At 70.3% G+C, this 56,079-nt stretch carries 51 protein-coding genes and 1 tRNA gene (2 of these 52 only partly in view); 25 read left to right on the forward strand and 27 right to left on the reverse strand.

Annotation, left to right across the window (positions count from 1 at the left end; translation table 11 throughout):
* Positions 1–3,329: the 5' portion of a chromosome segregation protein SMC gene (gene smc, locus ACP15J_RS02740; protein WP_424935579.1), read on the reverse strand. It extends 232 nt beyond the left edge of the window; only the first 3,329 of its 3,561 coding nucleotides appear in the window; the start codon lies at positions 3,327–3,329; its stop codon lies off the left edge, out of view.
* A 480-nt stretch (positions 3,330–3,809) separates the two neighbouring features.
* Between smc and ACP15J_RS02745 the strand changes: the two genes are divergently transcribed.
* From ACP15J_RS02745 to arr, 6 genes are all read left to right on the forward strand, one after another.
* Positions 3,810–4,088, forward strand: a complete 279-nt coding sequence (locus tag ACP15J_RS02745; protein WP_424935578.1) for a hypothetical protein — start codon at positions 3,810–3,812, stop codon at positions 4,086–4,088.
* 10 nt (positions 4,089–4,098) lie between these two features.
* On the forward strand, positions 4,099–5,214 hold the full coding sequence (locus ACP15J_RS02750) for an N-acetyltransferase family protein (RefSeq protein ID WP_424935577.1): 1,116 nt from the start codon (positions 4,099–4,101) through the stop codon (positions 5,212–5,214).
* On the forward strand, positions 5,211–6,320 hold the full coding sequence (locus tag ACP15J_RS02755; RefSeq protein WP_424935576.1) for a GNAT family N-acetyltransferase: 1,110 nt from the start codon (positions 5,211–5,213) through the stop codon (positions 6,318–6,320). Before ACP15J_RS02750 ends, ACP15J_RS02755 begins: the two co-directional genes overlap by 4 nt.
* Before the next feature lie 100 nt (positions 6,321–6,420).
* On the forward strand, positions 6,421–7,122 hold the full coding sequence (locus ACP15J_RS02760) for an ABC transporter ATP-binding protein (protein ID WP_424935575.1): 702 nt from the start codon (positions 6,421–6,423) through the stop codon (positions 7,120–7,122).
* Positions 7,119–8,435, forward strand: a complete 1,317-nt coding sequence (locus tag ACP15J_RS02765; RefSeq protein ID WP_424935574.1) for an FtsX-like permease family protein — start codon at positions 7,119–7,121, stop codon at positions 8,433–8,435. Before ACP15J_RS02760 ends, ACP15J_RS02765 begins: the two co-directional genes overlap by 4 nt.
* Positions 8,436–8,482: 47 nt before the next feature.
* Complete coding sequence (gene arr, locus ACP15J_RS02770; protein WP_424935573.1) at positions 8,483–8,893, forward strand: NAD(+)--rifampin ADP-ribosyltransferase; 411 nt, start codon at positions 8,483–8,485, stop codon at positions 8,891–8,893.
* 19 nt (positions 8,894–8,912) lie between these two features.
* Here arr and mutM read toward each other — a convergent pair whose 3' ends face one another.
* The 6 genes from mutM to ACP15J_RS02800 all read right to left on the reverse strand — a co-directional run bounded on the left by mutM (position 8,913) and on the right by ACP15J_RS02800 (position 14,047).
* Positions 8,913–9,806, reverse strand: coding sequence for a bifunctional DNA-formamidopyrimidine glycosylase/DNA-(apurinic or apyrimidinic site) lyase (mutM, locus tag ACP15J_RS02775; RefSeq protein ID WP_424935572.1), 894 nt, complete (start codon positions 9,804–9,806; stop codon positions 8,913–8,915).
* A 24-nt stretch (positions 9,807–9,830) separates the two neighbouring features.
* The gene (gene rnc, locus ACP15J_RS02780) at positions 9,831–10,523 is read right to left on the reverse strand and encodes a ribonuclease III (RefSeq protein ID WP_424935571.1); all 693 of its coding nucleotides are present in this window, start codon (positions 10,521–10,523) and stop codon (positions 9,831–9,833) included.
* 7 nt (positions 10,524–10,530) lie between these two features.
* Positions 10,531–10,740 carry a 50S ribosomal protein L32 gene (gene rpmF, locus ACP15J_RS02785; protein WP_013586329.1) on the reverse strand — a complete coding sequence of 70 codons (210 nt, stop codon included), beginning with the start codon at positions 10,738–10,740 and terminating at the stop codon, positions 10,531–10,533.
* A 2-nt stretch (positions 10,741–10,742) separates the two neighbouring features.
* Positions 10,743–11,237 carry a DUF177 domain-containing protein gene (locus ACP15J_RS02790; protein ID WP_241753778.1) on the reverse strand — a complete coding sequence of 165 codons (495 nt, stop codon included), beginning with the start codon at positions 11,235–11,237 and terminating at the stop codon, positions 10,743–10,745.
* A gap of 125 nt (positions 11,238–11,362) precedes the next feature.
* Positions 11,363–11,860 carry a pantetheine-phosphate adenylyltransferase gene (coaD, locus tag ACP15J_RS02795; protein WP_197220452.1) on the reverse strand — a complete coding sequence of 166 codons (498 nt, stop codon included), beginning with the start codon at positions 11,858–11,860 and terminating at the stop codon, positions 11,363–11,365.
* A 9-nt stretch (positions 11,861–11,869) separates the two neighbouring features.
* Complete coding sequence (locus ACP15J_RS02800; protein WP_424935569.1) at positions 11,870–14,047, reverse strand: ATP-dependent DNA helicase RecG; 2,178 nt, start codon at positions 14,045–14,047, stop codon at positions 11,870–11,872.
* 84 nt (positions 14,048–14,131) lie between these two features.
* Here ACP15J_RS02800 and rsmD point away from each other — a divergent pair, with 84 nt between their 5' ends.
* Complete coding sequence (gene rsmD, locus ACP15J_RS02805) at positions 14,132–14,740, forward strand: 16S rRNA (guanine(966)-N(2))-methyltransferase RsmD (RefSeq protein WP_424935568.1); 609 nt, start codon at positions 14,132–14,134, stop codon at positions 14,738–14,740.
* On the opposite strand, the gene thiL is transcribed toward rsmD, so the two are convergent.
* Positions 14,710–15,708: a thiamine-phosphate kinase gene (gene thiL / locus ACP15J_RS02810; protein ID WP_424935567.1), complete on the reverse strand. Its 999-nt coding sequence runs from the start codon at positions 15,706–15,708 to the stop codon at positions 14,710–14,712. The two genes, rsmD and thiL, sit on opposite strands and share 31 nt — an antisense overlap.
* A gap of 23 nt (positions 15,709–15,731) precedes the next feature.
* Between thiL and ACP15J_RS02815 the strand changes: the two genes are divergently transcribed.
* Complete coding sequence (locus ACP15J_RS02815; RefSeq protein ID WP_424935566.1) at positions 15,732–16,238, forward strand: DUF3515 family protein; 507 nt, start codon at positions 15,732–15,734, stop codon at positions 16,236–16,238.
* Positions 16,239–16,272: 34 nt separating this feature from the next.
* On the opposite strand, the gene ACP15J_RS02820 is transcribed toward ACP15J_RS02815, so the two are convergent.
* From ACP15J_RS02820 to ACP15J_RS02850, 7 genes are all read right to left on the reverse strand, one after another.
* On the reverse strand, positions 16,273–17,352 hold the full coding sequence (locus ACP15J_RS02820) for a D-alanine--D-alanine ligase family protein (RefSeq protein WP_424935565.1): 1,080 nt from the start codon (positions 17,350–17,352) through the stop codon (positions 16,273–16,275).
* Positions 17,258–18,403: an NAD(P)H-dependent glycerol-3-phosphate dehydrogenase gene (locus ACP15J_RS02825; RefSeq protein ID WP_424935564.1), complete on the reverse strand. Its 1,146-nt coding sequence runs from the start codon at positions 18,401–18,403 to the stop codon at positions 17,258–17,260. The genes ACP15J_RS02820 and ACP15J_RS02825 overlap by 95 nt, the downstream gene beginning before the upstream one ends.
* The gene (locus ACP15J_RS02830) at positions 18,393–19,148 is read right to left on the reverse strand and encodes a lysophospholipid acyltransferase family protein (protein ID WP_424935563.1); all 756 of its coding nucleotides are present in this window, start codon (positions 19,146–19,148) and stop codon (positions 18,393–18,395) included. The genes ACP15J_RS02825 and ACP15J_RS02830 overlap by 11 nt, the downstream gene beginning before the upstream one ends.
* Before the next feature lie 3 nt (positions 19,149–19,151).
* On the reverse strand, positions 19,152–20,519 hold the full coding sequence (gene murA / locus ACP15J_RS02835; protein ID WP_424935562.1) for a UDP-N-acetylglucosamine 1-carboxyvinyltransferase: 1,368 nt from the start codon (positions 20,517–20,519) through the stop codon (positions 19,152–19,154).
* Between the two features lie 76 nt (positions 20,520–20,595).
* The gene (gene leuD, locus ACP15J_RS02840) at positions 20,596–21,192 is read right to left on the reverse strand and encodes a 3-isopropylmalate dehydratase small subunit (RefSeq protein WP_424935561.1); all 597 of its coding nucleotides are present in this window, start codon (positions 21,190–21,192) and stop codon (positions 20,596–20,598) included.
* A 2-nt stretch (positions 21,193–21,194) separates the two neighbouring features.
* Positions 21,195–22,643, reverse strand: a complete 1,449-nt coding sequence (leuC, locus tag ACP15J_RS02845; RefSeq protein ID WP_424935560.1) for a 3-isopropylmalate dehydratase large subunit — start codon at positions 22,641–22,643, stop codon at positions 21,195–21,197.
* Positions 22,644–22,794: 151 nt separating this feature from the next.
* The gene (locus ACP15J_RS02850; RefSeq protein WP_197220576.1) at positions 22,795–23,793 is read right to left on the reverse strand and encodes a TerC/Alx family metal homeostasis membrane protein; all 999 of its coding nucleotides are present in this window, start codon (positions 23,791–23,793) and stop codon (positions 22,795–22,797) included.
* A 194-nt stretch (positions 23,794–23,987) separates the two neighbouring features.
* Here ACP15J_RS02850 and ACP15J_RS02855 point away from each other — a divergent pair, with 194 nt between their 5' ends.
* The 3 genes from ACP15J_RS02855 (at position 23,988) to ACP15J_RS02865 (ending at position 26,485) form a co-directional block, all read left to right on the forward strand.
* On the forward strand, positions 23,988–24,629 hold the full coding sequence (locus ACP15J_RS02855; RefSeq protein ID WP_424980833.1) for a TIGR00645 family protein: 642 nt from the start codon (positions 23,988–23,990) through the stop codon (positions 24,627–24,629).
* 108 nt (positions 24,630–24,737) lie between these two features.
* The gene (locus tag ACP15J_RS02860) at positions 24,738–25,295 is read left to right on the forward strand and encodes an RNA polymerase sigma factor (protein ID WP_424935558.1); all 558 of its coding nucleotides are present in this window, start codon (positions 24,738–24,740) and stop codon (positions 25,293–25,295) included.
* Positions 25,292–26,485 (forward strand): DUF4349 domain-containing protein, encoded by a 1,194-nt coding sequence (locus tag ACP15J_RS02865; RefSeq protein WP_424935557.1) that lies wholly within the window; start codon positions 25,292–25,294, stop codon positions 26,483–26,485. The genes ACP15J_RS02860 and ACP15J_RS02865 overlap by 4 nt, the downstream gene beginning before the upstream one ends.
* A gap of 31 nt (positions 26,486–26,516) precedes the next feature.
* Here ACP15J_RS02865 and ACP15J_RS02870 read toward each other — a convergent pair whose 3' ends face one another.
* A complete protein-coding gene (locus ACP15J_RS02870; protein ID WP_424935556.1) occupies positions 26,517–27,179 on the reverse strand; it encodes a response regulator transcription factor in 663 nt (220 codons plus the stop codon).
* On the reverse strand, positions 27,160–28,443 hold the full coding sequence (locus ACP15J_RS02875) for a histidine kinase (RefSeq protein ID WP_424935555.1): 1,284 nt from the start codon (positions 28,441–28,443) through the stop codon (positions 27,160–27,162). Before ACP15J_RS02875 ends, ACP15J_RS02870 begins: the two co-directional genes overlap by 20 nt.
* A gap of 126 nt (positions 28,444–28,569) precedes the next feature.
* Here ACP15J_RS02875 and ACP15J_RS02880 point away from each other — a divergent pair, with 126 nt between their 5' ends.
* A complete protein-coding gene (locus ACP15J_RS02880) occupies positions 28,570–29,310 on the forward strand; it encodes an ABC transporter ATP-binding protein (protein ID WP_424935554.1) in 741 nt (246 codons plus the stop codon).
* Positions 29,307–30,653 (forward strand): FtsX-like permease family protein, encoded by a 1,347-nt coding sequence (locus tag ACP15J_RS02885; protein WP_424935553.1) that lies wholly within the window; start codon positions 29,307–29,309, stop codon positions 30,651–30,653. Before ACP15J_RS02880 ends, ACP15J_RS02885 begins: the two co-directional genes overlap by 4 nt.
* Positions 30,654–30,701: 48 nt before the next feature.
* On the opposite strand, the gene ACP15J_RS02890 is transcribed toward ACP15J_RS02885, so the two are convergent.
* Positions 30,702–30,774: transfer RNA gene (locus ACP15J_RS02890), tRNA-Glu, on the reverse strand.
* Positions 30,775–30,916: 142 nt separating this feature from the next.
* On the opposite strand from ACP15J_RS02890, the gene ACP15J_RS02895 reads away from it, so the two are divergent.
* A complete protein-coding gene (locus ACP15J_RS02895) occupies positions 30,917–31,555 on the forward strand; it encodes an MBL fold metallo-hydrolase (RefSeq protein WP_424935552.1) in 639 nt (212 codons plus the stop codon).
* A gap of 23 nt (positions 31,556–31,578) precedes the next feature.
* On the opposite strand, the gene pepN is transcribed toward ACP15J_RS02895, so the two are convergent.
* On the reverse strand, positions 31,579–34,077 hold the full coding sequence (gene pepN, locus ACP15J_RS02900; RefSeq protein ID WP_424935551.1) for an aminopeptidase N: 2,499 nt from the start codon (positions 34,075–34,077) through the stop codon (positions 31,579–31,581).
* Positions 34,078–34,154: 77 nt separating this feature from the next.
* Between pepN and ACP15J_RS02905 the strand changes: the two genes are divergently transcribed.
* The 5 genes from ACP15J_RS02905 (at position 34,155) to ACP15J_RS02925 (ending at position 39,106) form a co-directional block, all read left to right on the forward strand.
* The gene (locus ACP15J_RS02905) at positions 34,155–34,673 is read left to right on the forward strand and encodes a YbaK/EbsC family protein (RefSeq protein WP_424935550.1); all 519 of its coding nucleotides are present in this window, start codon (positions 34,155–34,157) and stop codon (positions 34,671–34,673) included.
* Between the two features lie 70 nt (positions 34,674–34,743).
* Positions 34,744–36,102, forward strand: coding sequence for a sensor domain-containing protein (locus ACP15J_RS02910; RefSeq protein ID WP_424935549.1), 1,359 nt, complete (start codon positions 34,744–34,746; stop codon positions 36,100–36,102).
* 81 nt (positions 36,103–36,183) lie between these two features.
* On the forward strand, positions 36,184–36,846 hold the full coding sequence (locus ACP15J_RS02915; protein WP_424935548.1) for a LuxR C-terminal-related transcriptional regulator: 663 nt from the start codon (positions 36,184–36,186) through the stop codon (positions 36,844–36,846).
* 107 nt (positions 36,847–36,953) lie between these two features.
* Positions 36,954–37,742: an ABC transporter ATP-binding protein gene (locus tag ACP15J_RS02920; RefSeq protein ID WP_424935547.1), complete on the forward strand. Its 789-nt coding sequence runs from the start codon at positions 36,954–36,956 to the stop codon at positions 37,740–37,742.
* Entirely contained in the window at positions 37,739–39,106 is a 1,368-nt protein-coding gene (locus ACP15J_RS02925; protein WP_424935546.1) for an FtsX-like permease family protein, read from the forward strand. The genes ACP15J_RS02920 and ACP15J_RS02925 overlap by 4 nt, the downstream gene beginning before the upstream one ends.
* Before the next feature lie 52 nt (positions 39,107–39,158).
* On the opposite strand, the gene ACP15J_RS02930 is transcribed toward ACP15J_RS02925, so the two are convergent.
* The 3 genes from ACP15J_RS02930 to ACP15J_RS02940 form a co-directional block, all read right to left on the reverse strand.
* Positions 39,159–40,646 (reverse strand): glycosyltransferase, encoded by a 1,488-nt coding sequence (locus ACP15J_RS02930; RefSeq protein ID WP_424935545.1) that lies wholly within the window; start codon positions 40,644–40,646, stop codon positions 39,159–39,161.
* A 159-nt stretch (positions 40,647–40,805) separates the two neighbouring features.
* On the reverse strand, positions 40,806–42,137 hold the full coding sequence (locus ACP15J_RS02935; protein WP_424935544.1) for an MFS transporter: 1,332 nt from the start codon (positions 42,135–42,137) through the stop codon (positions 40,806–40,808).
* A gap of 67 nt (positions 42,138–42,204) precedes the next feature.
* Positions 42,205–43,986, reverse strand: coding sequence for a glycoside hydrolase family 3 protein (locus ACP15J_RS02940; RefSeq protein ID WP_424935543.1), 1,782 nt, complete (start codon positions 43,984–43,986; stop codon positions 42,205–42,207).
* Between the two features lie 102 nt (positions 43,987–44,088).
* Between ACP15J_RS02940 and ACP15J_RS02945 the strand changes: the two genes are divergently transcribed.
* The 5 genes from ACP15J_RS02945 to ACP15J_RS02965 all read left to right on the forward strand — a co-directional run bounded on the left by ACP15J_RS02945 (position 44,089) and on the right by ACP15J_RS02965 (position 50,417).
* Positions 44,089–44,772 (forward strand): TetR family transcriptional regulator, encoded by a 684-nt coding sequence (locus ACP15J_RS02945; protein ID WP_424935542.1) that lies wholly within the window; start codon positions 44,089–44,091, stop codon positions 44,770–44,772.
* 52 nt (positions 44,773–44,824) lie between these two features.
* On the forward strand, positions 44,825–45,616 hold the full coding sequence (locus ACP15J_RS02950) for an aspartate dehydrogenase domain-containing protein (protein WP_424935541.1): 792 nt from the start codon (positions 44,825–44,827) through the stop codon (positions 45,614–45,616).
* Between the two features lie 121 nt (positions 45,617–45,737).
* The gene (rhaI, locus tag ACP15J_RS02955; RefSeq protein WP_424935540.1) at positions 45,738–46,904 is read left to right on the forward strand and encodes an L-rhamnose isomerase; all 1,167 of its coding nucleotides are present in this window, start codon (positions 45,738–45,740) and stop codon (positions 46,902–46,904) included.
* A 52-nt stretch (positions 46,905–46,956) separates the two neighbouring features.
* On the forward strand, positions 46,957–48,993 hold the full coding sequence (locus tag ACP15J_RS02960) for a bifunctional aldolase/short-chain dehydrogenase (protein WP_424935539.1): 2,037 nt from the start codon (positions 46,957–46,959) through the stop codon (positions 48,991–48,993).
* Positions 48,990–50,417 (forward strand): rhamnulokinase, encoded by a 1,428-nt coding sequence (locus ACP15J_RS02965; protein WP_424935538.1) that lies wholly within the window; start codon positions 48,990–48,992, stop codon positions 50,415–50,417. The genes ACP15J_RS02960 and ACP15J_RS02965 overlap by 4 nt, the downstream gene beginning before the upstream one ends.
* Positions 50,418–50,467: 50 nt before the next feature.
* On the opposite strand, the gene ACP15J_RS02970 is transcribed toward ACP15J_RS02965, so the two are convergent.
* Positions 50,468–51,040 carry a TetR/AcrR family transcriptional regulator gene (locus ACP15J_RS02970; protein WP_424935537.1) on the reverse strand — a complete coding sequence of 191 codons (573 nt, stop codon included), beginning with the start codon at positions 51,038–51,040 and terminating at the stop codon, positions 50,468–50,470.
* Positions 51,041–51,131: 91 nt separating this feature from the next.
* Between ACP15J_RS02970 and ACP15J_RS02975 the strand changes: the two genes are divergently transcribed.
* Positions 51,132–52,133 carry an SDR family NAD(P)-dependent oxidoreductase gene (locus ACP15J_RS02975; RefSeq protein WP_424935536.1) on the forward strand — a complete coding sequence of 334 codons (1,002 nt, stop codon included), beginning with the start codon at positions 51,132–51,134 and terminating at the stop codon, positions 52,131–52,133.
* Between the two features lie 17 nt (positions 52,134–52,150).
* Here ACP15J_RS02975 and ACP15J_RS02980 read toward each other — a convergent pair whose 3' ends face one another.
* The 4 genes in view from ACP15J_RS02980 to ACP15J_RS02995 are tightly spaced (at most 34 nt apart) and all read right to left on the reverse strand, a layout consistent with a single transcriptional unit that may run on beyond the window.
* Positions 52,151–53,218, reverse strand: a complete 1,068-nt coding sequence (locus tag ACP15J_RS02980) for an ADP-ribosylglycohydrolase family protein (RefSeq protein WP_424935535.1) — start codon at positions 53,216–53,218, stop codon at positions 52,151–52,153.
* Between the two features lie 34 nt (positions 53,219–53,252).
* Entirely contained in the window at positions 53,253–54,059 is an 807-nt protein-coding gene (locus ACP15J_RS02985) for an energy-coupling factor transporter transmembrane component T family protein (protein ID WP_424935534.1), read from the reverse strand.
* Positions 54,049–55,767, reverse strand: coding sequence for an ABC transporter ATP-binding protein (locus ACP15J_RS02990; protein WP_424935533.1), 1,719 nt, complete (start codon positions 55,765–55,767; stop codon positions 54,049–54,051). The genes ACP15J_RS02985 and ACP15J_RS02990 overlap by 11 nt, the downstream gene beginning before the upstream one ends.
* Positions 55,764–56,079, reverse strand: the final stretch of a protein-coding gene (locus tag ACP15J_RS02995) for a hypothetical protein (protein WP_424935532.1). It continues 446 nt past the right edge of the window; the window shows 316 of its 762 coding nt (coding positions 447–762); its start codon lies off the right edge, out of view; it ends in the stop codon at positions 55,764–55,766. The genes ACP15J_RS02990 and ACP15J_RS02995 overlap by 4 nt, the downstream gene beginning before the upstream one ends.

Consider the following 56,079-nt stretch of genomic DNA (forward strand, 5'->3'; position numbering starts at 1 on the left):
GGGCTGGGACGTGCTTTGAAGATCGCCACGAGGAGCGCGACGGCCGCCAGCGAGCGCTCCCCGCCGGAGAGGAGGGAGAGGCGTTCGATCTTCTTCCCGACGGGACGGACGGCGACCTCGATCCCGGTGTTCAGCAGGTCATCGGGCGCGGTGAGCGAGATGCTGCCCGCACCACCGGGGAAGAGCAGAGGGAAGACCTCACCGAAGGCCTGTCGGGTGTCCTCGAACGCGTCGGCGAAGATCGTCTGCATCCGCTCGTCCAGGTCCGCGATGATCGTGAGCAGGTCCTGCCGCGTCTTGGTGAGGTCGGCGAGCTGTTCGGTGAGGAAGGCATGCCGCTGTTCCAGCGCGGCGAACTCCTCGAGCGCCAGCGGGTTGACGCGGCCGAGCTGGGCGAGCTTGCGCTCGGCCTCCTGTAGGCGACGCTGCTGGACCCGACGGTCGAAGGGCACTCCGGCCGTCTCCTCCTCCGCATCATCGCCGTCCTCCCCAGGAGCGGACTCGCCCGGGTCGCGAGGGACGAGCTGCTCCGGGCCGTACTCCGAAACGAGGACGTCCTCGTCGAGGGCGAGCTCGGATGTCACCCGCTCGAGCAGGCTGGAGAGGTGGAGCTTCTTCTCGTGGATCTGCAGCTCGAGGCCGTGCACGCTCTCCGTGAGTCCCGCGAGACGTTCCCGGATGGCGCTCTCCTGCGCGCGCAGAGCGGCGAGCTCCTCGTTCTGCGCCGAGCGTGCGGCCTCCGCCGCCCCTAGCGCGACCCTGGCCTCGGCGACCGAACGGTCCACGGAGCCGAGAACGCGCGGGAACTCGCCCGCGACGCCCGCCGCGGCCTCGCGCTGTGCGCGGCGGACGACGGCGCGCCGCGCGGCCTCCGCGGCTGCGTCGCGCTCGCGCTCGCGCTGATGCTCCAGCGAGGCGACACGTGTCTGCGCGGCGCGCACCCGCTCCCGCAGCGTCTCGATGCCGAGCCGGGCTTCCATCTCGCTCTCCCGTGCGGCTTCAAGGGCCTCAAGGAGACCGTCGCGCGCCGAGGCGTCCAGGATCGGGCGCGGGGCGGCGCTCGCGCGATCGAGCTCCGCCTTCGCCGCCTCGGCCTTCGCCTCGGCGTCGGCGACAGAGGACTGCGCCTGGGCGAGGCCGGCCTCCAGGCGCTCGCACTCCGCGACCGCGGACTCGTGCTGCACCGTCACCCGGTTGAGCTGCTCGGCATGAGCGGCCAGCGCCGCGTCGTGCTCCCGCAGCGTCCGCAGGGACTCCTTCGCCGCCCGTCGCGCCCTCTCGAGAGCCTCCGTCGCGTCCTCGCGGGCACTGCGCAAGGTGTCGACGACCACCCGCACCTCGTCAAGGCGCTCGACGGCCGCATCGCGCTCCGCAGCAAGCTCGAGCCGCGAGCTCTCGCCGGAGCCCATGTGCAGGGTCTGTGCGGTGACGACCTCACCCTCCCGCGTCACGACGGTGACCGGCGGACCATCCTCCCGAGACACAGCCGTATGCGCCTCGCGCGCAGCCTCGAGGTCGCGGACGATCAGCACGTGCGCCAAGACGCCCAGCACTCCGTCCGGCCCGGTCACGACCTCGGGCGCGGTCACCGCTCCCGGGATGCCGGAGGCGGACGGCCGCGGCGTCCCCGCCGTCGCCGCAGCGATCACGATGTCGACGGCTCCCGCCCCGGCGCTGTCCCCCGCGAGGGAGAACGCCGAATCGGCGTCGGCGACGAGCACGCCCTCGGCGAGCGAACCGAGCACAGCGGCGATGGCGGCCTCATACCCGGGCTCTACCTGCACGGCGTCCCCGACCAGGCCGAGAACGCCCTCGTGCCCGCCCGCGACGAGTTCCGCCGCTCCCCCGGAGACGGCGATGGCGCTCCCCAGCGCCGACGCCTTCGCCGTCAGCGCGTCGGCCTCGCGTTCCGCCTCATGCAGGCGCTCGCGGATCCCCTCGAGCTCCGCCTCGGCCGCGCTCACCGCAGCCTGGGCGCTCTCATAGGCGGCTGCGTGCTCGGCGGCGGTCCCCTCAGGCACCTCGCTTTCCTCGACCTGCTCACGGGCCCCGGCCGCCTCGCGACGCCGGATATGAGCCGCTTCGAGCGCGTTCTCCTGCCGAAGCACCGCCCCGCGGACCGCGGCGAGCGCGGACGCCGCGGCTTCCGCCTGACCACGGAGGGTCGTCAGCCGCATGTCGTGCTCGGAGACCAGCGCGCTCTGCTCGGCGATGTCGACGTCCAGGGCGTCCAGCTCAGCCCGGGCGCGGACGACCTCGCGGGCGGCGTCCTCGGCGGCGTCCTGTGCCTGACCGAGGCCCGAGGAGATCTCTCCGATCTCGTCCTTGGCCTCGTCGATCGTCGCCTGGGTGACCGTGACGGCGGTGACCGCCGCATCGTCCTCCTCGGTGCCGAGCAGCGCGAGGCGCTGGTTGGCGAGCGTGAAAAGGCCGCGCATGCGCTCCTGGACCTGTTCCAGCCCGAACGCGACGCGCCGTGCCTCATCGACGGCGGCGGAGTTCTGCGCGGCCTCGAGTCGGGCGATCTCGCTCCGGATCCGATCGGCCTGCTCGCTGAGCACGACGCGCTCGGCATGTCGCTCGTGCTCGTTGCGGGTGTGATCCGCCAGCGCGGTACGCAGCGCCACCACGTCGTCGGCGAAGATCCGCGCCTTCGCATCCCGCACGACGGCCGCGATGCCCTGCGCCTCGCGGGCGATCTCGGCCTGCCGGCCCAACGGCTTGAGCTGCCGCCGGATCTCGCCGGCCAGGTCGCTCAGACGGGTGAGGTTGGTCTCCATCGCGTCGAGCTTGCGGAGCGTCTTCTCCTTGCGTCGACGGTGCTTGAGGATCCCCGCCGCCTCCTCGATGAACCCGCGTCGATCCTCCGGTGAGGCCTGGAGCACGGTGTCCAGCCGTCCCTGGCCCACGATCACGTGCATCTCACGGCCGAGCCCGGAGTCACTCAGCAGCTCCTGGACGTCCAGGAGTCGACATCCCTCGCCGTTGATCGCATACTCGCTGGATCCGTTGCGGAAGAGGGTCCGGCTGATCGTCACCTCGGAGTACTCGATCGGCAGGGCGCCATCGCTGTTGTCGATGGTCAGCTGCACCTCCGCGCGGCCGAGCGGGCCACGCGTGGACGTGCCCGCGAAGATCACGTCCTCCATCTTCCCGCCGCGGAGGGTCTTGGCCCCCTGCTCTCCCATGACCCAGGCGAGCGCGTCGACGACGTTGGACTTTCCCGACCCGTTGGGCCCGACGATGCAGGTGACGCCCGGCTCGAAGGCGAAGACAGTCGGCTGCGCGAAGGACTTGAACCCTTTCAGGGTCAGGCTCTTCAGGTGCATGTGCGCGCCTGTGCTCGGGGTCGGGTCACGTCCATACGCTATCCGAATCCTCGCCCCGCGGCTCCGCGGAATCGCCCGGATTCCCGTGATTCCTGAAAGCCGGCTTGACGTGCGACACGAATGTTCGCTAGCGTGACAAGCCGCAAGCCGAGAAAGGAGGTTGCCGACATGATGACCATCACCGCATTCACCCCATTTATCGGGGCAGTTGATGCCTCGGCGACTTCCGTCGGCTTCTCCGGAACCGCGGAAGGATAGCGACGTCCGGGCCTCGTCCCGACCCTCCTTCCCGTCCGGGCCTCGCGACGACCGTCGCCGTCCTGACGACCACGCCTCTTCCCGGTCTTCTGCGCGCCTCCTTCGGAGCCGTGCACGCCGCCCGTGATCCCTCTCGCGGATCCATTCCTCTCGCGTGAGTTTCCGGCTCTCTGCCATACAGCTCCCGCGCGTCCCTTCGCTTTCTCCCAGAAAGAGACGATCGTGAACACCACGCTCAATGCTTCGCACACCTCGAAGCACGCCCCTCCCACGACGGGGCAGCAGAACCACCCCACCGTCGAGTTCCCCGGTGAGGAGGAGCTTCAGCGGCTCTCGCTCGCCGATCGGGTCACGCTGCGCCTGGCACTGCGGGTGCTGCGCCGCGCGCAGTGCGCGGAGCAGTTGGCCGAGCGACACGCCCGCAAGGAGGAGGCGCTGCGTCTGCGCGCCGACTACGAGCGACGTCGCCTGGACAGGGCCTCTCCGATGCAGATCCTGTGAGCCTTCCCTCATGATCACTGTCACGAGCGGAATGGCTCCGCCCCTGCCTCTCCCCGACGGCGTCCGGGTCCGTCCCCTGATCCTTCCGGATCGGGCGGACGGCCCCGGCTCCGCCGACCTCCGCGCGCTCGCCCCCGTCCGCAACGAGGTGTACCGCGCCGTGACCGGGCGCCCCGACGACGATCGCACCCCGGCAGAGCTCCTCGCGCTCCTGCGCTCCACCGCCGACACGGTGCGGCTCACGTGGCTGATCGAGGCGGACGGCGACCTCGTCGGACGCGCAGGACTCGTCCTGCCGCAGGAAGCGGACACGACAACCGCGCGGATGAACCTCGAGCTGCTTCCGGGCGTCTGGGGACGAGGCATCGGCTCGGCGGTCTATCCGCTGATCGAGCAGCAGGCACGAGCCCACGCCCGCTCGACCCTCGAACTGTGGGCGGAGCAGCCGGCCTCCGATGGCCCTCGCCTCACCGCGCCGACCGGCTTCGGCAGCGTTCCGGACGATCGGATCGCCCGCTTCCTGCAACGTCACGGATTCCGCCTGGAGCAGGTCGACCGGGTGAGCACGCTGGAGCTGGACCCTGCCGTGCGCTCGCGTCTCGGCCGCCTGCTGGCGGACGCTCGCGCGCACGCCGCTGAGTACCGGCTGGCACGCTGGGCGTACCCCACACCCCGGGAGTATGTCGACGGCTACGCCTGGGCCAAGTCCCGCATGTCGACCGACGCACCCTCAGGCGGGCTGTCCGCCACCGAGGAGGCGTGGGACGAGACCCGCGTACGCGACTTCGAGGATTTCCGCCTCGCCGGCGACGGACACGCGGTGGTCACCGCCGCCCTGCATATCCCCAGCGGGAGGCTCAGCGCCTACACCGAGCTCTCGATCGGAGCCGACCGCACCGCGAGCACGCACCAAGACGACACCCTTGTCCTCGCCGCCCACCGCGGTCATCGGCTGGGGATGATCGTGAAATGCGCGAGCCTGCTCGGCTGGATGGACGAGGTGCCTTCCAGCCGACACGTCATCACCTACAACGCCGAGGAGAACCGGCCGATGCTCGACATCAACGAGGCCATCGGCTTCGCCCCCGTCTCCTACGAAGGGGCCTGGAGAAAGGACCTGACATGACCACCGCCGACGACACGACGCTCACGATCGCGCCGCTGACGATCCCCGCCTCCCTGGACGCCGCAGACGCCGCAGACTTCCTCTCCTTCGCGGAGCTGAACCGGCGGATCTGCGCGCTCGACGCCGGCCGCCCGGAGATCGCCCCGGATGCGACCGAGATGCTCCCCGCCTGGCACGACCCGACCGACGAGCTGTCGCTCGGCTTCGTCGCCCGACGCGGCGACGAGATCGTCGGCATGGTCGCCGTGTACCTCGCCCAGGAGGAGGACGCGAAGGTCGCCGTGTTCGATCTCCTCGTCCTTCCCGAGAACTGGGGATCCGGTGCGGAGGAGGCACTCCTCGCCCAGGCCGAGGAGGAGGCGAGGAGTCACGGACGCACGAGCCTGCAGACGTGGACCCTGCACCGTGCGGAGGCGATCACCGGGGCCGACCCGACGGAGCGGATGCTGGTCCCGCCGACGGGCTGGGGACGTGTCCCCGTCTCCCCTCTGGCGGGTCTGCTCGAGCGCCACGGCTTCTCCCTCGAACAGGTCGAGCGCAACAGTGAGTTCGACCTGCGCACCGACCCCGCGCCCCTGGAGGCGATGCTCGCCGCCGCCGTCGCACAGGCGGGGCCGGACTACCGTCAGGTCGCCTGGCTGCTGCCCACCCCGCCGGAGCGGCGCGAGCAGTTCGCCGCGATCCTCGCGCGGATGGCCACCGACGTTCCCAGCGGAGCCCTCGAGATCGACGAGGAGGCGTGGGACGCCGCGCGGGTCGAGCGGCGTGAAGCCCAGTTCGCCGAAGCGGGTCAGCTGGTCTCCGTCGCCGCCGTGGTCCACGAGCCCAGCGGAGCCCTCGCCGCGTACAACGAGCTGGTGATCGGAGCCGACCGCGCCGCGACCACCCATCAGTACGGCACGCTCGTGCACGCCGACCATCGTGGGCATCGGCTCGGCACGATCGTCAAGTGCGCGAATCTGCTGCGCTGGCGGGAGCTCGTCCCGGGCTCGGCGGTGGTCTCGACGTTCAACGCCGAGGAGAACCGGCCGATGCTCGACATCAACGAGGCCATCGGCTTCGCGCCGGTCTCCTCCGCGGCCGCGTGGCAGAAGACCCTGGACTGATCCGCCGCGGGGTGGGCCTCATCCCCGCGGATGACGCCCGCCCTCTGATCTCCTTCTCCAGGCCGACGAGCCGGAGGCCCGCGTTCGAGAAGCTGGAGCCATGAACGCTCCTGTCCTCGACGCCCGCTCCCTGACCAAGGCCTTCGGTCCCACGCGTGCCCTCGCCGGGGTCGACCTGACCGTCCTCCCCGGCGAGTCCGTCGCGATCATGGGCGCCTCCGGGTCGGGGAAGACGACGCTGCTGCACGTCCTCGCCGGCATCACCGCCCCCGATTCGGGGCAGGTCCTCTTCACTCCGCCGGGCGGCGGGACGGTCGAGGTCACACGCCTCCGCGAGGCCGCCCGCTCCCGACTCCGCCGAGAGTCCTTCGGCTTCGTCTTCCAGCAGGGACTGCTCATCCCCGAGCTCACAGCGATCGAGAACGTCGCCCTCGCCCTCATGATCAACGGCGTCTCCCGCCGCGAGGCGATCCAGCACGCCGCGGGATGGCTCTCCTCGCTCGGTCTCGGCGGGTTCGAGGATCGACGGATCGGTGAGCTCTCGGGGGGCCAGGCCCAGCGGGTGGCGATCGCCCGTGCTCAGGTGACCGGCGCGCAGGTGGTCTTCGCCGACGAGCCGACCGGCGCCCTCGACTCGCAGACCTCTGCCGAGGTCATGGACGCGCTCCTCTGGTCGACGACGGGGCAGGGCCGCACGCTCGTCGTCGTGACGCACGACGCAGACGTCGCCGCGCGCTGCACGAGGACCGTCGCCGTCCGCGACGGTCGCATCCTCTCCGCCGTCCCCGGAGTCTCGGCATGAACCGTCACGTCCTCGCCGTGCTCCTTCGGCCCGCCCATGGGCAGGCCGGTGTCATCGCCCTGCCGGTCGTCGCCTTCGGCGTCGTCACCGCGCTCGTGCTCACGATCCTCGGCGGCGCGCAGACGTTCTGGACCTGGACCGACGACTTCGCGCCGATGTACTGGATCCTCGTCTCGATCGCCCTCGCCCTCCTGATCGTCCCGCTCCTCGGGCTCGGCGGCGCCGCGGCGCGGCTCTCCGCCCGCCGGCGGGACGAGCGCCTCTCCACACTGCGGCTGCTCGGCGTCACACCGGCCGGGGTGACGATAGCCACGGTCGTCGAATCGGTTCTCGTCGCCGCGATCGGCGCCGCCGCGGGCCTGCTCGTGTCCCTCGCCATCACTCCCCTCGTCGGTCTCGTCCCGTTCCGCGGCCAGGCGCTCGGCGCCGCCGCGATCATCCTCCCCGCCTGGCAGATCCTCGCGGTGGTCGGCGCCGTGCTGCTCCTCGCCGCGCTCAGCGCCGTCATCGGGCTGCGTCGAGTGGTCATCTCGCCGCTGGGCGTGCGCATGCGGGCACAGGCGACACCCGCGCACTGGATCCGCGCGGTGGTCGTCGTCCTCGTCATCGCCGCCGCCTTCGGTGCCGTGAACCTCTTCCCACAGCTCGGCGGCTTGACCGGCCTTCTCCTCCTCGGCGGTGTCTTCGGGGCGGCGCTCGCCGTGCTGAACCTCGTCGGCCCGTGGGCGCTGAAGGTCTCCGCCCGCGTGCAGCTGCGGCGCGCCGAGCGCCCGGAGCGGCTGCTCGCGGCACGGATCGTGCTCGACGCCCCCAAGGCGGCATGGCGTCAGGTGAGCGGGATCGCGATGGCGAGCTTCATGGCGGTCTTCGCCGGCACCGGTGTGACCCTCATGAGCGACCTGGGCGACGCCGGCGGGCCGCCGGAGCAGGCGCAGCTCGTCGCCGACATGCGCACAGGGCTCGTGATCACCCTCGTCGCCTCGTTCCTCATGGTCGCGGCATCCGTCGGCGTCAACCAAGCGGCAGGGATCCTCGATCAGCGCGAGCTGAACCGGAGCCTGCACCACCTCGGCATGCCGCTGGAGACCGTCGACCGCGCGCGACGCAGAGCGATCATGTCGCCGCTGCTCGTCACCGCCCTGGGTTCGGCGATCTGCGCGGGGGTCCTGATCTTCCCCTTGCTGGGCATCGCGATGATCCTCGCTCCGATGTCGCTCGTCACGATCGCCGCCGTGCTCGCCGCCGGCGTCCTGCTCGTCTGGGCGGTCACACGACTCACCCGCCCGCTCCTCGCCCGGGAGTTCGCCAGCTGACTCGCGTCACCCGGGTCGTGGCGTTCGTGAGCCGGTAGCCTGTGCCCATGAGCGCCGAGCAGGAGAAAGGTCCGTTCTTCCATGGCACCAAGGCAGATCTGGAGGTCGGCGACTTCCTCACGGCGGGGTTCCGATCCAACTACCGGCCGGAGATCGTCATGAACCACATCTACTTCACAGCGCTCGAAGACGGCGCCGGTCTCGCCGCAGAGCTCGCCGCCGGAGACGGCGAGCCCCGGGTGTACCTCGTCGCACCGACCGGCGAGTTCGAGGACGACCCGAACGTCACCGACAAGAGATACCCCGGCAACCCCACCCGCTCCTACCGCAGCGCCGAGCCGCTCCGTGTCCTCGGCGAGGTGCACGACTGGACGAGGCAGACACCCGAGGCGCTGCGGACGTGGCGGGAGCGGATCGCGGCGCTCATGGAGGACGAGCGCGGCGAGATCATCAACTGACCGCCCGGCTCCACGGGCCTCACCGCCGCCGCTGACACCGGGGGCAGTAGTGGGATGAGCGGTTCATGAAAGCCTCGCGCCTGATCGGGCCGCCGCACCGAGGGCACGCCTCTCCCCCGCGACCATAGGCGTTGAGCGAGTGCGCAAAGTACCCCGCCTGGCCGTTGACGTTCACATACTGGGCGTCGAAGCTCGTGCCGCCCTCGGCGAGAGCCTTGTGCAGCACCGCACGCACCTCGGCGAGGAGGCGTGCGGTGGAGCGTGCGGAGAGCGCGCTCGCCGAGGTCTCGGGATGGATGCGCGCCGCCCACAGCGACTCGTCGGCATAGATGTTCCCGATCCCGCTGACCAGGCCCTGATCCAGCAGCACGCGCTTGATCCCGCTCCTCCGGCGACGCACGGCCGTGCTCCATGCCTCATCGTCGAAGGCCGGGTCGAGCGGATCTCGTGCGATGTGCGCGACCTGCGCTGGGATGAGCGCATGGTCGCTCCCCCGTCCGGCGGGACGCGCATCGACCGTCGGCACGAGCGCGTCGATCGCGAGCGACCCGAACGTGCGCTGATCGGCGAAGACGACCGCCAGCTCACCGTGCTCGGGGTGCTCGACGAACAGGCGGATCCGTTCATGACGCTCGGGTTCGTCGCCGGGGCGACGCAAGAGCATCTGGCCGCTCATCCCGAGATGTCCGACGACCGCGTGCTCGCCGCTCCCGAGGGGCATCCAGAGGAACTTTCCGCGCCGGACGACACCGTTCACCTCCGCCCCCTCCAGACGCGCGACGAACTCTGCCGTCCCGCCTGAATGGCGAGTCAAGGCTCGCTCGTCGAGCACGCTCACGGCAAGGACACGGGCGCCGCTCAGCGCCGGAGCAAGCCCCGCTCGGACGACCTCGACCTCGGGGAGCTCAGGCATCGCGGGTCCCCCGGACCGGCGAGCTCAATCGCGCCCGCCGAGGACACGCCAGGCTCGCAGCGCGGCGGCCATCTCGGCCGTCTTCTTGCTGCTCCCCTCGCCCGTCGTCGTCACCTCGCCGACGACGACGGTCGCCGTGAAACGACGGTCGTGATCCGGGCCGGTGGACTCGACGGAGTACAGCGGAGGCGTCGCGCCCAGGCGCGCGGCCAGCTCCTGAAGGCTCGTCTTCGGATCCATCGCCGCACCGTAGCGCTCCGGATCGGCGAGGAGCGGTTCAGTGAGGCGAAGGACCATCGCCGTGGCCGCCTCGGCCCCCGCCGAGAGGAACGCCGCGCCGATCACCGCCTCCATCGTGTCGGCGAGGATCGAGTCCTTGTCGCGGCCGCCGGTCTGCTCCTCGCCACGCCCCAGGAGCAGGTGGTCTCCGAGCCCGATGGTGCGCGCCACCTCGGCGAGGGCGACCGTCGACACGACACTGGCCCGCCGCTTCGCGAGCGCTCCCTCATCGAGGTCGGGAAGGGTCGTGAAGAGCATGACCGTGACGGCCTGGCCGAGCACGGAATCTCCGAGGAACTCAAGGCGCTCGTTGTGCGGGACACCGCCGTGCTCATACGCATAGGAGCGGTGCGTCAGCGCCAGCTCCAGCAGCCCCGGGTCGATGTCGACGCCGAGGGTCTCCCCAAGAGGCCTCGTCCCCGTGGGGACCTCTGTCACGATCGCGTCAGACGTCGGCGACCTTGCGGCCCTTGTACTCGAGGAAGAGCTCGGTGCCCTGCGAGTCGGTGACGACCTTCGCCTGGTGCGGGCGGCTGTAGACGACCTTGCCGTTCTCGATGGTCTTGACGAGGGCGGGAGCCTCCGCCTTCCACTGCGCGCGACGCGAGCGGGTGTTCGAACGGGAGACCTTGCGCTTCGGAGGGTTACCGGCCATGGCTATTTACCTTCTGTGTTCTCGGGCCCGCGGTCTGCCGCGTTCCCTTGGTCTGTGATCTGCTGGAGCGCGCTCCACCGAGGATCGATGGGAGCCGTTCTCTCCGTCCCGGTGCTCTCGGTCAGCCGTTCGCCGGTCTCGGGGTCGAGACCAGGGCAATCCGGCTGACACACCGGCTGAAACGGGAGCGACAGTACGATCGCGTCCCTGACCAGAGTTTCAAGATCCACGTGGTCGTCTTGAACCTCGAAGTCGTTCGCTTCTTCACCAGGATAGGCGAAAAGCTCTTGAAACTCGACTTCGACAGGCTCTTCGATCGGATTGAGGCAACGACCGCACTCGCCGCGGTAGGTCGAGTCGACCGTCGCCGAGACGAGAATCCCCTCGTGGACGGACTCGAGCCGCACGTCGGTGACGACCTCGGTGCCCTCCTCGACCGCGACGAGCCCTTCCCCCCACCGCTCGGTCAGGCGGACGACGATCTCGTGCTCGCGCATCTCGCCCGGGCGCCGGACGATGTCGCGGACCGGAAGCACGAAGGGTCCGTTGAATCGAGTCTTCACCACCCCAGTCTACCGACAGCGTCTGAGGGCCGACTGGGCTCGCGCCGGGTTCAGAGGGGTCAGAGTCCGCGAGCGCCCGTGTCCAGGAACCGCGCCACCGGCGGCGGCACGAAGGGCGCCACGTCTCCTCCGAGAGCCGCGACCTGACGGACCAACGAGCTGGAGACCAGAGCGTGTGCAGGGTCTGGCAGCAGGAAGACGGTCTCGATGTCGGCGAGATGCCGGTTGACGATCGCCATCGGCGACTCGTAGGCGACATCGACCTGGGAGCGGATGCCCTTGACGAGCACACCCGCGTTCACGTCGCGCGCGTAGTCGACGAGCAGGCCCATGCTCCAGGAGCCGACGATGACATTGCCCTCCACACCGTCCTCGGCGATGGACTCCTCCAGCAGCGAGAGCCGCTGAGCCACCGGTAGCATCGCCTGCTTGTCCGGGTTGTGCACAACCAGGACGTGCAGCTCGTCGTATAGCCGAGCGGCACGGCGGATCACGTCCAGATGCCCGAGAGTGGGCGGATCGAAGGAACCCGGGACGACGGCGATCCGGCTGCTCATGCGTCCAGCCTAGCTCTTGGCGAGCGCGGCCCTGTCGTCCTCGCTGAGCCGCCGGTCGATCGCCTGGCGGAGTCCGGGATGCGCGACGAGCGCTGGATCCTCGGCGAGGATCCCCTCCGCGATCTCCCGCGCGCGGACGATGAGCTCGGCGTCCTTCACGACGCGCAGGAGCTTGAGCGAGGAGCGGATGCCGGACTGCCGAGCGCCGAGCACATCGCCCTCTCCTCTTAGCTCGAGATCGATCTCGGCAAGCGCGAAGCCGTCCAGAGTCGCAGCGACAGCGTCTACTCGCTCGCGAGCCGGTGTCCCCTGCTCAGCCTCGGTGACCAGCAGGCAGAGTCCCGGCACGCTCCCCCGCCCGACCCGGCCGCGAAGCTGGTGCAGCTGCGAGACGCCGAAGCGATCCGCATCGAGCACGATCATCGTCGAGGCGTTGGGGACGTCGACCCCGACCTCGATCACGGTCGTCGCCACGAGGACGTCGATCTCGCCACGCCCGAAGGCCTGCATGACGGCGTCCTTCTCGTCCGCCGACATGCGCCCGTGCAGCCCCGCGAGACGCAGTGCGCCGATCCGCGGATGCGTGGCGAGCGCCGCGAGCAGCTGCTCGACGCCCCACCGCGGACCCGCCGGCGCTTCGCCCTCGACCTCGGCCGCCTCCTGGTCGGCTTCGGCCTGCCCCTTGTCGGTGTCGATCGCCGCGCACACGGCGAAGACCTGGCGCCCTTGCGCCACCTCCTCCGCCGCCCGTTCCCACACACGTGCGAACCACCCCGGATGATCGGCCAAGGGCGCGACGAACGTCTCGATCCCCGCTCGGCCGGCCGGCATGCTGCGGATCACCGAGGTGTCGAGGTCGCCGAAGACCGTCATGGCGACGGTGCGAGGGATCGGCGTCGCTGTGAGGACCAGCGCGTGTGGACTCGCGCCCTTCGCACGCAACGCCTCGCGCTGTTCGACGCCGAACCGATGCTGCTCGTCCACCACCACGAGCCCGAGGTCGGCGAAGGTCGTCTTCTCGCCCAGCAGCGCATGCGTGCCCACGACGATCAGGGATTGGCCGGAGGCGACCCGCAGAGCGGCGCGGCGGCGCTCTGGCGCGGACATCTGACCGGTGAGCAGCGTCGGCATCACTTCGGGGGCGAGCTTCGGGCCGAGCATTCGGGTGATCGAGCGCAGATGCTGGGCGGCCAGCACCTCGGTCGGCGCGATGAGCGCTGCCTGACCGCCAGACTCCGCGACCTGAAGCATGGCTCGAAGCGCGACGAGGGTCTTGCCGGAGCCCACCTCCCCCTGCACCAGCCGGTTCATGGGCGAGTCCGCGACGAGGTCGGCTGCGATCGTCGCACCGACCTCGACCTGGTCCGCCGTGAGGGGGAACGGGAGGGCAGCGTCGAACCGTTCGAGCAGCCCTCCGGGACGCGCCTCGCGACGAGTCGCGGCGAGAGCGCGTACGGCGAGCCGCTGTTCGAGCAGGGCCGTCTGGAGTGTCAGCGCCTCGTGCATGCGCAGGGTGCGCACCGCCGGCCCGATCTGCTCTTTGCTCTGCGGCCGATGCGCCTGCTCCAGTGCCGTCCGTGCGTCGAGCAGCCGCTCATCGAGCCGCAGGCCGTCGGGGAGCGGCTCGGGGACGTGCTCCAGCGCGTCCAGGGCGATGGCCACGAGCTTCTCGATCTGCCAGGTGGCGACCGCAGAGGTCGCGGGGTAGATCGGGATCGGGCGGGTCACGACCGTGTCGGCCTTGGTCCGCGCTTCGCCCTCGTCGTCGAAGAGCTCGTACTGAGGGTGCGCGAACTGGGTCACGCCCTTGTATCGACCGACCTTGCCGGAGAAGACGCCCCGGCGCCCGAGACGCAGCTCTTTCTCCCGCCATTCGAGCTGACCGCGGTGCTTGCCGAAGAAGGTCAGCGACATGCGCCCCACTCCGTCGCCGATCGTCACCTCCATCATCGCCCCTCGTCTTGCGCGCATGTCGCGGACGGTCACGGACATCACCTCGGCGACGATCGTGACCGTCTCGCCGACCGGCAGATCGAGGATCGGGGTCAGCTCGCCCCTGCTCGCATACCGGCGAGGATAGTGCGAGAGGAGGTCCGCGACGGTCGTCATGCCGAACGCCTTCTCCAACGCCTTCGCGTGGGAGCTGCCGAGCGCGGTCTCCAGACGCGTCTCCAGGGTCACCGACATGCCTCCGAGTCTAGAGTCGCGGGCGGACACGCCTCCTCCGCCGGCGGACGCCAGGACGCGAGGGGGAGCGCATAGGGTGATCGGGTGACGAGAATCATCGCCGGGGTCGGAGGCGGGCTCCGCCTGGAGGTCCCCGGGACGGGCACACGCCCGACCAGCGACCGCGTGCGCGAGTCGTTGTTCGCCGCCCTGGAGGCGGCAGGCGGGATCGACGGCGCCCGCGTGCTGGACCTCTACGCGGGCTCAGGCGCCCTTGGCCTCGAAGCGCTCAGCCGGGGCGCGAAGTCCGCCGATCTCGTCGAGCGGGGACGGGCGGCGGCTGCCGTCGCCCGTCGCAACGCGGCGAAGGTCGACGCAGCGCTCGGCGGAGGTCGACGCGCGTCGGTGCACGAGAGCTCTGTCCGGGCCTTTCTCTCGCGCGCGGCCGGCCCCTACGACCTGGTCTTCAGCGATCCGCCATACGACCTTCCGGACAAGGACCTGACTGCCGACCTCGTCGCTCTGACACCGCTCCTCGCCTCAGAGGCCCTCGTGCTGATCGAGCGTGCGCGCCGCTCCGCACCGCCGGACCTCGCCGCCGCGGGGCTGGAGCCGATCCGCGACCGCGCCTACGGCGACACGGCGCTCTGGTGGGCGACGCCGTCGGCCGGGACGCCGAGCGTTCAGCCGCCGGCCGCGTCCCAATCACGGTAGGGATCCCACCCGAGGGGGCCCACCGCCACACCGTCGACCGTCACCGGGACATCCGGCACCGCCTCGACGGCACGACCGATCTCGCGGAACCCGGAGGGAAGCACGTCGGGCGGGAACGTGGCGAGCAGCGCATGGTCCTCGCCGCCCGCGAGCGCGCGTCCCGGGTCCGGGCCCAGGGCATCGCGCCGGAGCGCCAGAGTGACGTCCGACGCCCGGGCAAGGCGATCCGCGTCGAGAGCGAGGCCGTCCGAGACGTCCATCATCGCCGTCGCGCCGGCGACGGCCGCGAGAGGGCCGAGCCCGATCGGCGGGGCCGGACGCAACTGCGCCGCGACCAGTGCACCTTCACCCTCGGCGAGTGCGGCGACGTCGACGGGCACGGGCTCGCCGTCGCGGCGGAACCTGCCGAACAGCACGGCCAGCCCTGCCCCGGCCGCGCCGAGCTCTCCCGCCACCGCCACGACGTCTCCGGCCCTGGCTCCCGAACGGGTCACCGGATCACGACCCTCCAGATCGCCGAGGGCCGTGACGGCGACCGTGAGCACATCGGAGACCGTCAGATCGCCGCCGACCACCGCGCAGCCGGGCGCGAGGGCGTTGCAGGCGTCGCGCAGCCCGTCCGCCAGCCGCTCCACGAAGGCGACCGGCATGTCACGCGGGATCGCGAGCGCGACCAGGAGGGCGGTCGGGCGCGCCCCCATCGCAGCCACGTCGGCGAGGTTCACCGCGGCGGCCTTCCAGCCCAGGTCGTATCCGCTGGACCAGGCCAGCCGGAAGTCGGGTCCGTGCACGAGCGTGTCGGTCGTCGCGACGACGCTGCCCGACGGAGCAGCGATCACCGCGGCGTCGTCCCCGGGCCCGAGCAGGCTGTGCGACGCCACAGGAGTACGGCGCAGGATGGCACGCAGGAGAGTTCCCTCGGGTACGTCGGCGATACGGGGGTCGACCGGCTCTGCGGGTTCGGACATGAAGTCAACGGTAGCCTGGAGCCATGCCTCGACTTCGCCGCTCCGGGATCGCCTTTGCCGCCCTGGTGGCGGTTCTCGGGGTCTCCGGCTGCTCGACGACCCAGCCGATGGTCGCCGCGCCGGCAGCGAACGACCCGCTCTGCGCCGAGGTGATGGTCCGCCTCCCGGAGGCGCTCGAGAACGCCTCCGGCCCGACTCAGGACCGGGTGTGGACCGACGCGCAGGCCACCGGCGCCTGGGGCACGCCGACGGCGGTGACCCTCCGATGCGGCGTGGAGCCTCCGGGCCCCAGCACGCTGCGGTGCGTGACCTTCCAGAACGTCGACTGGCTCGTCGACCCGCAGGAGGGGACGCGCCTGGTCCGGCTGATCACCTACGGCCGCACGCCCGCGGTCGAGGTGCGCGTCGACAGCAGCAAGATCAGCCCCGACGGTGTCCTCGACGCCCTGGGGCCGAAGCTCACGAAGCTCCCCTCGGCCGCGCGTTGCACCGCCCCCGAGACCAAGCCGTCCACACCGCCACCCCAGTGAACCGGAAGGGCGTCCGCGGCGATCGCGTGAGCCGTCAGCGACGCAGACCGGTCTCGATCAGCTCCGTGATGAGGTTGCGGTAAGATAGACCTGAGGCGATCCAGCACTTCGGGAACATCGAGATCGGCGTGAAGCCGGGCATCGTGTTCAGCTCGTTCACGATCACCTCGCCCTCGACCGTGAGGAACACGTCGACGCGAGCCAGGCCGCGACCCTCGACGGCTTCGAAGGCGCGCGCTCCGGCGTCGCGGACGGCCTCGACCTCGGCCTCGGTGAGGTCGGCGGGGCAGACGACGTCCACACCGTCGCCGCCGAGGTACTTGCCCTCGAAGTCGTAGAAGTCCCGAGTGGTCAGCACGATCTCGCCCGGGACCGAGACCCGAGGCCCGTCCCCGCCTTCGAGCACCGCGACCTCGATCTCGCGTCCCACGACTCCGGCTTCCACGATCGCCTTGTCGTCCTCTGCGAACGCGATGGCCATCGCCGCGTCGAGGTCTGCAGCGTCCGTCACCTTGGACACGCCCACGCTGGACCCGGCGCGTGCCGGCTTGACGAACAGCGGCGCGCCGAGCGCGCGAGCCTCGTTCCGCACACGATCGGCGTCGGCATCCCACTCGCGACGACGCACGGTGATCCACGGCGCCACTGGGATGCCGGCTGCCTGGAGCGCGACCTTCATGAAGTGCTTGTCCATGCACACCGCGGAGTCCAGCACCCCGCCGCCGGCGTATGGCACGCCGATCGTGTCGAAGAAGCCTTGGAGGGTGCCGTCCTCGCCGTGCGGCCCGTGCAGAAGCGGCAGGACGGCGTCGATCGTGCCATACGACTCGACGACATCCCCGCGCGTGACACGCAGCGTCCGATCGCCGCCAGGCTCCGGCCACTGCACACGAGTGCCGTTGTCGACCACCTCTGGCAGATGCCCCGCGTCGAGAGGGAACTTGTCGGGCTCGTCGTCCTCCAGCACGAAGGCGCCCTCGCGGGTGATCCCCACCGGGATCACGTCGTACCGCTCGCGGTCAATCGCGCGCAGCACCCCTCCCGCCGTGGCGGAGCTGATCGAATGCTCGCTGGAGCGCCCGCCGAAGAGCACCACCACTGCCTGCTTGTCCATTCTGGGTCCTCTCCCCCTGGGGGGTGTCGTCGTCGGTGGTCAGATGAGGCGCGATGTCCCGCGGGTCCATGGTGCCGTCCAGCACCATCTTGACCTGCTCGACGATCGGCATCTCCACGCCGGCGGCGCGGGCGAGCTGCAACACGGGCGCGATGGAGGCGAGCCCCTCCGCCGTCTGCTGCATCTGCTTGACCACGTCCTGGTATCCGTATCCCTGGCCGAGCAGACGCCCGGCGGTGTTGTTGCGGCTGAGCGGTGACTGACAGGTGGCGATCAGGTCGCCGAGACCGGCCAGTCCCTGCAGAGTCTCGGGCTGCGCGCCGTTGGCGACCGCGAAGTCGGTCATCTCGACAAGGCCTCGGGTGATGATCGACGCCTTGGTGTTCTCCCCGTAGCCGACGCCGTCGACGATGCCGATCGCGACCGCGATGAGGTTCTTCAGCACTCCGCCGAACTCCGTGCCGACGACGTCCGTGTTCACGAAGCTCCGGAAGTACCGGTTGCGCGCGGCACGCGCCACCGCGTCGGCCGTCTCCTGGCTGTTCGAGGCGATCACCGCCGCCGTCGGCTGCTCACGGGCGATCTCCAGGGCCAGGTTCGGGCCGGAGGCCACGGCGATCCGATCAGGGTCGCAGCGCAGCTCCTGCTCGATCACCTGGCTCATCCGCAGGCCGCTCCGGCGCTCCACCCCCTTCATGAGGCTCACGACAGGCGTCTCCCTGTTCGAGAGCAGCGGGCGCAGCGCCTTGAGGTTCTCGCGCAGAGACTGACTGGGGACGGAGAGGTAGACCTGTTCGGCGCCGTCGAGCGCGCGCGCGAGCTCGTGCGTCGCGGTCATAGCGCGTGGCAGATTGACGCCGGGCAGGTACTGCGAGTTGCGCTTGGCCTGGGCGATCTCGTTCGCGAGCTCCGGCCGGCGCGCCCACATCGTCACCTCCGCGCCGCCGTCGGCGAGGATCTTGCCGAAAGTCGTTCCCCAGCTGCCCGCGCCGATCACCGCGACCCGGAGGCCGGAGCCCTTCTGGCGCGAGGCCGTCGTCCTAGGAGTCAAGGCGTCCCGTCTCCTTCTGCCCGTGATCGGAGGGGTTCCACCTGGTCGCCGGGGCCTTCTCTCCGCGAGCCTCTTCCAGCAGGGCGGTGATCGCGGCCATGAGCCGGTCCGTGGCCTCCTTGAGCGCGGTCGCCTCGTTCGCACGCCCACGCAGATCCGACAGGTCGACCGGCTCGCCGATCAGCACCTGCACGCGCTTGCGGGGCGGCCACAGGCTCAGCCCCTTGGCGTAGCGACCCATGATGTTCTGCGTGCCCCACTGGGCCATCGGGATGAGCGGGATGTCGCCCGCGAGCGCGAGCCGCACCGCGCCGGACTTGCCGCGCATCGGCCAGAGGTCGGGGTCGCGGGTCAGCGTCCCCTCGGGGTAGACGATGACCCCGCGTGCGTGTGCGACGAGCGCGGCGGACTGGGCGAGCGTCTGCTTCGCTGCCGCGGCCGACGAGCTCCGCGCGACCGGGATCATGCCCGTGCGACGCAGCGCCCAGCCGACCACGGGAATCCGGAACAGGCTCTCCTTCGCCATGAACCGAGGCGCCCGGCCGAGCCGCCAGACCGCGACGGCCACCACGAGCGGGTCGAGCTCGGAATAGTGGTTGGGCGCCAGCACGAACGCGCCGTCCCGGGGCAGACGCTCCCTCCCCCGGAACTCCAGCTTCGCCGCGAACGAGACGAAGGGCACGACGAAGACAGCGAGCAGCCAGAAGAGGCTGGGCCGCGTCTTCTCCTTCGAAGCTCTGCCCATCGATCAGCCGATGACGTCGTAGTCCGCGCCGAGAGCGTCCAGCTTCAGCAGGAACTTCTCGTAGCCGCGGCTGAGGATGTCCACGCCGGACACTTTGGACTCGCCCGTCGCGGTCAGCGCGGCGATCACGTGGCTGTACCCGCCGCGAAGGTCGGGGACGACGATGTCGGCACCGTGCAGCGGCGTGGGCCCGGTGATCACGGCGGCCTGCTCCAGGTCGCGGCGTGGGACACGGCGCGGACCGTCCTGCAGGCCGTGCGGATGCACGACGATGTCGGCGCCCATCTTCACGAGCGCGCCCGTGAAGCCCATCCGGTTCTCGTACACGGTCTCGTGCACGATCGAGCGTCCGTTCGCCTGGGTGAGGGCGACCACGAGCGGCTGCTGCCAGTCGGTCATGAAGCCGGGATGCACATCGGTCTCGACCACGACGGGCTTCAGCTCGCCGCCACGACGGAAGAGGATCCCGTCCTCCTGGATGTCGAACCAGCCGCCGGCCTTGCGGAACACGTTCAGGAACGTCAGCATCTCCTGCTGCTTGGCGCCGCCGACGAAGATCTCACCATCGGTCGCGAGCGCCGCGCTCGCCCAGGACGCCGCCTCGTTACGGTCGAAGATGGACCGGTGGTCGTAGCCCCGCAGGGTCTGCACGCCCTCGATGAGGATCACGCGGTTGGGCTCGTAGGAGATGATCGCGCCCATCTTCTGGAGCACCGCGATGAGGTCCATGATCTCGGGCTCGATCGCGGCGTTGCGCAGCTCGGTCGTCCCCTGTGCGCGCACCGCGCTGAGGAGCACCTGCTCGGTCGCGCCGACGCTCGGATAGGGCAGGTGGATGTTCGCCCCGCGGAGACCGTTCGGGGCGGAGAGACGGATGCCGCTCGGCAGCTTCTCGACGATGGCGCCGAACTTGCGGAGTGCGTCGAGGTGGAAGTCGATCGGCCGGTCCCCGATGCGGCATCCGCCGAGGTCGGGGATGAAGGCCTGACCGAGACGGTGCAGAAGCGGTCCGCAGAAGAGGATCGGGATCCGGGAGGCACCCGCGTGGGCATCGATCTCCTCGAAGTGCGCCGACTCGACGTCGCTCGGGTCGAAGACGAGCGAGCCGGGCTCGTCGCCCTCGGTGACCCGCACGCCGTGCACCTCGAGCAGCGAGCGCACGACCGCCGCGTCGCTGATCGCCGGGACATCGCGCAGCACGCTCGTGGTCTCGCCGAGAAGAGAGGCGACCATCGCCTTGGTGGCCAGGTTCTTCGCGCCCTTCACATCGACGCGCCCGCGCAGCGGCCGCCCTCCCCTGATCGCAAGGACGTCGCCTGTGAGCGGCATGCCTCCGTCGGCGGGGATGGTGTCGTGCAGCGGTGTCGTCATTCGCAGAGCCTCTTCTTCTCACACGGACCGCGGCCGGAGCCGCCGGGCGGATGCCCCCGGCCCACGCTCCCCCCGCTCAGCGAACGGGGAGCGTACGTGGCCGCCACGACTCGCGGCGGGCCTCGAACTGCGCGATCTTGTCTTCGTTGCGCAGGGTGAGCCCGATGTCATCGAGCCCCTCGAGGAGCCGCCATCTAGTGTAATCGTCGATCCCGATGGGGGTCCGGAAGTCGCCGATCGCGGCGGTGCGCGCCTCGAGGTCGACCGTGATCTCTCGCCCCGGCTCCTCGTCGATCAGCGCCCAGATGCGCTCGATGTCCGCCTCCTCCACCGTGGCCGCGAGCAGACCCTGCTTGCCGGAGTTGCCACGGAAGATGTCGGCGAAGCGCGGGCTCAGCACCACGCGGAAGCCGTAGTCGCGCAGCGCCCAGACCGCGTGCTCGCGGCTCGATCCGGTGCCGAAGTCCGGCCCCGCGACCAGCACCGAGGCCTTGCGGAAGGGCTCCTGGTTGAGCACGAAGCCGGGGTCCTGGCGCCAGGCGTGGAAGAGCGCGTCATCGAACCCCGTCTTGGTGACGCGCTTGAGGAACACGGCGGGGATGATCTGATCGGTGTCGACGTTGGAGCGCTTCAGCGGGGCGGCGACGCCGGTGTGGGTGGTGAACTTCTCCATGGTCAGACCTCCTGCTCGACGCCGGCCAGATCGCTCGGGCTGGAGAGCGTGCCGCGGACGGCCGTCGCCGCGGCGACGAGCGGTGAGACCAGATGCGTCCGCCCGCCCTTGCCCTGCCTCCCCTCGAAGTTGCGGTTGGAGGTCGAGGCGCAGCGCTCCCCCGGCGCGAGCTGGTCGGGGTTCATGCCCAGGCACATCGAGCACCCGGCGAACCGCCACTCGGCGCCGAAGTCGGTGAACACCTTGTCCAGCCCCTCCGCCTCGGCCTCGAGCCGGACGCGCGCCGACCCGGGGACGACCATGACGCGCACGCCCTCGGCCTTCTTCTTGCCTTTCACGACCGACGCGAACGCGCGGAGGTCCTCGATCCGGCTGTTGGTGCAGGACCCCATGAAGACCGCGTCGACCTTGACCTCTTTGAGAGGAGTGCCGGGGACGAGATCCATGTACTCCAGCGCCCGCTCGGCGGCGGCGCGTTCGTTCGGATCCGCGATCGCGGCGGGGTCGGGGACCTCCGCGGAGAGAGAGCTCCCCTGCCCCGGGTTGGTGCCCCAGGTGACGAACGGCTCCAGGGCGTCCGCGTCGATGACGACCTCGGCGTCGAAGACGGCGCCTTCGTCGGTCGGGAGTGTTTTCCAGTAGGCGACCGCGTCCTCCCAGTCCTGGCCCTGCGGCGCGTGTGGCCGGCCTCTCAGGTAGGCGAAGGTGGTCTCGTCCGGCGCCACCATGCCCGCGCGGGCACCGGCCTCGATCGACATGTTGCAGATCGTCATACGCCCCTCCATCGAGAGGGACCGGATGGCGCTGCCGCGGTATTCGAGCACATAGCCCTGCCCGCCGCCGGTGCCGATCTTCGCGATCACCGCGAGGATGATGTCCTTCGCGGTGACACCGGGACGGAGCGTGCCCTCGACGGTGATCGCCATGGTCTTGAAGGGCTTCAGCGGCAGGGTCTGCGTGGCCATCACGTGTTCGACCTCGCTCGTTCCGATGCCGAAGGCCATCGCGCCGAACGCGCCGTGCGTGGAGGTGTGCGAGTCCCCGCAGACGACGGTGATACCCGGCATCGTCAGGCCCAGCTGCGGCCCCACGACGTGCACGATGCCCTGCTCGGCGTCACCGAGGGAGTGCAGGCGCACCCCGTACTCCGCGGCGTTGCGACGCAGCGTCTCGATCTGCGTGCGGCTGGTGAGATCCGCGATCGGCTTGTCGATGTCGAGCGTAGGGGTGTTGTGGTCTTCGGTCGCGATCGTCAGGTCCAGGCGGCGCAAGGGCCGCCCCTCGGCCCGCAGCCCGTCGAACGCCTGCGGACTCGTCACCTCGTGCAGGAGGTGGAGGTCGATGTAGATGAGATCGGGCTCGCCGTTCTCTCCTTTGACGACGAGGTGGTCGTCCCAGACCTTCTCGGCGAGCGTACGAGGACGTGACGGACCAGTCGCTTCTGTGGGCATGTCGCATTTCTCCTGGGTTCGGCGTACGGCCAAAGCGAGACTCCGCGACGAGGAAGGCCTAGCTGAACGAGGTCTCGTCGCGGCTGCTAAGGAGAAGCACCACCGCCTGCATGCCGGTCAGTTTACACGGCGCGCAGGCGGCAGGTTCCCCTCACTCTGCGGCTATGGGCTGCTTCCGCTTCTTCTCCCGCGACGAGGCGACGAGGCTCGCGACCGTCGCGACCGCCATCGAGGCGAAGATGACGCCGAGCGACACCCAGTTGTTGATGTCGGGGGCCCACTCGATGGGCTTGCCGCCGTTGATGAACGGCAGCTCGTTCTCGTGCATCGCGTGCAGGATGAGCTTGATCCCGATGAAGCCGAGGATGAAGGCCACGCCGTAGTGGAGGTAGCGCAGCTTCTCCAGCAGGTCGCCGAGGAGGAAGTAGAGCTGACGCAGACCCATCAGCGCGAAGAGGTTCGCGGTGAACACGATGAACGGATTCTGCGTGACGCCATAGATCGCGGGGATCGAGTCGACGGCGAACATGAGGTCGGTGACGCCGATCGAGACGAACACGATGAGCATCGGTGTCCAGATCTTCTTCCCGTCCACCACAGTACGCAGTTTCGCTCCGTCGTACTCATCGCTGATGTCGATGCCGCGACGGAGCATCCGGATGATGAAGTTCTCTGTCTGCGCGTCGTCGTCGTTCTTCTCGGGCATCGCCTGTCGGATCGCCGTGAAGATGAGGAACGCGCCGAACACGTAGAAGATCGGGCTCAGGGTCTCTACCGCGGCTCCGACGACGAGGATGAAGACGGCTCGCAGCACGAGCGCGATGATGATCCCGACCATCAGCACCTCCTGCTGATAGCGCCTCGGGACCGAGAACTGCGCCATGATCAGCACGAAGACGAAGAGGTTGTCGATCGAGAGGCTGTACTCCATCGCCCATCCGGTGACGAAGTCGACCGCGTCCTTCGTGTCGCCGAGCAGGAACAGGAGTCCCGCGAAGACGAGCGCGAGCGTCACGTAGAAGGCCACCCACAGCGACGACTCCCTGGTGGAGGGGATGTGCGGGCGCTTCAGGATCAGGAGCAGGTCGGCGAGCAGGATGAGCGTGAGCACCACCAGCGAGGTGATCTCGAACCAGACAGGGATTTCCACGGGCGCCAGGGGCCTTTCGAAAGGGTCGGACAGGACCGAAAGTCTCTCCCCCGCGACGGACGCGGCGCGCGGCCGGGAGCCTCGATGATGCTCCGTGATGACGAACGCGCGATGACGGGATACTCCCTTTCGCCCTGACAGCATAGCCGAGTCGGAGGAGGCCGCTTACCGCAGCCATAGCTGTTCGTGGTGAAATGGCCGTTGTGAATCAGACCACGGACGTCCCGACGCCTCTGGAGACCCCCGCACGCAACCCCTGGGCGAAGGGGATATCCTCCCTCATCTTCGTCAGCCGCTGGCTGCAGGCCCCGCTCTACGTCGGTCTGATCGTCGCGCAGCTCATCTACGTCTGGGTGTTCATGGTGGAGCTGTGGCACCTGATCGAGAAGGTCTTCTCCGGCCATGGGCTGAACGAGTCGCAGGTGATGCTCGCGGTCCTCGGCCTCATCGACGTCGTCATGATCGCGAACCTGCTGATCATGGTGATCATCGGCGGCTATGAGACCTTCGTGTCGCGGATCAATGTCGACGGCCACCCCGATCAGCCGGAGTGGCTTTCACACGTCAACGCCAACGTGCTCAAGGTCAAGCTCGCGATGGCGATCATCGGCATCTCCTCGATCCACCTCCTGAAGACGTTCATCGAGGTCGGTGCGATGAGCCCCGTCTCTGGCACGAGCAGCGGTCCCGAGAAGTACACGTCGATCGGCGTGTTCTGGCAGGTCACGATCCATGTCGTCTTCATCATCTCCGCACTCGCGCTCGCCTGGATCGACAAGATGTCACAGGGGACGAGGCACGTGCCGGCGCCCCAGAGCGGGCCGAACGCGCACTGACCGCCTCGACCGCCCGCGCACCGTCGCTCCTGGCCGCGTGCGCGGGAATCTGAGACGATTCCCGCGCACGCGACACTTACCCGGTGAGAGACATCGAACGGAGCGAGGATGGCGCAGGAGCAGGACGACGCGACACTGGTCGCACGGGCCGCGGGCGGCAGCGAGCATGCCTTCCGCGCCCTCTACCGCGCCTACGCGCGCCCGGTCTACTGGATCGCGCACGGCATCCTCGGCCACACCGGCGATGCGGAGGATGTGACCCAGGAGACCTTCGTCACGGCGTGGCGGAAGCTCCCGGCCCTGCGTCTGGCCGGGGACTCGCTGCTGCCATGGCTCGCGACGATCTGCCGGTTCCAGGCGGCCAACCGGCTGCGGCTCCGGCGGCGCGACCGCGCCCACACCGCCGAGCCCGTCGACGACGCGCTTCCGGCGAGCGTCGACGTCGAGGAGCAGGTGATCAGCGCCGAGCTCGCTGCCCGCATCATGCGGGAGCTGTCGGAGATGAGCATCCTCGACCGAGAGATCTTCCGCCTCTGCGCCGCCGAGGGATACGCCTATGATGCGGCGGCCGAGGAGCTCGGCGTCACCCACGGTGTCGTCCGCAACCGTCTCTCCCGCGTGCGCACCCGCCTGCGCGGCGCTGCGACCGAAACGGAGCCCGCATGAACCCCCAGAACGCCGACCTTCCCCCGACAGCCGCCGCCTCCTCGCCTCCCGAGGTCCCGGCGGGGGCGCGCTCCGAGCCTGCCGGTCTTCCCGACCTGACCGACGAGGCCGTCGACCGTATGGAGGACGCCGTCTTCGCGCGCATCGCGGACGAGCGCGCCACCAGGCGCGCGACGGCCACGGACCGCTCGCGCACCCGCCGCCGGCGCTGGCTCACGGCCGGCGGCGTCGCCGCGGCTTTCGCAGCGGGGGTCCTGATCACCCCGCCGATCCTCGGGAGCGTCGCCGGGGTCTCGTCCAGCGCATCCCCCGAGATCCTGCCGGGATGGGCCGTCGCCCCGTCATCGGGCGGATCCGCCCCGAACGACGCGGCGCCGATGCCAGGAGCGCCGGCGCAGGGGCTGGAGAGCGCCAAGAGCGGATCCGCCGGCTCGGCGTCGGCCGACTCCTCGGCGCCGCGAGAGATCGTCCAGACCGGGTCGGCGACGATCCGCGTGGACGACGTCCGCGCGGCCGCCGACGCGCTCATCACACTGGCCGAGAAGCACGGCGGTCGTGTGGAGAGCATGACCATCGGCGCGACGGCGCCGGGACAGGACCCCGCTGCCGTCCCCGGAGAGGACGATGACCGCGGCTGGCTCAGTCTTCGTGTCCCGGCGAGCGACCTACAGGCGGTGATGGTCGCCCTCGGCGAACACGGAAGGGTCGAGGCGACCTCGCTCGGAGAGAGCGACGTGACCGAGGCGGCGGTGGACCTCCGCGCCCGGATCGACTCCGCTGCCGCGTCCGTGCAACGGCTGACGGAGCTGATGGCGAAGGCGGGGTCGGTGTCCGAGCTGCTCGAGGCGGAGGTGGCGCTGACCGACCGGCAGGCCCAGCTCGAGTCCGCCCGGCAGCAGCTGAAGGACCTCGAATCCCAGGTGACGATGTCCTCGCTCCAGATCTCGCTCACGCGAACGACGGCGCCGGCCGCCGACCCGGCAGGCTTCGGCGACGGGCTGGCCGCGGGATGGGCGGGTCTCATCGCCTCGGTCAACGCGCTCGTGATCGCTTCGGGCTTCCTTCTCCCCTGGCTCGGCGTGGCCGTCGTGATCGCGCTTCTGCTCTGGGGCGTCGTGCGTCTGATCCACCATCGCCGTCGGGGCCGACGGACCCCGACGGAGGAACCGGAAGCGCCAGAGGGCCGCTGACGCCGGACGACCAGGACCATGCTCTGCCGGACTACGACCGGACGGTGTGGAGATAGGTCAGGACGGCTCTGACCCGGCGGTTGTCCTCGACGGGGCTGAGGCCGAGCTTGGTGAAGATGTTGCCGATGTGCTTGCTGACCGCGGCGTCGGTGAGGGTGAGCGCGTCGGCGATGCCGGCGTTCGAGTGACCGTCCGCCATGAGCGCGAGCACCTCGCGCTCTCTCGCCGTGAGGCTGTCGAGCGGCCCCGGTCGAGAGGCGCTGAGGAGGTGCTGCACGACGTCCGGGTCGATGACCGTGCCTCCGGACGCGACCGCTTCGAGAGACGCGGCGAAGTCCCGGACACGATTGACACGGTCCTTGAGCAGATAGCCGATACCGCCGTGCGGAAGGGTGAGCAGCTCGCGGGCGTAGGTGTCTGCGATGTACTGCGAGAGCACCATGACCGGCTGGGTCGGATGTGCCGCTCTGATGTCCAGGGCGGCGCGGAGCCCGTCATCGCTGTTGCTCGGCGGCATCCGGACGTCTGTGAGGACGAGATCGGGAGGGTCGCCGACCTCGCCGAGCCGCTCGTAGGCCGCGAGCAGCTCGGCGGCGGTCCGCGCGCTCTCGACGATGACGTGGCCGAGCCGTTCCAGCAGAGCCGTCAACGCCTCGCGAAGCAGCGCGGAGTCCTCAGCGAGCAGTAGGCGCATCGTGCCCGGTCCTCTCCCTGAGCACCGGCAGAGCCATATGCAGCGTCGTTGGTCCCCCCGCGGGGCTGACGAGGGTGAACTGTCCGCCCAGAGTCTCAGCCCGCTCGCGCAGCCCCCGCAGTCCTGTCCCTCCGCTCTCGTCCGCGCCGCCGTGCCCGTCGTCGGCGACGATCACCGCGAGTGCGCCGCCCTCGAGCACGGCACGAACGATCAGCCGCGTCGCGGCGGTGTGCTTGGCGGCGTTGCTGATCGCCTCGGTCACGAGGTAGTAGGCGGCGGTCTCCACCGGCGCCGGCAGCCGGCCGAAATCGCCCACGTCGAGGCTGAGCGGGATCGGCGTCCGGTCGGCCAGCTCGTCCAGCGCGGCACGGAGCCCGTGATCGGTGAGGACGACGGGGTGGATTCCGCGGACGGTGTCGCGCAACGTCGCCATCGCGTGCTCGGCCTGTCCCTGCGCGACGTCCAGCGCGTCGCGGGCCAGGGCCGTGTCCGCGCCCTGGACGGCGAGGTCGTCGAGCTCGAGGCTGACCATGCCGAGCCGGGCGGCCAGGGTGACGAGCTCTTGCTGCACGCCGTCGTGCAGATCGCGTTCGATGCGCCGCCGCTCCGCCTCGAACGCCGCGACCAGCGCGGCCCGCGACCGAGTGAGCCGTTCCACGTTGCGGGCGAGCTCGACCTGCCGGGGACCGCACAGCATCCGCAGCAAAGACGCCTGTCCGGCGGCGAGCACGGCGTTGACATACACGAACAGCCACACCGCGAGCAGCGCGATCGGGATCACGGGCCACCAGTTGTCCGGCCCGACGAGGATCCACACATCGCCGAAGAGGTTGATTCGTGTACGGCCTCGACCCCCCGAGACGCCGACGAACACGAGCACGACCAGGCAGAGGCCCTGGACGAACAGGACCGCGAGCGCGACCCATCCGAGCAGGAGGTCCAGGAGGAGAGCCGCTGTCTCACGCCACGTCGCCCCTTCGTTGACGCGGACCGCCAGCCAGATGTGCCGCTGCTCCCGAGTCAGAGGCACGTGTCCCGAGCCCTGGCGGGGAAAGCCGAGTAAGCGCGTGCGGCGGCGTTCGAGCGCTCCGATCACGATCCCCCACAGCGGCAGGAGCAGCAGTGTGACGATCATGACCGGCAGCATCACAACACCGATCACGGCGCTCGCCAGCAGATAGAGGAGCGTGCGCCAAGGCCATCCCCCGAACAGGAACCGCCACGGCGGTCGCATCAGCGCGTGCCAGACGGTCGTCGGTCTCATGCGTCCCACCCTACGGAACAGGGGTCGTTCCAGCTTCCCTGCCACCGCGGGAGTAGAGCCAGCCCTACCTCGTCCTTCGACCCCGCTCCCTCGCACCGGCCTCGGCCATCACGTCGAATGGACGACGTGACCGAAGCACTCATCCATGTCGAGAACCTGCAGAAGACCTTCCCCTCAGCCACGCGGAGGGAACCCCGAGTGCCGGTGCTGCGCGGTATCACCTTCACCGTCCAGCCCGGCGAGATGGTGAGCATCGTCGGCCCCTCCGGCTCCGGCAAGTCCACGCTCCTCTCCTGTCTTTCCGGCCTCGAGCGCTACGACTCCGGCATCGTCCGCCTCGCCGGGAAGGAGCTCGGAGCGCTCAATCACGCGTCCCTCGCGGCCGTGCGTCGTAAGCACATCGGCTTCATCTTCCAGTCCTACAACCTCGTCCCTTCCCTCACCGCCCGAGAGAACATCGCCCTTCCCGCCCGCCTCGCCCGCCGTCGGACGGACCGCGCCGACATCGACCGCGCGCTGCGCGATGTGGGGCTGGCCGACCGAGGCGGCCATCGTCCCGGACAGCTCTCGGGAGGTCAGCAGCAGCGCGTCGCCGTCGCACGCGTTCTCGTCATGCGCCCTGACATCGTTTTCGCCGACGAGCCCACCGGATCGCTCGACACGGCCACGGGGGCAGACGTGCTCCGGCTCTTGCGCGCGGCTGCCGGAGGCGACCGCGCCGTCATCATGGTCACCCACGACATCGAGGCCGCCGCCCTTGCCGACCGGGTGCTCGTCCTTCGGGACGGCGTCATCCATACCGAACTGCGTCATCCGGCTCCGGAGCAGATCCTCGAGGCGATCGCGAACGCAAGGGCAGCCGCATGATGCGCCTCGCCGTCGCCGATCTGACCGCACACGCGCGGGTCTGGCTCGGCATCCTCGCCGTTGCGGTCGCCGCCGGCTTCGTGGGAGCTATCGCCGCCGGGCTCCTCGAGACGGGGATCGCCCACGGCGGACGCGTGCAGGAAGGGCTGTCCAGCACCAGCGCCGCCGTCATCATGTTCTCCGCCGTCACCGTGGTGATCGTGCTCAGCGCCACGGCGAACCTGACCGTCTCACTGCAACGACGCGGGTACGCCCTCTGGCAGCTGGTCGGTGTCCGCCCCGTCCTCGTCACCGTCGTCGTCCTCACCCAGCTCAGCATCGTCGGCGCTCTCGGCGCGCTGGTCGGCTGTGGAATCGCCATGCCGGTCTTCCCACCGCTCTTCGGCTGGGTGTTCCGCGAGTGGCCGGATCTGCGGGGCGTCAGCCTGCACCTCGGAGTTCTCAGCGTTCTCGTCGTGGGAGCGGCGATCACCCTGATGATGCTCCTCGGCGGGCTCCGTGGTGCGCGCCGCGCCGGTCGCACGCCCCCGATCATGGCGCTGCGCGATCCGGAACCGCCGAGGGTCCGGATGAGCTGGCTCCGTCTCGTGTTCGCCGCCCTCCTCCTCGGTGGCGCCGCGACACTGGCGGCGAACCTCGACGGCCGGGCGGCGACGCTCTCCGCCTTCGCAGGCCAGGCGATCCTGCTCACGCCTCTCCTCGCGGCCGCTCTCGCCGCGGCCGGGCCGCTGGTGTTCCCGCTCGTGCTCCGTGCATGGACGTCGTTGCTTCCGGCCAGCGTGTCCGCTTCGTGGTTCCTCGCGCGCCACTCCGCCCGTCACCGGCTCAGTCAGTCGACCGCCACGATCAGCCCGCTCATGATCGCCATCGCGCTGTCCGGCGGCCTCTACACGATGGCCGCGACCCTCGACGCCGCTCTCGTCGAGCGTAACGGAGACACGACGAGCTCCGGTCTCGCGCCCGAGGGCGTCGTGCTCCTGCTCGGTGGGCCGCTCCTGCTCTCGGCCGTGGCCGCGGCCGCGACCGTGTTCATGTCCGGCCACGCTCGCGAACGAGAGATCGCTCTCGTCCAGGCCTCCGGCTCGACACACGGCCTGATCGTCCTCGCCGCGATCTGGGAAGCCGTGATCTACGCCGTCACCGCGATGATCCTGGGAGCCGCGGCCACGATCGGCGGTGGACTGATCATCGCCGGCGCGCTCGCTCTTCCCTTGCCGATCGTGTCGTTCGACACCCTCGGCGTCGTCATGGGCGGAGGGCTCCTGCTCATCCTCATCGCGACGGTGGCACCGACCACGTCCGCGCTCCGTCACGAAGTGGCCCGGAGCCTCTCCGCCGAATGAGACCGGGGACCAAGAAGGCCCTCGGGATGAGCCGAGGGCCTTCTACGGTGACCCCAGCGGGATTCGAACCCGCGTTACCGCCGTGAGAGGGCGGCGTACTAGGCCGCTATACGATGGGGCCGTTTCAGGAGCTGTTTCCGGCTCCCGACAACCGTTCAAGTATGACATGGCCCTGCGTGCCCGCCAAATCGACGCCACCCCTCAGAGCTCCCCGGGTGTGTCGGAGAGTTGCCGTCGGGCCGACAGCGGAGTTGACTCGAACCATGCGCGTCACGAAGCACGAACACGCCACTCTCCGGCTGGACGACCACCGCCAGACGCTCCTGCTGGACCCGGGGTCGTTCACCCGTCCGCTCGAGGATCTGGACGATCTCGTCGGAGTCGTCGTCACCCATCTGCATCCCGACCATTGGACGCCCGAGCACCTCGCCCGCATCCTCCGGGCCGCTCCCGGCACGCCGGTCTTCGGCCCCGCCGGCGTCGCCCAGGCGGCCGAGGAATACGACGTCACCATCGTGGCCCCCGGGGACACGATCTCGGTCGGTGACTTCACGCTTCGGTTCTTCGGCGGCGCCCACGCGGTGATCCATTCCTCCATCCCCGTGGTCGACAACGTCGGCGTCCTCGTCGACGAGGAGCTGTACTATCCGGGCGACTCCTTCGCGGTGCCAGAAGGCGTGAAGGTAGGCACACTCGCCGCGCCGCTGGGCGGACCATGGCTCCGGATCGGCGACGCGATGGACTTCGTCCTGGCCGTCCGTCCCCGTCGCGCCTTCGGCACGCACGACATGACCCTCTCGACGATCGGGAAGAGCATGCACCGAGACCGGCTGCGCTGGGCGACCGCGCAAGGCGAGGGAGATTTCCTCGCCCTCGACCCCGGCGACGTGCTGGAGATCTGAGACGGCTCGGCGAGCCGGCCGCGTCACGCCCGGGGTTGGGCCGCCCGCACCCGCAGCTCCCGGCGCAGATGATCCTGCTGCTCGATCACGAGCCGTCGCAGCGACGCCGGCGCGTCCTCGTTCGCGGCGAGCCATGCATCGACCGCGTCTGGGGCTTCCGCCACGGGGAAGAGGCCGAGCACCAGCCGTCGGGCGATCTCGATGCTCCGTCCCGCCCAGGCGTCGCGGATCCGGGCGAAGTACTCCACGTCGTGCGCGACCGTGAGGTCGCGCCGTGCACCCGCACGGAATCCGCGGATCGTCGCATCCAGATGATCGTTGCTGAGCGACCCGTCGTTCCACGCGGTCTCCCATGCAGCGTCGCGCACCGCAGCGAGCGGACGGGACGCCGCCGCCTCGATCGCCGCCGTGCGCCCGCTGGCCGTGCGGTCACGCACGTGCTCCTCCTCGATCTCGGCGAGGCCCGCGTGTCCTGTCGCGACAAGGGCCGTCAGCAGCGCCCACCGCAGGTCGGGATCAAGTGGCAGGCCCTCCGGCGCCTTCCCGTCGAGCAACGCACGGACGTCCGGCGCGCGGACGTCATCGACCGCCGCCGCGCTCGCGAGGGCGCGGGCCCAGGCCAGCTGTGAGTCACTTCCAGGCTGGGCGGCGCCGAACGCCTTCCAGACGGTCTCGATCCAGGCACGGCGTTCCACGGCGCGATCCGCGACCACGACGAAACGCTCGATCGCGAACGCGGCGTTCAGAAGCACCCCGCCGAGCAGAGCGCTGTCAGACTCGGCCGGCGCGTGTGCACGGACGATGCGGAGATAACGCGCGGCGGGCAGCTCTCCGTCCCGCGTCGCGTTCCACAGCGAGGACCAGACGAGCGCCCGCGAGAGGGGGTCGGCGAGCGCGGAGAGAGATCGCTCCGCCGTGACGAGGGAGACCGGGTCGAGGCGCACTTTGGCGTAGGTGAGGTCGGCATCGTTGATGAGGGTGAGGTCGGCGTATGGGAGAGGGACAGTGATGCGGTCTCCGAGAAGCTCGACGTCACGACGCTCGCGGAGCGCGAGCACGCCCTCGTGCATCTCGTAGAGTCCGATGGTCAAGCGGTGCGGACGTGACACCGACTGCACCAGCACCGCCTGTCCCTCCCTCTCCCCTCCAGGGCGTTCCAGGCTCAGGGTCGTGACGCCGGTGGTCTCGAGCCAGGCGCGCGACCACTCGCGCACGTCGCGACCCGAGCTCGCCTCCAGCTCGACGAGGAGGTCTTCGAGGCTGGTGTTACCGAAGGCGTGCCTGGCGAAGTACCGCCGTACCCCTTCGAAGAACGCGTCCTCGCCGACGAAGGCGACGAGCTGCTTGAGCACCGCGGCGCCCTTGGCGTAGGTGATGCCGTCGAAGTTGAGCTTCGCCGCCTCAAGATCCGGGATGTCGGCGACGATCGGATGGGTGGTCGGAAGCTGGTCCTGCGTGTAGGCCCACGCCTTGCGACGGTTGGCGAAGGACACCCAGGCATCGGTGAACCCGGTCGCTGCGACGGAGGCGTGCGAGCCCATGTAGTCGGCGAACGACTCCTTGAGCCAGAGGTCGTCCCACCATCGCATCGTCACCAGGTCTCCGAACCACATGTGCGCCATCTCGTGCAGTATCGTGTTCGCACGCGCCTGGTGCTGCGCTCGCGTCGCGGCGCCGCGGAAGACGTAGGCCTCGGTGAAGGTGACCAGCCCCGGGTTCTCCATCGCTCCGAGGTTGTACTCGGGCACGAAGACCTGGTCGTACTTCCCCCAAGGGTAGGGATAGGCGAACGCGTCCGCGAAGAAGTCGAGCCCCTGTCGCGTGACCTCGACGATCCGGTCCGCATCCAGGTACTGGGCGAGCGAGGCGCGGCAGAGGACGCCGAGCGGCACCACGAGGTCGCCACGACGCCATTCCTCGTCCACCCGATGGTATGGACCGGCCGCGACACTGGTGATGTAGCTGGAGATCGGGAGCGTGGGAGCGAACTCGACCCGCTGCATGCCCTCCTCCTCGACGGCGGACACGGCGCTCTGGTTGGACAGCACCCGCCATCCCCGCGGCGCGCGGACGACGAACGTATAGGCAGCCTTCATGTCGGGCTGCTCGAAGCAGGCCATGACCCGGCGGGAGTCTGCCGGCTCATACTGGGTGTACAGGTAGGTCGCGCCGTCGACCGGGTCGAGGAACCGGTGCAGGCCCTCGCCGGAGCGGCTGTACTCTCCCACCGCCTCGACGAGGACGATGTTCCGGTCGGCGAGCCCGTGGAGAAGGATCCGAGCGCCGTCCCACCGCACCTCCTGCTCAACACCGTTCACGACCACGCGCCGCACGCTCTCGCCCAGGAAGTCCAGCCAGGTGTGGTCCGAGGTCGCCGAGAACTCCAGCGTGGTCGTGGTGGGGAAGCCACGGCGCCCCTGATCCGTTGCTCCGCTCAGGTCGAGCTCGACGCGGATACGATGGAGGACGATGGCGGCGGATCGCGCCGCCGTCTCTTCCCGGGTGAGGTTCGCAGAGGTCATTCCTCCATCGTTTCATGAGGCCTCAGACCCCCTCGAGCCTCGGCCACTCGGCGGAGGAGCCATGGCAGACTCACGGCATGACCGATTCCCTCTTGCCCGAGCGAAGCCGTATCGTCCAGGAGCACATCCGCGCCGCCGGTCTCGGCTCCGTCGTACGCGAGCTTCCCGACTCCGCCCGCACCGCGGCCGATGCGGCCGTCGCTCTCGGATGTGAGGTCGGCGCGATCGGATCGAGCCTGCTCTTCCTCGTCGACGACGCACCGCTCCTGGTGATGACGAGCGGTGCGCATCGCGTCGACGTCGAGGTCCTCGCCGCGAGCACAGGCGCCAGGACCGCCGCGATGGCGCCGGCGAAGGTGGTCCGAGAGGTGACGGGGCAGGCCATCGGCGGTGTGGCGCCTGTCGGTCATCCTGCTCCGATCCCCACCGTCGTCGATGAGGCGCTGCAGCGGCACGAGACGATCTGGACCGCGGCAGGGACTCCGCACACCGTCATGCCGATGACGTTCGACGAGCTCGTCCGCCTCACCCGTGGCCGCGTCGTGGCGGTCGCCGCCGACGACGTCTCCTCTGCTCCCTCGCCCGGAGAAAGGTAGACCAGGCTAGACCGCGGGGGTCCATCGCAGGCCCGTGTCGCGACCCCGTGCCCCCTCCTAGCCTGTCGGCATGGGAGAGAGAAGACCTGCCGTCGATCCGACCGCCCGCGCTGAGCACACGACGATCTGGGCGGTCTTGCGGCGGCCCGGATTCCTCCTCAGCTCGTGGCCATGGCGCGCTCTCGGATACAGCGTCGTGAGCGTGCTGCGGGCGGTGCTCCTCGTCCCGCTCGTCGTCCTGGCTCTGCCGCTCGCACCCGCTCTCGCGGTCGGCTTCGGCAACGCGGAGCGAGGCCGAGGCAGGATCCTCGGCTACCCTCGCGTTCCCCCCGCGCATGCGCCCGCACCGCACCAGGGCCTGCGGGCGTGGTTCGTGCTGCGCTACGGAGAGAACGCGACCTGGCGTGACACAGCGGCGATGATGATCGCGCTCACGATCTCCGCCTTCCAGCTGCTCGTCCTCGTGTTCCCCGTCACCCTCCTTCTCCTCGCGCTGTCCCTCCCTGGCGGGCTGGCCTTCTACCAAGGGCAGTCGGCGAGGCCCGGCAGTCCTCTCCCACCGGGAGTCCCTCTGCCCGGCGGCGTGAGCGTGCCGATCACGGACGCGTCCGGTGTGGTCCTGGTCTTCGCCGCCGCGGCCCTGTCGTTCGTCGTCGCCGCGTACGTCGGCACCTTTCTGGCCTTCACCGAGGCACGGCTCCTCCGCATGCTCCTCTCCCCCGCAGCAGAGGCCGCGTTGGAGGCCCAGGTCGAGGATCTGCGGCGTTCGCGCTCCGCACTGACGACGGCCGTGGACGCGCAGAGAGCCGACATCGCCCGCTCCCTCCACGACGGCGTCCAACAGCGTCTCGTCGCGGCAGCGGTCCTGGTGGGCACCGCGGAGCTGGAAGCGGGAGAGATGAACGCGGCCGGGGCCGAGACGACGGCACTGGACACCGCGCTCGGGCGAGCGCACGAGGCGATCGATCTCGCTCTGGCGGATCTGCGCACGGCGGTGCGCGGCATCCACCCCACGATCCTCGTCGACCACGGGCTCACCGAGGCCATCCGGGATCTCGCTCGCCCGTTCCCACTTCCGCTCGCCCTCTCCCTCGACCTGGACGGGCGTGTCGGTGCCGCCGCCGAGGCGTGCGCCTTCTACACGGTCAGCGAAGCCCTCACAAACATCACCCGGCATGCCGAGGCACGCTCGGCGTCGGTCGATGTGAGGCGCGACGGAGAGGACCTCGTCGTGACGATCTCCGACGACGGCGGCGGTGGCGCCGACCCCACACGCGGCACCGGTCTGACAGGCCTCGAGGCCCGGGCGGGAAGCGTCGGGGGGACGCTGACCGTCTCGAGCCCCGTGGGAGGGCCGACGCGATTGGTCCTCACTGTTCCTGCTCTCACCGGGGAGGACAGGGGCACGCGGCCCGCACCTCGCCGCTGAGGTTCCCTGCCCGCCCGCGAGAGGGGCCTTTTCGCGATCGCGCCCTCGGCCCCCTCGACCCTCGCCTAGAATCCGGGGGCCATGCATATCATCCTCGCCGACGACACCGTCCTCCTCCGCGACGGGATCGCGGCCATTCTCGAGCGCCAGGGACACAGGGTGACGCCGGTCGGAGACGCAGAGGATCTGCGGGCGGAAGTCCGCCGTGCGTTCGCCGAAGCGGATCCGCCCTCCCTGGTGATCACCGACGTGCGCATGCCTCCGCACTCCACGACCGATGGGATGCAGGCCGCGATCGAACTGCGCGAGGAGCATCCTGGACTGCCGATCCTCGTCCTCTCCGAGTTCATCGCCGGCGCGTATCTCTCCGCGCTCATCGCCGACGGGACGGGCGGCGTGGGCTACCTTCTGAAATCCCGTGTGGGCCATGTCTCCGACTTCCTCGCCAGCATCGAGGTCGTCTGCGCGGGAGGCACCGCGATCGACCCCACCGTCATCCAGCAGCTGTTGCCGGAGCATGCGGCGTCTCCGGTCAACGACCTCACGCCACGGGAACGCGAGGTGCTCCACGCCATGGCACAGGGTGCCTCCAACGCGCAGATCGCCCACTCCCTCGTCGTCTCCGAGGCGGCGATCGCAAAGCACATCGGCAATATCTTCGCCAAGCTGGGACTGACCGAGGACGAGCAGGGACATCGGCGTGTGCACGCCGTCCTCATGTATCTCACGGCCTCTCATGTCTGACCCGGTGGAGGGGTAGAGCAGACGATACCCCGGGTGGTGCAGGCGATACCCCGAAGACTCCACCGGACGTGCCTGTGCTCCGGCGTGCGCATTTCTAGCGTGGAACCATGACAACGAAGACACCCCTGGTGAGCGCGACGGCCTCGGCCTCCCGAGGCGCCGACGCGCCCGTGCTCGAGGCACGCGGTCTGTGCAAGTCCTTCCGTCGCAAGCGTGGCGCGCCGGAGGTCGACGTCTTGCGGGACGTGTCGCTGAGCGTCGGCGACGGCGAGTTCGTCGCGGTCGTGGGCCCGAGCGGCTCGGGCAAGTCGACGCTGCTGTACTGCCTCTCCTCGCTGGAGAAGCCTTCGTCCGGGTCCGTGCGGATCGCGGGCGAAGAGGTGAGCGGGATGTCGAACGCACAGCGGGCGCAGCTCCGCGTGGAGCGCATAGGGTTCGTCTTCCAGCAGTTCAACCTCATCCCGTCCCTCGACGCGCGCGAGAACGTCGCGTTGCCCGCGCGACTCCGCGGAGCCCGCGACGCGGATCAACGCGCCGACGCCGCCCTGAACGCCGTCGGGATGACCATCCGCGCCCGCCATCGTCCCGGCACGTTGTCCGGCGGAGAGCAGCAGCGGGTGGCGATCGCACGCGTGCTCGCGGCCGAACCGGACATCGTCTTCGCCGACGAGCCGACCGGCGCCCTCGACGAGGCGTCGGGGGCGGCCGTGCTCGACCTCCTGGGCCGGCTCGCGACCGACGGGCGGGCGGTCGTCATGGTCACGCACGACCTCGAGGCCGCGAGCCGTGCCGACCGCGTGCTCGTCATCCGCGACGGGCGTCTGCACGCCGATCTCGCCTCCCCGACCAGCGCGCAGATCTGGAACGCGATGACGGCGAAGGGAGAGGGACGGTGAGAACGCTCATCCTCCGCGACCTCCGCGCGCACGTCTCGTCGCGGCTGGGTCCGTTCCTCGCGATCGTCGTCGCGACGATCATCGTCGGCTTCGGCGTGGCCTGGATCGACACCGCCGTGCGGGTCGGAGGCGAGCGAGCACAGACCCTGACCACCACCGGCGTGTCCGTCCTCGTCGGGAGCCTGATCGCCGCGGCGCTCGTGATCGGGGCGGTCATGAAGCTCTCCTCGGGGCTGCGTCAACGCGACTATGCCCTGTGGCAGCTCGCCGGGATCGCTCCGAACGCCGTCAGAAGGATCATCCTCTGGCAGGGGGTCCTCCTCGGCGTGCTCGGCGCGGCGACGGGGTGCATCGGAGCCGCCCTCGTCGCCCCGTCCCTCGGCGCGATGCTGAGCCGGCCTCTGTCGGGTCCCGACCCGCACCTGTCTCTGAGCGTCGGAGGGTTCGCCGTCGTGATCGTCGTCATCGGAGGCGTCACGGCCTTGTCCAGCCTGCCCGCGGCGCGGCGAGCGGCGCGGACTCCGGCCCTCATCGTGCTGAGAGAGCCCGCTCCCTCCCTCGGGCGCATGCGGTGGCTCCAGCTGCTGGCCCTCGTCCTGCTGCTTGCGGCTGTCGCTCTCGTCGTCTCGCGCATGAGGAGCGGAGAACGGGCGGAGATCGTGTACCTCGGCATCCTGCTCGGTCCGCTCGTCGCGGCCGTGCTGTCCGCCGCAGGGCCCGTCGTCTTCCCTCTCGTCCTCAGAGCCTGGACGGCGGTGATCCCCCCTCGGATGTCTGTCGCGTGGTTCCTTGCACGGCGGGGCGCGCAGCTCAAGGCGTTGCAGGCCAGTGCGGGGATCACCGCTCTGCTGCTCGCGCTGACCTTCGCCAGCACCTTCTTCGCAGTGACCGGCACGGCCACGAACGCCGTCGCCCTCACCGGCGAGGTCAGCGCCGACTACTACGCCTTCGGCTCGCCGGCGGCGTTCGCGACGCTCGCCCTGCTCGTCGGAGGTCCTGTTCTGCTGTCCGCCGTCGGGGCGGCGGTCGTCGTCTTCGTCGCCGGCCGCGACAAGAACCGAGAGATCGCGCTGCTCCGGGCATGCGGAGCCCGGCCGCCGAGGATCCTCACCGTCGCCGTGCTCGAGGCCGTCATCCATGCGGTCACCGCGTTCATCCTGGCGCTCATCGCGGTCGGGGCGGCGAGCATGGCCGTCGCCCTCGGGTTCTTGCCACGGACCGAGACCCTCGTCTCGCCGGTCGTGCCCCTGGACATCCTGCTGCCCGCTTTCGGTGTGGCCCTCGTCCTCGTGATCGCCGCGACCCTCCTGCCCACGATCGCCGCCCTGCGCCGAGACGTGCCGGAGGCGCTGTCGGCGACCTGAATCGAGGAAGCCCGGCCCCGCCGACGAGCCGGGACGGCGGCAGCAGCGATCGTCAGCGACCGGCCCCGCGGAGAAGCCGGCGCCAGGCGGCTCCGAGCCGGCACCAGACCCGGACAGCGAGGCTCCTCCCCCGCACGGCCACACGAGGCTTCGCCACGAGCGCGGCCTGCAGCTGCTGCGCCCACTCCCGCGTGACCGCCTCGTCAGAGAACACGCGCGCCCGTTCACGGGCTGCCTCCCGCATGCGCGCCACCTGCTCCTCGGGCAGCCGCTGCAGCGCGAGGATCCGGCCGGCCATCGCCGCTGTGTCCCCCTCGGGAACGAGGTACCCGTTGACCCCGTCGCGGACGAGATCGGCAGGGCCGTACCGGATGTCGTAGGCGATGGGGAGGCAGCCGGCAGCCATCGCCTCGGCGAGGACGAGCGGAAGCCCCTCGGAGGTCGAGGTGAGCAGGCTGAAGTCCGCCTCCGCGAACCGTCGACGGGCGTCGGGGGTGAACCCACGGAGCCGGATCCGCCCCGACGGGCTCTGCGCACGGACGAGCTCGTGCAGAGCCGCCTCGCGCTCCCCCTCGCCGTAGACGTCGAGGACGATCCGATCGTCCTCCGCGATCGCCGCGGCGGCGGCGGTGACGGCATGGTCGACCCGCTTCCGATCGGTCAGAGAGGCGAGCACGACGCCATGACCTCTCTGATGGCCGGATGTGCGCTCCTCGTCCAACGCCACCCCGTTCGGGATCACCTGCACGTTCGCGGCGGTGCCGAGCCCATCGGCCAGGAGGTCATCGCGCTGGCGGGTGGTCAGGAGCACGACCAGGTCGTAGTCCGCGGCGCGGCGCAGCGTGTACTCCCGGGATGCGCGGAGCGTTCCTGGGGCGTCGCCGTCGCGGTGGCCGCCGTGGACGAGATGCGCCGTCACGACGTTGTCCCGGCGGTAGCCCGCGACGAAGCGGGCCGCGGTCTTCGAGTCGACGATGACGAAGCTCGTCTCCTTTCCGGTGAGGCGGTCGAGCCACCACCGGAACAGCTTCCAGCTCGACGACCAGTCTCGGAGCGCGGTGCCGTCCTCCGCGTAGACCACGATCCGTCGCTTTCCTCCCACGACCCGGTCGGTGGCCAGGAGCGAGCCGTCGCGGCGGAAGCGGTCGGCCGCCTCGAACGTCCCGTCCGGTGCACGCCGCTCCCGCAGCAGCACGGTCCCGCCGTCACGGGCGAGCACGTCGTCCTCACGGGCCGGAAGCGGGGCGTCACCGACGACGGCCCGGCCTGACAGCGCCGGGGGCTGGGCGCGCAGATCCTCCCAGACGTTGCGGATCCTCATGCCGTCGACGATCTCGCCGGACTCCCGCATGCGACGCTCGAGGGCCGGATAGTCCGGGCGGTCATCGACCGTCAGCACCTCGACGTCCACGCCCCCGAGTCGCACGAACGCCCTGCTGCGATGGAGGAGGGCGGCCGTCATGCCTCCGTAGTTCTCGGGGATCCCCCAGGTCAGGGCGAAGTGCTTCCCTGACGGGAGCGCAGAAGATGCCGGGCGCATTGAACAGAGCGTACGGGATCAGGATGAGCGGCAGGCGAGCCGTGTGCCCAGGACAGGAGATGCGCGGTGATCAGGAGATGCGCCGAGATCAGAAGAATCCCGTACGGTCCGTCCTGCTCCGGGCAGGTCTCCCGCCCTGGGTCGCCCGTCGGGCCTGCGTCAGCGGCTGGCCTTGATCGGCCAGACGGCGAAGGCGCCGAGGATCGAGAGCGCGATCCCCACGGGGAACAGGCCCCCGTACCCGAAGGCGAGCACGATCGCCCCGGCGACGCCTGGTGCAAGCGTCTGCGGCAGAGTGGCGGCGATGTTGACCACGCCGAGGTCCTTCGCGAACGACTGGGCGGAGGGAAGGACCTCGCTCATGAGGGCCGTGTCGACCGCCTGGAACATCCCGAACCCGAGGCCGGCGATGAAGGTCGCGACCATCCACGCCTCCAGGGTCGGCGAGAGCCACGGGATCAGGAACGCGAGCCCCGTGACCACAGAGGATCCGAAGACGAAAGGCTTACGACGGCCGATCCGATCCGACAGCGGACCCGACACGATCGTCGAGACCAGGATGCCGGCGAGGCTGACCATCCCCAGCAGCGGGATCACGGTCTCAGGCGCGGCGACGTGGAAGTAGTCGGTGAGGAGGAAGAGCTGGTAGCCGGTCACCGCGAAGTAGCCGGTGAACAGCAGGAGGCGCCCGAGGAAGGCCCAGAAGAAATCCGGGTGGGCGATGGGGTTGACCCAGAACGTACGGAGGAACGCGGAGAAGGAGAACGGCTCGACGGGGATCCGTTCGCTCGAGTGGTCCGGGTTGAACATGACGAAGAGCGTGATCACGACGACCGCGATCACCGCGAAGGTGACGTAGCCGGCGGCGATGCTGTTGAAGAAGAGCGAGCCGACGATCTGCCCGCCGAGGGATCCGACCATGAGGCCGATCCCGGACAGGGCGGCGAACGTCCCGCGACGCTTGAGCGGCACCCGATCGGGCATCACCGCCGAGAGCGGGCCCTGCGCGAAGTTGTACGAGACCTGCACGAGCGTCCATGCGATCGCGATCCCGATCAGGGAGTTCGCGAAGGCGAGGCCGACGAGGGCGAGACCGCCGGCGAGCACGCCGATGATCATCCAGGGCGCGCGTCGTCCGAAGCGGGACCGGGTGCGGTCCGACACCTGTCCCGCGATCGGCTGGGCCACCATGGCCGCGAACGCGCCGATCGTGGACACGATCGCGAGGTTGGCGACCTTGTCCTGCTCGCCGAGGGCCTGCGTCACCTGCTGCGGGAGGAGGATGCCGGGCACGGCACCCCAGATGAGGAAGATGCCGAGGTTGGCGGGGATGATCCATCCCAGCAGCCGCCCCAGCCCCTTGCGGGGCGGTGGCGGGTCGTCGTTGCCCGCGGCGGTGCGGACGAACGTCGTCTCCGTGATGGGCGGCTCTACGGGCGGCGGGACGGCAGGGATCAGAGGGTCAGCGGGGATCGGGGGCGTTCCGGACATCGTTGTCGGGTCCTCTCAGGGGGTGGCGGGATGGGCAGGTCGTCAGGATCAGCCGTGCGGCGGGAGATCATCCGGCGGACGGGAGGGCGGAGGCCTCGGGACGCACCGCGGGGGTCCATTCCTCGTAACGCAGCCCGTGTCCGACGAGGAAGGTGGGGGCGGCGGTGTCCGAGGGCACGTCGGGGCGGCTCGCGCGCACGGCGGCCATCGACGACGGCACCTCGAACGGCAGCCGGCCCTGGGGCTCTCCCTCGCCGAAGAGCACGCTCACGAGCGCGTCGTCGCAGGCGCCGTAGTTCGCGATGATCGAGGAGGCCACGTCCACGAGCGGAGCGAGGATCGCGGGGCGGTCCAGGTAGACGTCGAGGATCAGCGGCGCGTGGGCGGCGAGCGCACGCAGCCGCTCGACCTCCTCGGGCGAGAACTCCAGCGAGCCGGCCCGGAAGAACGACTCCAGGTCCGTCCCGTCGCCGCGGGGCTCCCACGGGGCGTCGGTGCGGACGACGATGACGTCGGCGTCTTCCGGGGCGTCGACGACCTCCGCCCAGCCGGCGAAGGCCTCGGGAGCGATCCCCTCCGCGTAGACGGCAGGGTGCCCGGACAGCGGCAGATGCGCCGCGCCCTCGTGGTTCGTCAGCAGCGTGAGCGACCGGATCTGCGCCTGCAGGCCCTCGGCCCGCGCCTCGGCGCCGCCGACCAGGGCGTCCGCCGCGTCGATGTCGACGAGACGGCGCTCGTCGAAGAGGCCGAGGCGGAACTTCTCGCGCAAGAGACGCCGCACCGACACGTCCAGGCGGCTCTCGGGGACCGCTCCGCTCTCGACGAGCCCGGCGAGCACCGCCGGGGTGAACTCGCCGCCGAACTGGTCGACGCCGGCGTCGAGGGCCTTGATCATCCGTTCCTCGTGGCTGAGCATCTCGACGCCCCAGAAGGTCCGCGACAGGATTCCCCAGTCCGTGCAGACGATGCCGTCGAAGCCGAGCTCGTCGCGCAGCAGCCCCTGGATGATCTGCTTGTTGAAGCCGAACCCGACCTCCTCGTACTCGGTCCCCACCGGCATGCCGTAGTAGGGCATCATCTGCGAGACGCCCGCGGCGATCAGCTCACGGAAGGGCTGGAGATGGTGATCGAACATGCCGCCCGGGTACACCTGCTCACGTCCGTAGGAGAAGTGCGGGTCCTCGCCGTCGAGCTGCGGGCCGCCGCCGGGGAAGTGCTTGGCCATCGCCGACACCGAGTCGGTCCCGACGCCGTCGCCCTGCAGACCGCGGACGTAGGCGGCGCCGAGGCGTCCTGCGACCTCGGCACTCTGTCCGAACGTGCCGGACGCCCGTGCCCACCGGGGCTCGGTGGCGAGGTCGATCTGCGGGTGCAGCGCGACCCTGATCCCGACCGCCAGGTACTCGCGGCGCACGACGTCGGCGAAGCGGCGGGTGAGCTCGGCGTCGTCGATCGCGCCGAAGCCGAGGAACTCCGGCCACTGCGAGAACGGCCCCGCGAACATCGCCGCGCCCGGGTTGTTCGAGAACGAATGACGCGGGTCGCTGGAGATCGAGAACGGGATCCCCAGGCCACGCCCGCGCGCCTCCTCCTGGAGCGCGTTGTGCCAGGCGGCGATCTCCCGCGCCGATGGCGCCTGCAGGATGTTCACGTGGGTGATCCCCCGGTCGATGATCGACCGCATGGACGGGGTTCCGAACAGGCCCGGCGCCGAGAAGTCGCCGATGGTCGCCATCGGCTGGAACATCTGTCCTGCCTTGTCGGCGACGGTCATCCGCGCGAGCAGGTCCTCGACGCGCTGGTCGATCGACAGGGTCGGGTCCTGGTACGGGTAGGCGATTTCGCTCATGGGAACTCCTTCGTCCGGCGCGGCCGCCTCGGGCAGGAGGCCTTCCCGACTCAATATCTACACTTGTGTCGGTTTTGTCAAGCACGATGCTAGCGTGGGCCCATGCCCGGCACGAAGGACGCCAGAGAGCGCGGCTACGCGAACGGTCGCGCCCGTCGTGAGGAGATCATCCGGATCGCCTCGGAGTACTTCGCCGAGCGCGGTTTCCTCTCGGCGACGATCCTGGAGATCGCCGCGGTCTGCGGGATCTCCCGCCCAGGGCTCCTGCATCACTTCTCGGACAAGGAGGCGCTGCTCGAGGCGGTGCTCGCGGCGAGAGACGTCGAGGACCGGGAGCGGTTCCGCCCCTACGCCCGCGGCCACGGCGGGATGGGGGTGCTGCGAGGGATGGTCGACCTCGCCGCGCACAACCGGCTGGTCCCCGGCCTCATCGAGCTGTTCGTCCGCCTGTCCTCGGAGGCGTCGGCGCCCGACCATCCCGCGCACGAGTACTTCCGCGACCGCTACGAGCGCATCCGGTCCGGCACGAGCCGGACCCTCGCCGCCGCGATCGCTCACGGCCATCTCCGTCCGGATCTGGACCCGGACGACGCCGCGCTCCGCCTCACCGCGGCCATGGACGGGCTGCAGACGCTCTGGCTCTACGATCGCTCGATCGACATGGCGGGGCGGATCGGGACGATGCTGCGCGAGTGGATGACACCCGAGGGCGAGGCGGCGTTCGACGCGGCCGCCCCGGCACCGACCGAGCCGGCAGCCGTGATCGATCAGCTCCAGCCCGGGTGACCTTCCCCCTTCTGTCCCCTCTCCTTCGGCTCCTTCGGGATAAGGTCGGGCCATGGCGGATCTGCGGGTCGGTTTCCTCGGTGACGGTCACCTCAACGGCGTGCTTCGGCGCACCGTCGAGATGACACGCCCCTATCGGGTGATCGGATCCTTCGGTCGCCAGGACGAGCTTCCCGACGCCACCGAGATGGACGTGATCGTGGAGGCGGCGACGCCGGATGCGGTGCGAGAGCGGGTGCCCGGTGTCTTGGCGGCAGGGATCGACGCGATCCTCCTCTCGGTCGGCGCCCTTGCCGATCCCGAGGTCAGGGCCGGCCTCCTGGCCTCGGTTCCGACGCACGGCGGGCGCGGGCGCCTCATCGCCTGCACCGGCGCGATCGGCGGGATCGATCAGGTCCGTGCCCTCCGAACCGCCGGCCCCCTGCGCGCCCTCTCGATCGAGAGCAGGAAGCTTCCCCAAGTCCTTGTCCAACCGTGGATGACGAAGGACCTTCGGGCCGCCCTCCGCGCGGGCGACGCCGAGATCGTCGTGGCCGACGGTCTCGCCAGCGACGTCGCCCGTCTCTTCCCGTCCTCCGCGAACGTCGCGGCGTCGTTGGCGCTGGCCGGCGACGCCTGGGAGTTCGCGACCGCACGGGTGATCGCCGATCCCGCGGCCGTGGCGACAACACATGAGATCCATGCGGCCGGCGCGATCGGCGAGGTGCGCACGATCGTCACCAACGCGCCATCCCCCGAACGCCCCCGCTCCAGTGCGGTGGTGTCCTGGGCCGCGCTGCGCGCGCTCGACGACTACGCCCGACTCCGTGGGGCGCCTGCTCCGCCCGGTCCGCTCTTCCTCTAGGCCGCTCTCTGCCGCGCCACGCGCCGTCACGCCCCGGGAGGAGGAACTGAGATCCCGGCCGACGCGGCGAAGCCGATATCGTCGTAGCCGACAGCGATCCCGCCGACGAAAGCACCGCCTCATGACAAGCCTCACACCCGAGATCCTCGCCGCGCTGGAGAAGCAGGCGATAGAGCTGCCCTCGTGGGCGTTCGGCAACTCCGGCACGCGATTCAAGGTCTTCGGCTCCCCCGGCACCCCACGTACCCCTTACGAGAAGGTCGCCGATGCCGCACAGGTCCACCGGCTCACCGGCCTCGCCCCGCTCGTGGCCCTCCACATCCCGTGGGACGTGGTGGACGACTTCGCGGACCTCCGCCGGCATGCCGAGGAGCTGGGGGTCTCGCTCGGCACGGTCAACTCCAACACGTTCCAGGACGACGACTACCGCCTCGGTGCTCTCACGCATGAGGAGGAACGGATCCGCCGCAAGGCGATCGACCACCACCTCCGCTGCATCGACGTGATGGACCAGACCGGCAGCCGCGACCTGAAGATCTGGCTCGCTGAAGGGTCGAACTATCCAGGTCAGGCCGACATGCGCGGCCGCCAGGACCGATTGCAGGAGTCGCTGCAGGAGATCTACGCCCGCCTCGGGACGCATCAGCGGCTGGTCCTCGAGTACAAGCTCTTCGAGCCCGCGTTCTACCACACCGACGTCCCGGACTGGGGGACGTCCTTCGTCCAGGTCTCCTCTCTCGGCGAGAGGGCGATGGTGTGTCTCGACACAGGGCACCATGCGCCGGGCACGAACATCGAGTTCATCGTCATGCAGCTGCTGCGCCTCGGGCGCCTCGGGGCGTTCGACTTCAACTCCCGCTTCTACGCCGACGACGACCTCATCGTCGGCGCCGCCGATCCGTTCCAGCTCTTCCGGATCCTCGTCGAGGTGATCCGCGGGGGCGGACTCGGCGATCCCGACGTCTCGTTCATGCTCGACCAGTGCCACAACATCGAGGAGAAGATCCCGGGGCAGATCCGCTCGGTCCTCAACGTGCAGGAGATGATGGCCCGCGCCCTTCTGCTGGACCGCGACGCGCTGACCGCCGCGCAACGCGCCGGTGACGTGCTGGGGGCGAACGCCGTGTTCATGGACGCCTTCCAGACCGACGTCCGGCCCGCACTCGCCGCATGGCGTGAGACGCGCGGTCTTCCTGCCGACCCCCTCGCCGCGCACGCCGCGTCCGGCTACCGCGAGCGGATCGTCGCCGAGCGCGCGGACGGCGTCCCCGCCGGCTGGGGTGCCTGATCCCCGCGACCTGTCCACCTTTCCTCTCGACCACCACGCACGGAGCACGCACATGACCACCCCTCCCGTCGAAGCCCTCATCGCCCGTTCCCGCCGGCTGGGCGCCGATCCCCGCATCACCAACTACGCCGGCGGGAACACCTCCGCGAAGGGCTCCGACACAGACCCGGTCACCGGACAGCCGGTGGAGCTGCTCTGGGTGAAGGGGTCCGGCGGAGACCTCGGCACGCTCACCGAGCAGGGCCTCGCGGTGCTCCGCCTCGATCGTCTGCGCGCCCTCGTCGAGGTCTACACCGGCGAGGAGCACGAGGACGAGATGGTCGCCGCGTTCGACTTCTGCCTGCACGGCAGAGGAGGCGCGGCGCCCTCGATCGACACAGCGATGCACGGGCTGGTGGACGCCGCGCACGTCGATCATCTGCACCCCGACGCGGGGATCGCGATCGCCACGGCCGCCGACGGCGAGGAGCTGACCCGCCGGATCTTCGACGACCTCGTGGCCTGGGTGCCCTGGCGGCGGCCCGGGTTCCAGCTCGGTCTCGACATCGCGGCGATCCGCAGGGAGAACCCGCAGGCGATCGGCACGATCCTCGGCGGGCACGGGATCACCGCGTGGGGCGAGACGAGCGAGGAGGCCGAGGCGAACTCGCGGCGGATCATCGAGACCGCCGAGGAGTACATCGTCAGGCACGGTCGCCCCGATCCCTTCGGCCCCGAGCGGGCCGGATACGGAGCGTTGCCCGTGGCGGAGCGGCATGCCAGGGCCGCGGCGCTGGCTCCGACGATCCGGGGCCTCGTCTCGACGGACGCGCCCATGGTCGGGCACTTCACGGACGTGGCACCAGTGCTGGAGTTCCTCGCCGCAGAGAAGGCGCCCGCCCTCGCGGCTCTCGGGACGAGCTGCCCCGACCATTTCCTTCGCACCAAGGTCCGCCCGCTGCTTCTCGACCTCCCCGCGACGGCCACCGTCGAGGAGCAGCTGACCCGCCTGCACGAGCTTCACGACGCGTACCGTGCCGACTATCAGGCCTACTACGACGCGCATGCGACGGCCGAGAGCCCGGCGATCCGCGGAGCCGACCCCCTCATCGTCCTCGTCCCCGGCGTCGGCATGTTCAGCTACGGCGCGAACAAGCAGACCGCGCGGGTGGCGGGCGAGTTCTACCTGAACGCGATCACCGTGATGCGCGGAGCAGAGGCGCTGTCGACGTATTCCCCCATCTCCGACGCGGAGAAGTTCCGCATCGAGTACTGGGCACTGGAAGAGGCCAAGCTCCGACGGATGCCGAAGCCCAAGAGCCACCAGGGCCGTGTCGCGTTCGTCACCGGCGCCGCCTCGGGCATCGGCAAGGCCGTCGCCACCCGGCTCGCCGCCGACGGCGCCTGCGTCGTGGTCGCCGACCTCGACCTCGGCAAGGCCCAGGCCGTCGCCGCCGAGCTCGGCTCGACCGACGTGGCGATCGGGATCGCCGCGAACGTCGCCGACGACGACGCCGTACGCGCGGCACTGGACGCCGCCGTGCTCGCCTTCGGAGGCGTGGACCTCGTGGTCAACAACGCGGGCCTGTCGCTCTCCAAGCCGCTCCTGGAGACCACGGAGGCGGACTGGGATCTGCAGCACGACGTGATGTCCAAGGGGTCCTTCCTCGTTTCGCGCGCCGCCGCGGCGATCCTGCGGGAACAGGGCATGGGTGGCGACATCATCTACATCTCGTCGAAGAACAGCGTCTTCGCCGGCCCGAACAACATCGCCTACTCCGCGACCAAAGCCGATCAGGCCCACCAGGTGAGACTGCTCGCGGTGGAGCTCGGCGCGTACGGCATCCGCGTCAACGGCATCAACCCGGACGGCGTCGTCCGCGGCTCCGGCATCTTCGCCTCCGGCTGGGGTGCGGACCGCGCGGCCACCTACGGCGTCAAGGAGGAGGAGCTCGGCCAGTTCTACGCGAACCGCACGATCCTCAAGCGCGAGGTCGTGCCGGAGAACGTCGCCGACGCCGTGTCGGTGCTGACCGGTCCCGAGCTGAGCCGCACGACCGGACTCCACATCCCCGTGGACTCCGGCGTCGCCGCGGCCTTTCTCCGATGAGCCGCGCGGGCGGAGCCGTCGCGGCGGTCGACCTGGGCGCGACGAGCGGCAGGGTGATGATCGGCAGAGTGACGTCCACCCGTGTGACCCTGGAGCCGGTCGCCCGGTTCCCGCACGAGTCGGTCCGCCGGGACGACGGGCTGCACTGGGACTTCGCAGCCCTCTCCGGCCATGTGCTCGACGGCCTGGCAGAGGCCATGCGGCGAGAACCCGCCCTGACCAGCGCGGGGATCGACTCCTGGGCTGTCGACTACGGTCTCCTCCAGGCCGGCGAGCTGCTCGGCGAGCCCTTCCACTACCGTGATGAGCGGACCGCACACGGAGTCGAACGGGTGCACGCCCATCTGCCGTTCCCCGCTCTGCACGCGCGCAACGGCCTCCAGTTCCTGCCGTTCACGACGCTGTATCAGCTGGCGGCGGATCCGCTCCTCCCCCGGGCGGACACGCTGCTGCTGATCCCTGACCTGCTCGTTCACCTCCTCACCGGCGCTCGCGCCGCCGAGCGGACAAACGCGTCGACGACCGGCCTGCTCCGGGCAGACGGCACCGGCTGGGACGTGGAGCTGGCCGAGGAGGTGGGCATCCCCGCCGGGCTCCTGCCCCCGCTGATCGATCCCGGCGACCGGATCGGAGCCGTCCGCGCTGAGGCGGCTCGGCACATCGGCGCCGCGCTCCCGGTCGTGGCGGTCGGCTCGCACGACACAGCCTCGGCCGTCGCGGCCACACCGCTCTCCTCCCCCGGCTCCGCATACATCTCCTGCGGCACCTGGGGGCTGGTCGGGGTAGAGCTGACGGCGCCGGTGCGCTCCGACGCCGCTCGCGACGCGGGGTTCACGAACGAGCGCGGCGTCGACGGACGGATCCGGTTTCTCCGCAACGTCGCCGGTCTCTGGCTGCTGAGCGAGTCCGTACGCGCGTGGGAGGAGCGAGAGGGCGCCCCGATCGACCTCCGCCTCCTGCTCGACGAGGCGGAGTCGCTGCCGGCCGGCGGCCCGCTGTTCGACGCGAACCACCCTTCGCTCGCCGCACCGGGCGACATGCCCGCGCGTATCGCGGCCCTGCTGCGTGAGGCGGGCGACGCGGTCCCCTCGACACGGGCGGCGTTCACCCGCTGCGTCGTGGAGAGCATCGCGGCGGCCTTCGCCGAGGCCGTCGCTGCCGTCGCCCGCCTGACCGGGCGCTCCCTCGATCGGCTGCACCTCGTCGGCGGCGGCTCGCTCAACCGCCTGCTGTGCCGCGCGACGGCCCGGCGGACCGGGCTTCCCGTCCTCGCGGGCCCCATCGAGGCGACGGCTCTCGGAAACGTGCTGGTCCAGGCGCGCGCCCACGGCTGGCTGGGAGCGGGCGCGACTCTGGAAGACCTGCGGGCTCTCGTAGCCGCGTCGTTCCCGCCGGTGCGTTTCGACCCCGAGGACGAGAGCTGAACTGGTCGGGACCGTGAGCCGTCCCGAGCGCCGAGATCTTTCGGCGCCGCTCAGACCGCGGCGATCCCGCGCAGGACGATCTGGACCATGGCCTCCACCCTCTCCCGGTCCAGCGGGCGGCCGCGCAGAGCCGCGTAGGACGCCACGGCGATGAACTGCTCGGCGAGGACGGTCGCATCGACGCCTGCCCGCACTTCGCCCGCCGCGCGGGCCGTGTCGATCCGTTCGACGATCCCCTCGGCGATGGGCCCGGCGAAGCGCTCGTTCAGCGCGGCTCCGAGAACCGGATCCGCCGCGGTCACGGCGATCAGCGCCCGGGCCACGGCAAGCCCTCCGGGTTGCACGAGCCCGTCGGACACCGCCGTGAACCAGGCCCGCAGGTCCGCCGCGAGGTCCGTGGTCGCCGGGACCGGATCGGTGGCGCCGGGCAGCGTGCCCTCCAGCAGCGCCTCGCCGAGGATCGCCGCCTTCGAAGGCCACCACCGGTAGATCGTCTGCTTCGAGACCCCGGCCTCGGCGGCCAGCCCCTCGATCGTGACGGCCTCGTACCCCTCTGCCGTGAGCGCACGCCGCATCGCGGCCAGCACCGACTGGCGGATCTTCTCACTGCGCGGACGAGGCACCCCCCGAGCGTATCGAGGTGTAGCCTGATCAATAAATGGACGCTACGTTGCGAAATTCGGGCACGGCGTCCGCTCAGTGAACGGAGACACCATGGCCCTGACCGCGCACTCCTCCATCGGGGACTGGCTGAACGACCCGACCGGCGGCGACCTCATCCGCGGGCTGCTGGCCCGATCCGGCGCGGACCCCGACTCCCTCACCCCCGTTCTCGGACTGCCCCTGCAGCAGCTCGTGGCGATGAGTCAGGGGGCCATGCCGCAGTCCGTCGTCGACGACCTGGTCCGCGCGGCGAACGGCGGCGAGATCCCTGCCGACGCGGGAGAGACGGGATGGACGGAGCGGGTCACCCCCGGGCGTTTCGCCGGGAAGACGGTCATCGTGACCGGCGCGGCCTCGGGCATCGGGCGGGCCACCGCCTCGCGGATCGCCCGTGAGGGCGGCAGGGTGGTCGCCTGCGACATCGACGCGGACAGGCTCGACGCGCTCCGGGCCGAGCTCCCTGACGCCGTCGTGGTGACGGTCGCCGGCGATCTCACCCAGCAGGAGGCGATCGACCGCGTCGTCGCCGCGGCGGGAGGGCGGATCGACGGCCTCGCCAACGTCGCCGGCATCAACGACGACTTCTCACCGGCCGGCGAGACCTCCGACGCGACCTGGGACCGGGTCATCGCCATCAACCTCACCGCGCCGTTCAAGCTCATGCGCGCGGTGCTCCCCACGATGGAGGCGGCGGGGCGCGGCGTGATCCTGAACGTATCGAGCGAGGCGGGTCTCCGTGGCAACGCCTCGGGCAACGCCTACACCGCGAGCAAGCACGGGATCATCGGCGTCACCAGGTCGGCCGCGTTCATGTACGGCCCGAAGGGCATCAGGATCAACTCCGTCGCCCCGGGAGGCGTCGCCACCGGCATCCCGATGCCTCCGCACATGTCGGAGTATGGCTCTGCACGGCTCGCCCCGTTCCAGCAGGCGATCCCGACCGTCGCGACGGCCGAGCATCTGGCCGCCTCGATCACCTTCCTGCTCTCGGACGACGCCGTCAACGTCAACGGCGCGATCCTCGCCTCCGACGGCGGGTGGTCCGTGCAGTAGCCCTTCGCGAGACGGAGTCAGGACACGGGGACGAGCACCCCAGGGCGGTTGCGACGCAGTCCCCGTGACCGCAGGGCCGCGAATCCGGCGGCGATCTCGGGGATAGGGAGACTGTTCACGTCGTCCAGCGTGGCGCGGAGCTCGGCCGGGATCGCGCCGACGCCGGAGAAGGCCCCGCAGATCCCCCCGACGACCGCGCCGATCGTGTCGGTGTCCCCGCCGAGGTTGGCCGCGAGGAGTGCGGACCGATGCGGGTTCCCCTCCGCGAGGACGAACAGCCCGATCGCGGTGGGAACCGTGTCAGTGGTCGCCACGCTGGCGCCGGCGACCTCGTACAGGTCTCGAAGGGCCTGGTCGTCGTCGCGGGCGGCCCGGACGAGCGAGACGGCGAGATCGATCCGACGGGCGATGGATGGCGCGACCACAGGGTAGCCGCGGCGCGCACCCGCCCTCGCGCCGGCGAGGGCGGCCGCGACGACCGTGTCGACCGCGGCAGGATCGCCCGGATCGGCAGCGACCGCCGCGGCCACGGCGGCGGCCACGGCGGCCGCTCCGCTGATCGCGACGTCGGTCCGGTGGCTCATCGCGGCTGAGGCCTCCACCCGGTCCACGAGGTCGTCGAGGTCATCGAGCCGGGAGACGAGGCCCACCGGCGCGATACGCATGGCCGCACCGTTGGTCTCCCCCGCACGGCCGGTCTCCCACAGCGACTCGCCCCGGCGGAGGCGGTCGATCGCCCTGGCCGAGCTCGGGCCGAGGAAGTTGCCCTCGCTGGCCCCCACCCGGTCCGCCCACGCGACCAGATGCCGCGCGACGGTCTCCGGCACGACGTCGCCGTCCTCCTCAAGGATCGCCTCGGCGAGCATCAGGGTCTGCTGCGTGTCATCGGTGACCTCGCCCGCGACGAACCCGTCGACGACGAAATGCCCGTCGGGTCCGGGGAGGAACCGGTCGATGCGTCCGAAATGCTCGAGGACGCGGGCGCGGGGCCACAGTTCCCCCGGCATCCCCATCGCGTCGCCCAGCGCCACCCCGTAGAGGCAGCCGAGTGCCTTGTCGAGCGCGTTCGATTCCGTCGTGGTCATGTGCTCTCTCCTTCGATGGGGCGCCTGCAGCCGTTCACAGTGCACCGATCCTCTGCACGCCGGCGACGATCGCCGCGGCGAGCACGACGACGAGCACGACGATCGCGATCCAGTCGCGGGCGGTCATACGCAGCGCGTACAGGGCGGTAGGCCTCCTGGTCGCGCCCCAGCCGCGGTTGATCATCGCGGCGGCGAGGTCGTCACTCATCCGGATGCCGCTCGTCAGCAGCGGCACCATCACCGGCACGAAAGCACGGATCCGACGGATCATCCCGCCCTCGTCGATGCGAGCACCGCGAGCGCGCTGGGCGTCGAGGACCTGATCGGCACGCTGCTGCATCGTCGGGATGAAGCGGAGCGCCGTCATCACGATGAAGACGATGACGTGCGGGACGCGCGCCTGCCTCATCGCGGCGACGAAGTCATCGATCGGGGTGGTGAAGAGCAGCAGCGTCGTCACCAACACCATCGTCACGATCCGCAGCCCCAGACTCACCCCGTAGGAGAGACCGCCGACGGTGAGCGGCAGGACGCCGTCAGGGAAGGAGAAGAGGACGACGCCGCTCGCCGGATCCGATGCCGTCTCCGGCCGGAAGCCGTACGCCGCGAAGATCGCGACGATGACCACGATCACCGCCAGGGGCGCGAGAGTCCTCAGCACCCGTCCGATGCCGATCCCCGCCCACATGGTCAGACCGACCGCGAGCGCGGCGAGGGCGAGGTTGAACTCCCAGCGTCCGAAGAGGAAGGTCATGACGAGGATGACCGCGAAGCCGAACAGCTTCGCACGGACGTCCAGCCTGTGCAGCAGCGAATCGCCCGGCTGATACTCAATGCGCATCGCTCGCCTCCTTCTGCGCCTCGAACAGCTCCAGGTACTCCGCCGGCGTGGTCACCGTGTCCCGCGCACCGAGATCGCGCGCAAGGGTCGTCACCTGCGGTGGGACGAGATTGCCGCGCCGCAGGAGGTCCTCCGAGCCGAAGAGCTCCCGCGGAGTGGTGTCGGCGATCATCCGCCCACCCGCGAACAGCAACGCCCGCCGCGCGTGCTCGGCGACGAGCGTCATGTCGTGCGTGATCATGAGCACCGTGTGTCCGCCCGCGTTCAGGTCGCTGATGAGCTCGAGCATCGAGGCCGCACCCGCATGGTCCTGACCGGTGGTCGGCTCATCGATCACAAGCACCTCGGGCTCGAGAGCGAGCACGCTCGCGACCGCGAGGCGCTGCCGCTGCCCTTTGCCCAGGGTGAAGGGGTGACGGTCGGCCAGGCCGCTCATGTCCACCCGCTCCAGGACCGCGTCGACGCGGGCGGCGATACGATCCGCGTCCCACCCTTGGTTCTTGAGCCCATAGCCGACCTCGTCACGCACACTGTTGGCGAAGATCTGGTGGTCCGGATTCTGGAACACGTAACCGACGTGGGTCGCGAGCCGTCCGATCGCGACGCCGGCGGAGTCCTCGCCCGCGATGCGCAGCAGCCCCCTGGTCGGGCGCAGAAGACCATTGAGGTGCCGAGCGAAGGTGGTCTTCCCCGCGCCGTTCCGGCCCAGCACGGCGACGAACTCTCCCGCGCGGATCCGCACGTCGACGTCGGCGAGCGCCTCCACACCGCCCGGGTAGACGTGGCCGAGTCCCTCGGCCTCAACCACGACCTCTCCCGACGGCGCCTCGCTCTCCTTCTCGGGGAGACTCACCCATGCGTCGCCGAACCGCGGGAGCGTCGCGCTCGCCTCGGCGAGGGTGACCGGGATGCTCCCGTCATACCGGCCGCGCTCGCGGAGCGCGATCGCGACCTCCGACACCTGGGGCGCACGCAGCCGCGCCGCCGAGACGGCCCCGTCATCCGCGAAGAACCCCGCGGGAGGCCCGTCGTAGACCACCCGGCCGGTGTCGAGCACCAGCAAGCGATCGGCCCATTCGGCGATGATCTCCGGCTCGTGGTCGATCACCACGAGCGAGGTCTCTCCGTCTGCGCTCAGGCGCTTGACGACCTCGAAGACCTCGGCCGTCGCCTGCGGGTCCAGCTCGCTCGTCGGCTCGTCGAGGACGAGGATCCCGGGACGCATGGCGATGACCCCCGCGATGGCGAGCCGCTGCTTCTGCCCACCCGAGAGAGCCGTCGCGTCGCGCTCCTCGAGTCCGCCCATGCCGACCATCCCCAGCGCCTCGCCGGCGCGTTCGAGCACGATCGCCTTCGGCAGCCCGAGGTTGGCGGGACCGACCGCGGCGTCGCCGAGGACCGTCTGACCCGTGATCTGCGTCTCCGGATCCTGCATCACGAGCCCCACGCGCCGCACGATCTCGGTGACCGGCGCCTGCGCAGTGTCGAGGCCGCCGACGCGCACGCCGCCGTGCATCTGGCCATGGTGGTGATGCGGGATGAGGCCGTTCAGCGCCATAGCGAGCGTGGACTTGCCCGCCCCTGTCGCGCCCATCACGGCCAGCCGCTCGCCACGCCGCAGTCCCGTGCTGATCGCGGCCAGCTGCCACGCCCCTGACCCCTGGTAGCTGAAGCTGAAGCCCGACACCTCGATCGCGTCGTCGGTCATGAGAGCACCCCCAGATCTGCTCGGGGAAGATCTGCCGGAATCGCGGCCAGGACGGACGGCATCGCGTCCTGCCGCACCGAGACGAGCACACAGCTGGCCGGCCCTCCGCTGCGACGCAGGTCCACGCCGTGGCCTTCGGCCGGCCGCCATTCGAGTCCGTTCGTCCTGGCCAGCACGTCGGCCTCGTACCCGACGCCCTTGGAGCCGACGGGGAGCGCGTCGCTCACGCCGTCCAGGGCGAGCACGGCGGCGAGGGTCGGCAGAGAGACCATCCGCGGGTCCCCGATCTCGATCCGATCCTCCGGCGCGCTG

The organism is Microbacterium sp. S308A+ (assembly GCF_049800815.1).
Lineage (GTDB): Bacteria > Actinomycetota > Actinomycetes > Actinomycetales > Microbacteriaceae > Microbacterium.

Coding starts and splice junctions, on each gene's coding strand:
- ACP15J_RS02750 (WP_424935577.1), top strand. CDS start 4,099: ATGATCACTGTCACGAGCGGAATGGCTCCGCCCCTGCCTCTCCCCGAC.
- ACP15J_RS02755 (WP_424935576.1), top strand. CDS start 5,211: ATGACCACCGCCGACGACACGACGCTCACGATCGCGCCGCTGACGATC.
- ACP15J_RS02760 (WP_424935575.1), top strand. CDS start 6,421: ATGAACGCTCCTGTCCTCGACGCCCGCTCCCTGACCAAGGCCTTCGGT.
- ACP15J_RS02765 (WP_424935574.1), top strand. CDS start 7,119: ATGAACCGTCACGTCCTCGCCGTGCTCCTTCGGCCCGCCCATGGGCAG.
- arr (WP_424935573.1), top strand. CDS start 8,483: ATGAGCGCCGAGCAGGAGAAAGGTCCGTTCTTCCATGGCACCAAGGCA.
- mutM (WP_424935572.1), bottom strand. CDS start 9,806: ATGCCTGAGCTCCCCGAGGTCGAGGTCGTCCGAGCGGGGCTTGCTCCG.
- rpmF (WP_013586329.1), bottom strand. CDS start 10,740: ATGGCCGGTAACCCTCCGAAGCGCAAGGTCTCCCGTTCGAACACCCGC.
- ACP15J_RS02790 (WP_241753778.1), bottom strand. CDS start 11,237: ATGCGCGAGCACGAGATCGTCGTCCGCCTGACCGAGCGGTGGGGGGAA.
- coaD (WP_197220452.1), bottom strand. CDS start 11,860: ATGAGCAGCCGGATCGCCGTCGTCCCGGGTTCCTTCGATCCGCCCACT.
- ACP15J_RS02800 (WP_424935569.1), bottom strand. CDS start 14,047: ATGTCGGTGACCCTGGAGACGCGTCTGGAGACCGCGCTCGGCAGCTCC.
- thiL (WP_424935567.1), bottom strand. CDS start 15,708: ATGTCCGAACCCGCAGAGCCGGTCGACCCCCGTATCGCCGACGTACCC.
- ACP15J_RS02815 (WP_424935566.1), top strand. CDS start 15,732: ATGCCTCGACTTCGCCGCTCCGGGATCGCCTTTGCCGCCCTGGTGGCG.
- ACP15J_RS02820 (WP_424935565.1), bottom strand. CDS start 17,352: ATGGACAAGCAGGCAGTGGTGGTGCTCTTCGGCGGGCGCTCCAGCGAG.
- ACP15J_RS02830 (WP_424935563.1), bottom strand. CDS start 19,148: ATGGGCAGAGCTTCGAAGGAGAAGACGCGGCCCAGCCTCTTCTGGCTG.
- murA (WP_424935562.1), bottom strand. CDS start 20,519: ATGACGACACCGCTGCACGACACCATCCCCGCCGACGGAGGCATGCCG.
- leuD (WP_424935561.1), bottom strand. CDS start 21,192: ATGGAGAAGTTCACCACCCACACCGGCGTCGCCGCCCCGCTGAAGCGC.
- leuC (WP_424935560.1), bottom strand. CDS start 22,643: ATGCCCACAGAAGCGACTGGTCCGTCACGTCCTCGTACGCTCGCCGAG.
- ACP15J_RS02855 (WP_424980833.1), top strand. CDS start 23,988: ATGGCCGTTGTGAATCAGACCACGGACGTCCCGACGCCTCTGGAGACC.
- ACP15J_RS02860 (WP_424935558.1), top strand. CDS start 24,738: ATGGCGCAGGAGCAGGACGACGCGACACTGGTCGCACGGGCCGCGGGC.
- ACP15J_RS02865 (WP_424935557.1), top strand. CDS start 25,292: ATGAACCCCCAGAACGCCGACCTTCCCCCGACAGCCGCCGCCTCCTCG.
- ACP15J_RS02870 (WP_424935556.1), bottom strand. CDS start 27,179: ATGCGCCTACTGCTCGCTGAGGACTCCGCGCTGCTTCGCGAGGCGTTG.
- ACP15J_RS02875 (WP_424935555.1), bottom strand. CDS start 28,443: ATGAGACCGACGACCGTCTGGCACGCGCTGATGCGACCGCCGTGGCGG.
- ACP15J_RS02885 (WP_424935553.1), top strand. CDS start 29,307: ATGATGCGCCTCGCCGTCGCCGATCTGACCGCACACGCGCGGGTCTGG.
- ACP15J_RS02895 (WP_424935552.1), top strand. CDS start 30,917: ATGCGCGTCACGAAGCACGAACACGCCACTCTCCGGCTGGACGACCAC.
- pepN (WP_424935551.1), bottom strand. CDS start 34,077: ATGACCTCTGCGAACCTCACCCGGGAAGAGACGGCGGCGCGATCCGCC.
- ACP15J_RS02905 (WP_424935550.1), top strand. CDS start 34,155: ATGACCGATTCCCTCTTGCCCGAGCGAAGCCGTATCGTCCAGGAGCAC.
- ACP15J_RS02910 (WP_424935549.1), top strand. CDS start 34,744: ATGGGAGAGAGAAGACCTGCCGTCGATCCGACCGCCCGCGCTGAGCAC.
- ACP15J_RS02915 (WP_424935548.1), top strand. CDS start 36,184: ATGCATATCATCCTCGCCGACGACACCGTCCTCCTCCGCGACGGGATC.
- ACP15J_RS02920 (WP_424935547.1), top strand. CDS start 36,954: ATGACAACGAAGACACCCCTGGTGAGCGCGACGGCCTCGGCCTCCCGA.
- ACP15J_RS02930 (WP_424935545.1), bottom strand. CDS start 40,646: ATGCGCCCGGCATCTTCTGCGCTCCCGTCAGGGAAGCACTTCGCCCTG.
- ACP15J_RS02935 (WP_424935544.1), bottom strand. CDS start 42,137: ATGTCCGGAACGCCCCCGATCCCCGCTGACCCTCTGATCCCTGCCGTC.
- ACP15J_RS02940 (WP_424935543.1), bottom strand. CDS start 43,986: ATGAGCGAAATCGCCTACCCGTACCAGGACCCGACCCTGTCGATCGAC.
- ACP15J_RS02945 (WP_424935542.1), top strand. CDS start 44,089: ATGCCCGGCACGAAGGACGCCAGAGAGCGCGGCTACGCGAACGGTCGC.
- ACP15J_RS02950 (WP_424935541.1), top strand. CDS start 44,825: ATGGCGGATCTGCGGGTCGGTTTCCTCGGTGACGGTCACCTCAACGGC.
- rhaI (WP_424935540.1), top strand. CDS start 45,738: ATGACAAGCCTCACACCCGAGATCCTCGCCGCGCTGGAGAAGCAGGCG.
- ACP15J_RS02960 (WP_424935539.1), top strand. CDS start 46,957: ATGACCACCCCTCCCGTCGAAGCCCTCATCGCCCGTTCCCGCCGGCTG.
- ACP15J_RS02965 (WP_424935538.1), top strand. CDS start 48,990: ATGAGCCGCGCGGGCGGAGCCGTCGCGGCGGTCGACCTGGGCGCGACG.
- ACP15J_RS02975 (WP_424935536.1), top strand. CDS start 51,132: ATGGCCCTGACCGCGCACTCCTCCATCGGGGACTGGCTGAACGACCCG.
- ACP15J_RS02980 (WP_424935535.1), bottom strand. CDS start 53,218: ATGACCACGACGGAATCGAACGCGCTCGACAAGGCACTCGGCTGCCTC.
- ACP15J_RS02985 (WP_424935534.1), bottom strand. CDS start 54,059: ATGCGCATTGAGTATCAGCCGGGCGATTCGCTGCTGCACAGGCTGGAC.
- ACP15J_RS02990 (WP_424935533.1), bottom strand. CDS start 55,767: ATGACCGACGACGCGATCGAGGTGTCGGGCTTCAGCTTCAGCTACCAG.